Raw genomic sequence first — 56,064 nt, 5'->3', positions numbered from 1 at the left:
TCATTGCTGGGTGTCTACATCATTCTAAAAATCGCCGACACCCTCGGGTGGATCTACGGAATCAGTCCTGCCGCAGGGCTGACGTTCATGGATTACTTCAAGGAAGGCCCCTACGGTGTCTGGCTGCTCGTCCTCGAGATCGGCGTCTTCGGCATCATTCCCGCGATCATACTTCTGACCCCAAGCGCACGAAAAAGCGAAGGCTGGCTCATCACCGGATGTCTGATGAACTGCACCGGGATCGTCCTGAATCGGTTCACCTTCACCATCGTAACCCTCGCAATCCCCGTCATGCCATTCGATGAATTCATGAGCTACCTGCCCACCTGGCAGGAATGGGGCATTTCCCTGGCCGTGATTGGTTACGGTTTTTTGCTTTTCTCTCTTTCTTATCGCTACCTGCCTATTTTCCCGAAGGAAAGAGAACTGAACCCGGTCGTCGAATAGGCGCCCCCCCGGTGCCTTGAAGGGAGAAAAATATGTTTCCGTTTGTTTTTGAGTGGCTGTGGAATGCAGATCATTATATATTTCTGGGGCTGTTCTATCTCGTGCTGATCATTATCGGTACGGGTCTCACGATTGCCGCTGCAAAGACCGTCCTGCAGATGATGGGGTTTATGCGTGAAAGGCACTTCCACCACTGAGATCCGCTTGACAGCATCGATGCCGTATACCCTTTGCAGCGAACCGGCGACCTTGTGATGTTCTCGATCGGCCGGTTTGCTGCTGTTTGTTGGCTTTATCAATCGACCTTTCCGGATCACCTCCAGCAAAATCCCTGAAAACATGCGGTATCTTTCTTCGCCGGATGGCGGCAGGCGGTCTTTGTGTTTCCATAAGGCAAATTTTCATTCCGTCGGCCGTCGTTTCCGCAGATGAACATACATTCAGGTAAACCGGCAAATCGCTATGACACGAAAAGCTGCCATCATCTTCGACTGTGACGGTGTGTTATTCGACTCGCGCGAAGCGAACATGGCCTATTATAACCATCTCCTGTCACATTTCGATCTGCCCGCACTCTCGCCAGAAGACATTCCCTACGTACATATGCACACCACCGAACGATCCGTTCGGAGGATCTTCCGTCATACGCCCCATGTCGATGCAGCCCTGGCTTATCGGCATGAGGTCGACTACAGACCTTTTATCGGAAAAATGGTGATGGAACCCGGACTCTTGGAGATCCTCGAAACACTCGGACTGAACTACAGGCTGGCCGTCGCCACTAACCGCACCAGCAGCATTCATGACGTGCTGGATGCCTTCGCGCTACGTGAATTCTTTTCCGTCGTGGTTTCCTCTCTCGATGTGCAAAACCCCAAACCTCATCCTGAACCCTTGTTGAAGATCCTGGAAGCCTTCGAGCTGGAGCCGGCCATGACGGCCTATGTGGGTGATTCCGAGGTCGATTCCGAAACGGCCGCGGCGGCAGGGGTCCCCTTTATAGCCTATCGGAATCCGTCGCTCAAAACCCCCTGGCGTGCCGAGCGTTTGCTGGATCTCCCGTCGATCCTGCGGAACCTTCCGTTAGCGGCCTGATCCCTGTTTGAGGTCAGCAAATCGGAATCGCTGACCATCCGGGATAATCCGGTGCGATCCAGTTTCCAATCCAGGAATGAGGATTTCCTGCCAACACCTAGCAAATCAAGCGTTTGCTCTGAGTTCACCCCCCAAATAAAAATGGATTAATCCCAACCACTCTGGACAATCCTAGGCCGAAGCAGAATCACCAGTTCCCGGGTTGTGTCCTGCTTTTTCTCCCACGTGAAAAGCCTTCCGAGGTAAGGAATATCTCCGAGCAGCGGGGTCTTCTTTTCCTCTGTCGCTTTCAGCTTGTCGATCAAGCCCCCGATGATCAAACCCTGTCCATCCCTCAACTTGGCAAATGTCGCCATTTCTTTCAAACGAACGCGTGGCAGGCCCACCTCCGCCCCTTCACCAGACACGCCGAACTGCCTGTATTCGATCGGTTCCTGAAGCTCCGAAGTAATAGGTACGATATAAAGAATGACCTCGTCGTCATCGATGATATTCGCCATCACGGCAAGCCCGACCCCCGAGAGCACGGAAGCCGTCGTGACGGTGTACGTGACGGTCATGGTCTCTGAGTCGACCGTTGTCTCCACCTTGTCGATGTAGGTGATATTCTCACCCACGGTTATGGTGGCGCCTCGCCCGTTCAGAAGACTGATCTTCGGATTGGAGAGGATTTGAGTCTCGCCGTACTGCTTCAGTGCTGACAGCACCAGATCGAATTTGTAGGGATCCAGGCTTACCTTACTGATGAACTTGACGCCGTCCGACGGATAGATCGCCCCCCCCTGTCCAAATTCGATGGTGCCGGAAAGGACATTGTTGAAAAGTCCGTCCCAATCGATACCCATCTCCGAGCGTTGGTCCAGAATGACCTCAAGTATCTTGGCCTCGATGACAACCTGCCGGTATACCTGCCGTCTCAGGCTTTCCAGATACTCACTGACCCTTTTGTGCGTCGTCTGAGTCGCCGTAACCGTAATCGTCCCCAATGGCCGATCCGCTACGAAATAACCGCCGCCCCCGCCCACCTGGATCATCCTGGTCAGATTCTCTTCCAGCATCTTCCAGAAATCCATCGGTTCGCGAACGGAGTTGCTGATCAGCACCTCACCTCTCATTTTTCCCTTGACCTCTCCGCCCCCGAGTAAATTCCCTCCAATAGAGGTGTTGAATTCTTCATTCAAAAACGGAATCGGCAGCCGATATTCTTTGGTTTCTTTGTATTTTACGACAATGGTCTGTTCGCGCAGGGTATAGAAGCAATCCAACTGACGCAGGATGTTGTTCAAAGCATCCCAGTAATTGTCCTCCGGCCTGATATCCACATCGACCAGCTGCTCCTGATTGACATCATCCGCCCAACTAACGGAGTATCCTTTAAGGCTCGCCAATTCCTTCATCACTTTGCTAAGCGACACCTTGCCTTCGTTTGTAAAGATCTGCGCACCGGTCGGCAGATAGGGAAGCCCCTCCTTGATTTGGAAATCAAGCGCACGCAGCCGGTATGTACGGTCCCCTGCCGGTTGAGCGGCTTCTGGTTCCCTGGGACGCCTCTCTTCACTGGTTGCCGGGCCCATCGGCGTGGTTTCCAGCTCCGCCTGCGCCGACTCCTTCACCGAAGGCTGCGGGCATGTGGTCTTGCAAGCAGGAAAGAGCAGGATCACACAAACTATGCCAATGAGACACCAAAGCAAACCCTTCATCGCTTTATCTCCCATGATAACAAAGTGCCTCGATCTTCCGGCGCACCAGGTCGGCCTCACTTTCATCCAACGTAACACCACCCCGGCTGATTTCCTTGTATTTTTCACATGCCTTAGTTGTATTTCCCTGCGCTTCACTCAGCCGTGCGATGGCGAGGCTGCTCCCCGCCGAAGGTCCGAAAAGCTCTTCATATCTCTGAAACAAAAAAAGCGCATCGCCTGTATCTCCGGATTCCTCCAGAAATAGACCATAATTGTAGAAAGCTTCCGGCAGAAGAGGCCGGCCGCTCCGGATCGCAATATCGAAAAACAGCCTGGCATCATCCTCGTTCCCAAGCTTTGCGGCAGCAAGCGCCGCATAATGCGCCGAATCGGCGTCCGTCGGGTTCAGATCAAGGGCCTCGGCGGCGAAATAGCGCGTCTTCGCCGCGTTCCCAATAGTGTAAAAGAGATACGCCATCCGTTTCAGGACATCTATGTTTTCCTTCAGAAGGTTGGGATTGTCCTTCCAAAGGAGAAAAGCCCTTTCGTAAAGCGCCAGCGCTTCATCGATCGTGCGTTTCTTTTCCGCCTCCCGGGCCTCGACGAGCAAACTGAGCGTGTCCTGACGATGATCCCTTTCTTCCTTCGAGCGTTGAGCCGCCTCCAGAGATCCCTCCTCGAATCTTCGCACAACCAGGATACCCTCGCCGCCTTCCTTCTTTTCGGGTTTCGGGCGGATGATGAAGATATTTTCCTTCTCCTCCTTCATGAGATCTTTGGCCTCAAGAATGATCTCCATAGCCAGATCCCACGGGACCTCTTTCAAAGCCAGCGTCAACTCTCCGCCCACCCGTTCGTCGACGATGATATTCTTTCCGCTGATCTCGGCAAAAAGCCTGAAGACGTTGTGGATATCCGTCTTATAGAAATCGAGGGTCACCTTTTCTCCGCTGTAAGTCACAACCTGGTCGGGCGCTTCTCTCCCCTCTGTCTCAGATTGAGAAAACCGAGGAGAGGTCGGGTAATCTTCTTTGGAGAGCCACGCTGTCCCTGCGCCAACAGCTTTTTCCCTTGGTTCCACATGTGCAACGTTTGCACTTTTTGCAGGCCTGCAGGTAACCCTCAAGCGGGCGCTTTCTTCCTCGATCTCGAAGTCGAAAAGCCGGGCCGGCTCGGCGGAATAGACAACCACGCGTGTGCCCTTTTCCGTATCCCCTGCCTCGATGCGCGATACCACGCGGCCATCGACTGCGATGGTTTTCGAGACCTCTTTTCCCATTCGAGCCGCTTCCAAATCAATTCCAAGGCGGGCTGGATCAGATCTTCCATGCGCCTGATAGGCGCGATAATTCCCTTCGATTAGGATCACAACTTTTTCGACCGTCTTTTCGATCACCTGAATGCGCGATATCTCTCCGGCATGCGCCATGCCGATCCAGGATATCAAGAAGGCCGCTATGGGCATCCATACTCTGGCCATCAATCTTTCCTCCTCAAACCTCCGCGTATACAGCCCGACAAAGCACAGGTCACTTGACTATGACCTTCTCGAAGATCGCCTCGGCCTTCTCAGCCGATCGGGCGGCATTCCGGGCAGCTTCCTTAGCCTCTTGCGAGGCGCGCCGTGCCTCCTCTGCAGCCTCGAGCGCCCCCATCGCATCCTCGCTCCGGTCGCCCGACTCGAACTCCTCCCTTACAACCTGCAGCCGATTTCGGTAAGCCACCGCCGTCTGGAAAAAATCCTCCAGGAGGCTCGCTGCAGCGCGCCGCATGGATGCATCGAAAAGGTCATCACGCTCCGGAACATGATAAATCGAATGAGCCTTTGAGCGTACCTCCACACGGTTCATCCAGAATGTCTCTCCCGTCTCCGAATCCTGCGCTCGCAACCAGAGATTGACCGTGGCGTTCGGGACCCGACCCGCAGCCGCGGCAGGAAAAGGGCTTTCCTCCTGTGCCCCGTAGCTCGCCAGATCGATCGCACCAAACAAGGTGCGGCCTCCTGACTTGAAAAGCAACGGAAACAAACCGATTTGAAGGGGATCGAAACTTTCCTCCCACCGGATGCCAAAAGAAGACACCCCGCCTGACAAAACGTAGGGGGCAGCGAAATGACCACCCAACTTCGACAAGAGAACGTGATCCATGGCGACAGAACCCGGCCTCGACCTGACCCCCTCGCCCCGCATACGGTCTGCCTGCCGGTTATCTTCAATAGCCCGAATCAGTTCACGCTGCATGGTTTCGGACCAGTCGCCGCTGCGAAGTTCCCTTTGAAGAGTCAGCGTTTCACTGGACACACCTCCATACAGCTGCACAATCCCCTGCTCGGAAAGGAACGAAAGCACGTCATCCCGTGGAACAGGATAGAACCCGATCCTGTAAAGCTCCTCATACAGTATTCTGTCGACTGTCTCACCCCGCGACGCATAAGTGTAGGCGGAGGCCGAAGACATCCTGTCAGTCAGGGGCAAAACCACAACCTTTTCCATCTGATCCACGGCCGCCCCAGTAACGACAGGCGGCAGCGTCTCACGTACATCCGGAGCGGTTGAACAGCTGCTCAAAATAGACATCGCCGCCAGAAATAAAAAGACCTTATGCCAAACCGACATTTCAACCCCCGAAGGTGTAAACATTTCTCCCAATCCTACCACCTGACAGCCAAATGAAACCCTTCCCCCTGCGGATCCTACCCAGTGTCCATCCGGGAATGCTTTACCCAGCACGACCTCGTTTCCAATCCGCAAATGAGGATTTTTCTTCACCGGCTTCGCCGCTCAGTCCGACTGCTCCACGGCAGGTCCCGGTTTGGCCAATATCAAGGAAATCCAGCGGTTGCGCGGAGGCGACCTGGTGGTCGCCGCACAAGCAAACGTGCAGATTGACGCCGAGATTGGCCAAAAAGACCATTTCCGGATGGAAACTAGCCCTTCAATCCGCCGGATGGCAGGCTCATTTCGATCAATATCTCCGTCACCTCGCCCTCGCGGGTGACGCGGGGCTCCCCCACAACAATCTTTCGAACCGATACGAGCCCGAAAGGGGTCTCGCGATCCTCGCTGACGACATCTTTGACGACACCCCCCTGCATGCCGATCCCCATTCCCTTCTCAACGAAATATCCGCGCCCATCTGAAGATTGGACAAGCGCAACCAGCCGCTCTCCCTTCTTGATGATCGCACACAGGATCAATTCTTGAAGTGCTATCCGCTGCAACTCCGTTCGTGGCCCCTCCCCCTCCGATGCACCCGCCACGTGCAGGAGATCGCCGCCGACCGCATTACGATCGGCCTCTTCCTCTGTAACCAGAAAGGGCTTGAAAGGATCCAGTTTCGCCACGGGGCGGAAGTCTCCACCGCCCGCATCCTGGACATGAATCAGTTCCTTTTTTGGACGCTCTTTCTTAAAGATAAGACGATCCCCATCGCCGGCGGCAAAGGCGGACGCTGCAGCACAGATTGCCGCCATCAGGAAAAGGCGACAGTCCATCCACCTACGGACGATCTTTCGGTCTCTCTCCTTCACTGACCTCCCCTTTGAAGCGATAAGTCACCGCTGTACACCTGGTGATCAAGACCGACGACAGCGGCTTTTCAGGCCTCATGGACACATTCAACACGTTCACGATCCGCTCCATCGAACTGAGCCTGCTCAAAAAATGGACGACATCGTGATAGGGTCCCTTGACTTCTATCGCTACAGGGATCTCCACAAAGAAGTCCCCTTCGATTTCTTTCTGCGGATTGAAAAGCAGAAACTCCAGCCGCGATTCTTCCCCCTTCCGCGTGATACTGCGCAGAAGGGTGGGAATCTCCCGCGAATCGGGAAGAATCCTCAACGCCTCCTGAAACCGTGCGTCGACATTGCGCCACTCCTCTTCGAGCAGCGCAAGGTTGCGGGCCTTGATCCGGGACTGGGCAATCTGCCCCGTCAGTCTTTCGATCTCCTCTTCCAGATTTGAAATGTTCCCCGCCAACGGCATATAGACCAGATAAAAAAAGACGGCCCCCATGACAACGATCGTACCGATGAAGATACCGAATCTCTGCCACCGACCGACCCTTGCTATCTGCTCAATCAGTGCTGCACCTTTCATTACGCCGCCTGATCTCCACTTTCAAAAACCATTCCATCGATACAATAAGCCCACCCCTCGCACGGGAAAAATCCGCCGCCCGACCCCAGATCCAAGGATGAGCCCTTGGCCGCTAGCAACCCTGATCCGGAGATGAAATCCAGCACATCATGGACAGTGATTCCCGGATGGATTCAGCTGGATCATCCGGAAATGCTTTATCCAGCACGACCCCTTTCCCAATCCGGAAATGAGGATTTTTGGAAAAATGTCAACGCAATCCGCACAATTAAACGTGCGGATTGCCGCCAAGATTGGCCAAAGAGACTATCTCCGTATGCAAACAAGCTATCTCCTCTGAGGCGGTTTTTTCCCCGAAGCCGCGTCCGGGGGAGGTGGTTCCTTGAAAGCATACGTCTTGCATCCAACCGTAAAACCGACGAGATCCTTATCGTATTGGGCAAAAGACTTCAACTGCGCGCTTTCAAGATCCACAAAAACAATCGTGTTCGCCTTTTCCAGGTTGGTCATGAACGCTGCAATGGTTTCATGATCTTTGGCCGTACCGCTCAATGTACAAAGTCCGCTGTTTTCCTGCAGGGAATCGAGCCATAATCGCTGCGGGGGCACAGCCTGTGCAATGTCATCCAACAAACGAACAGGTCCCTGCTTCTGCAGTTCCAGTTCTTCTATGACTCCCAGACGGCTGCGGACCATTTCGAGCTTTTCCTTGATCTCATGAATTTGTTTGTTCACATGCGCAAATTGCTGCATCTCGCCGGTCTTGTGAGCCTTTTCATCATTCAAACGATTCAAACGGCCGGACAGATTGAAATAGGCATAGCCCATCAACGACAGAACAAAAACAATCGACAGGAGAAAGACGCTGATTTGCCGCCTGACATCTTCTTTTCGCTTGGCGGCCCTGAAAGGAAGGAGATTAATCCGGATCATTTGTCACCAATGCTTCGGAGAGCAAGGCCCACAGCAATGACCGCTTGTGAAGCCACGGATTGGAGGTAATTTGGATCGATCATCGTTTCATCGACGACGAGATTCTTGAAAGGATTGATCTCCGCCACCTTCAATCCCGTTTCTTTCTGAAGGTACGACTGGAAACCCGGGATGCGGCACGAACCTCCACAAACATAGATCTTTCCGATATCCGCTTCAGGGTAGGCACTTCTAACAAAATCAAGCGCACGGGAGACTTCCCTAATCCAGCTCTCCACCACCTTCTGGAAAATCCCGCGCAGTTTCTCCACATCCTGGACCGCCTGCCCCCCCAGTTTGATCCGTTCGGCCTCACCGAAGTTCACCCCGAATTGGGCCATGACCGATTCGGTGATCTGCGAACCTCCAAAGGAGGAATCGCGACTGAACATGGAGATCCCGTCCTTGACGATGTTGATGCCAAGTTCCTCGGCCCCTACGTTGACCAGGGCGTAGCAACCCTCCTCTCCTTTCGATGAAAGCTCGAAGGCATTCTGCATGGCAAACGCATCGACATCCAATACCACAGGATTGATCCCGGCTTCTTCGAGGACTTGAACGTAATCCTCCACAATCTTTCTCTTCGCAGCGACAAGCATCACATCCAGGACTTCCACTCCCTGCGCTCCCAACCCGGTTTCGCCAGGGCCTGTTTCGCTTCTTTCCAAAATATCGAAATCTAAATTGACCTCGTTTACATCAAACGGAATGTATTGTTCGGCCTCCTCATAAATCTGTTTTTCCAAGGGGATGCTTTCCGACCTCCTGACACTGATTTTCTTCAGAATGACGGAATACCCCGATAAAGACGTCGCAACATTGCCGTTTCGGATTTTCAGGTTTTCGAACAAAGCCCGCAAAAGCTCCGAGACGGCAATCGGTTCTCGAATGACCCCTTCTACAATCGCCTTGGGAGGCAAAACCGCCAACCCGATATTTTTGAGAATTCGCCCCTTTCGGGTCTGAGTCATCTCGACAAGCTTGATCGAGTGCGACCCGATGTCCAGTCCGACAAGTTGATTTCGTTTGGCTACCGGCATAGCAAACCAAGCCTTTGATTGGTTTCCATCCGAAAATGGTCTTTTGAGACAATTTCGGCGTCAATCCGGACGTTCGGTTGTACAGCGATCTACCGGTCGCCGCCGCGAAAACGTCTGATTTTCCTCCAATTGCCCATAAATTTTCACTTCCGGATCGGAAAGGTGTCCGTGATCGATTTTTTTTTGTGGATGGGAACTGCCTGGGAGGCACCGTAGCATAGAGGTGTCTGACTTCGGAATCGCTCCTCCTGAATGCCTATGCACCGGCCCTGAAGTGCCCTTCCATACTGCGGACTCCAAGCCGTTTCTGCAAACGCGACCGATCTCTGCAGCTTAAGGAGTACCGACTGGACTCTGGACGCCAATCTCCCGGGCATGGGTGCTCCTGTTTTGCCTTCAAACGTGCAAGTCATTATCTTCCCGGATAAGTTGCATGCCGGGTTCAAGGAGGCGGCGAGGCGGCAAACAAGACATTGCCTGCAAAAAGCGGGGAGGCAGAAGCATCTCTTTCAACCGAAGCATTGCAACCCGGCGGTCATAGCACTCAGGCCTTAGATCCGTAGCTTTGCGCCGCCGCCTTTTGGCGGTTTTGCCTTTTGAACACCTCAGTAGCCCAGAAAGATCAGCCAAAACCCTTTATTTGTCAAGCTAGTTTCCATCCGGAAATGGTCTTTTTGACCAATCTCGGCGTCAATCTGCACGTTTGCTTGTGCGGCGACCTGCAGGTCGCCTCCGCACAAACGCTTGATTTCCTTGATATTGGCCAAAAATCCTCATTTCCGGATTGGAAACTGGGTTCTATAGGGAAATCATTTCCGGATGGATACAAGCTAAAAGCCTGAGCAGCCCCCAACGTCCACAAAATGCTTGGCCGGTCCCCCCCTGCGATCCCAAAGGGATGATCCACTCCAGTGGTTTACAGGAAAAATACCTTTACATTCACCGTCATGAGGGATTAGATTTTTCGATCACCTTATGGAGGCAACATTTGGATACCGATCAGCGAAAAATCACGCCCAAAAAGAAGGGGTTGATCCGCGAATATGCCGAGGCAGCCGTCATCGCCATCCTTCTGGCGCTCTTCATTCGAACCTTTGTCGTGCAGGCCTTCAAAATCCCATCAGGATCCATGGAACCGACCCTTCTCGTCGGGGACCACATCCTGGTCAACAAATTCATCTATGGGATCAAGATCCCTTTCATCAACAAAACGATCGTACCGATAAGCACCCCGGAAAGAAACGATGTGGTCGTTTTCATCTATCCCCTCGACAAGAGCAAGGACTTCATCAAAAGGGTCATTGGACTGCCCGGAGATACCATCGAAATCATGGGTCATGAGATCTACATCAACGGGAGGCTTCTGGAAGACCCCCACGGCCATTATGGCCGCGAAGGCGACAACGGCGTTCCGGCTGTGGAAAAGGATCATTTTGGGCCCATCACGGTCCCGGCCAACCACCTCTTCGTGATGGGGGACAACCGTGACCACAGTTACGACAGCCGTTTCTGGGGCTTTGTCCCTGTCGAGTCCCTGAGGGGCGAAGCGTTTATCATTTACTGGTCATGGCCCAACTGGAAAAGGTTTCTTCACCTGATCGAGTAACGGTCGGGTGCAGATGATCGACGCCGAGATCGGCAGGAAGGACCCTTTCCGGATGGACAATCAAACACCCGCCCCGAATAGAGGGCCTTCCGGAAGGGGAAAATCCCGACCGGACGAGCGCAGGCGGACGGCAAAGGCGATTGCCGATCTGAGGGCGCCGTCCAGCCGCAGGGTATCGCTGCAATCAGATGCCGGTATGCGGCGAAGGCCATCGATATCGGAGCCCGGAATTGGCATGCCTTCTCGAAGCTCAGCCCAAAAATCCACCAACACATAGTGGTACGCAATTCGACCGGCGTCATCCGGGAAGACCTTGTCGAAGACACCGACCAACCCGCCGACATCGACTTCGATAGACAGCTCTTCCCTTATCTCGCGCTTCAGCGCCCCGACGAGCGTTTCGCCCAATTCCACAGCCCCGCCCGGAAGGCTCCACCGGCCTTTCGCGGGTGGCTTGCCGCGCCGGACCAAAAGGATCTCTTCCCGGTCGAATACAACGGCTGCAACCCCTACGATCGGGCGGGGTGGATAGGCCCTTTCATCGACTCTTTCAACCATAAGCGTCTTCCTCTGCCGAATCTTCCAGTCCTAAGCCCCGCGCCGTCCGGGAAAATAGGTCTTCAAATTCATGTCTGAAGCTGCTATAGGTCCTGAACGGACCCTCGAGGCCCTCGCAGGATCATGCTCCATCCATCAAGCGGAGTCAACCCATGCTGGTTCATCTCGGCATTTCGAATTTCGCCCTCATCGAACACGCGGAGATCACCCCAGGACAAGGCCTGAGCATCTTTTCAGGGGAGACCGGCGCCGGCAAATCGATCATTATAAACGCCATAAATCTTATCCTGGGAGCACGCGCCTCCGCGGATCTGATCCGCACGGGAGCCGATGAGGCAACCGTGGAAGCCCTTTTCACCCTGCCTGAAAACACGGGCGTTCAGGCATTGCTCGAAGACATGGGTTTTCCTTTTGACGGTGAACTGCTCGTCCGCCGATCCATCTTCAGGGAGGGACGCAACAAGATCTTCGTCAACGGCGTCATGGCCACTCTCGCTATGCTGGCAAAGCTCGGCCCTGTGCTGGTAAGCATTTCAGGCCAGCATGAACACCAGCAGCTTCTCAGGCCCGATAACCACCTCTACCTGCTGGACGATTTTGCCGGACTCACGGCCGATAGGCAGCGGTACAACGCGAAGCTGCAGACCTGTCGCAACCTGCGAAGGCAGGCGGCGGAAACCCGTTCAGCGGTTATCGAGATGGAAAAACGGGAGGAACTGAATCGGTATCAGTTCGAGGAGATCGAAGCGGCCTCGCTCGCGGAGGATGAAGAAGAGGAATTGGTCAGGGAACGCAGGCGCCTGCAAAACGCGGGGAACCTGCTCAAGATGTCAGCCGAGACCTACCATCGTCTGTACGAACGGTCGGATTCCATCCTCGCCCAACTGGCCTATTGCCGCAAACAACTGGAACGAGGCGCCGACCTGGATCCCGCTTTGGCCCCTCTCCTCGACACCCTGCTGGAGGTCGACGCGAGGCTGGAGGATGTCGCCTTCGCACTGCGGGATTTTCAGAACACCATTCCACTCGAGCCCGAAAGGCTCACCCAGGTGACAGACCGGCTGGAACAGATCCATCAGCTGAAGCGCAAGTATGGCCGTTCGATCAAGGATATCCTGCTTCTTCGGGATACGCTGGCAAAGGTTTCTGAAGATCTCGAGCAAAGGCGGAACGAGGCCGCGCGACTCAAGGAACGGGCCGACGAGTGTATGGGGGAGCTTTCTCTGCAGGCAGCCGAGCTGTCTGAACTCAGGCGGGAAAGCGCGCGGAAAATGGAGTCTCAGATGGAAAAGGAACTCCGTATGCTTCACATGGAAGGCACTCGGTTCACGGTGGCCTTTCAGGCGCCCACCCCTCTCGAGGGGAATCCGGTCGAGGGCACCGCCCGAAATGGCCATCTCCCTATGGATGGCCTGGACCAGGTTGAATTTCTCCTCGCCCCCAATACCGGGGAAGGCTTCAGACCTCTGGCCAAAATCGCCTCAGGCGGAGAACTCTCGCGCATCATGCTGGCGCTCAAAACGCTTCTCGCCCAGAGCGCCTCCGTCGAAACGGTCATTTTCGACGAGGTGGATGCCGGCATCAGCGGGGCAACCGCCCAGATCGTGGGCGAAAAGATCACGGCCCTCTCCCGGTATCATCAGATCATATGCATCACCCACCTGCCCCAGATCGCGAGCCAGGGGTCGTCTCATTTCCTGGTCCGCAAGGACCTGGTCGGGTCACGGACGCAGACCAGCATCCTGCCGCTCGATCCCGAAAGCCGTGTGAAAGAGATCGCAAGGCTTTTGGCCGGCCGGGAAATCACGCCCCACGCCCTGGCACACGCCAAGGAGATGCTCAAATAGATCCATCGGAAAAAGGCTTTTTTTGCGCGTCTCGGCCAAAAAGACCATTTCCGGATGGAAACCAGTTACCGTGCTCCGACAAACTGCCCGGTTCCGATGCGACCCCGGTCCCGCCCTATCGATCAGGAACGATGCTGCAGGATCATCCCCCCCTCCAGATTCATGTCAGACAGCGTCCTGAAGGTGGCCTGCCGGTCTGTGACCCCCGTCACTTCGATCCTGCCGATCCTTCTCCCCATCAGATCATAATTCTTTCCACCGGCGGCGGTTACCATCTCGCCTTTGGTGAAAACATCGAATGTGTCCCCTACCTTGATTCCCGTATCATGTCCGGCGGGAATCACGAGGCCCTCCCCCTCGACAAACAGGAGGGTTGTACGCCAAGGGATCCGTTTCAACGCCTCGATGGTACTGTCGACCTGCTCTTCGATGAGATCAGGCAAATTCGCATCCCAGACCTCATGTCGCAGCTCAGGCGCAATCGCCTCTTCCACACCGGCCGGGGCAGCCTCTTCTTCCGGAATGGAAAACTCCCGCCTCTCCGTGTAGGTAGCGGTAATGGCCCCCTGGGAAACGTCTACCACATTCAGGATGATCGCCGTCGTATAGAACCGCCGTGTCTCCCGGAAAGGCCAGATGCCAGCCCGCCGGACATCGGTTTCGATCGGCGCCAAACTCCAGGTCACCACCGCATGCATCCGCTTCCTGTCAGCCGCCTCGATGATCTCGCGGGGTGCTCCAGGACCGAAAGGGGGTTTGTTCGCCAAGGCAGCCTCCAGCGGATCTTCATATGAAAAAATCAGGAAATCAGGTGATTTTGCCAATTTTGTCATGAAATCCTGTTTGATGGCCGTTATCCGTTGAGGGCCCAGGGATGCCAGATCGAGCGGTGTCGTCACCATGACCCGCTTCTTGAGTTCCGACCCTCCCGGCATCACCTTCCCTGCCAGCTTGCGGCTCATACCGCATCCCGCTGATAAGGCAAGTGCCATTACCAGGATCAAAGACAGGCACGCTCTCCGACGCATCATTACCATAAAGGATACCTTTCTCTTTCCTTACCGCCTCTTCTTGCAGTCCACCCCGCCCGGGCCGGCTCCACTCCGACCAAGGCGCCCTTACCGCCTCACCCCGTCCGAACAACCAAAAGATACCAAACCTCTATAGCAGCCCCGGCCTGTGCCGCGGTCGAAACACCTTTAGCCTGATCCCCTCCGCACACTTCAGGCCATTATCCGTAGCGTACAGCAAAGGCGCCCAGGTCCCCCCGCCACGGCTCATCGTCTCTGATGACCCTCGAAACACGGGCCGCCGGCGGCCCGTGACGGCACCAGTCGGCCAGTTTCCCGACCTTGTCGGCCGCACCTTCCGCCAGGACCTCGACCCGGCCGTCAGGAAGGTTGCGGACCCATCCGCTCACCCCCAGCTCTATAGCCTGCCTTCGCGTCGAGTCCCTGAACCACACCCCCTGAACCCGGCCTTCGATGATCAGATGTACACGCAGGTTCTGCATCTCCCTACGCCCCCCAACCCGTTCTCCAAGTCGCCCCCCGTGCCGCACGAACGCGTCAACCCGAGCAGACGCACCCCGGCTCCTCCTCGAATGCATAGATCAAACACCGGCAGGCACCCGAAAATCCCTCCGCCCCCGACCCATTCGGAGGAACAAGGTCCGGCTGAATCAGAACACCCCTCACCTCATAAGGCCACTCGGACCGTTTTTCGCGGATCTCGGCGCACATGCCCAGGACCTCTTCGATCGATCGGCACAACCGCATGCCGGGCCGATCGATGCGGAACCCCCAGCCCTGAATCTGCAGCAAGCGCTCGTACAGCGAAGATGACACGGAAACCCCACCCTCATGGGCCCGGATCCGGTTGAAAAAGACGTTGAAGGGAACCCTGGCGCTATGCCTTGCCTCTCCGGTAAGAAAAACATCTGCCGCAACGGCACATCCATCCGGGAAGAGAGGGTCGCCCCGCCGTTCTCTTTCCGCATTGAGCGCCTTCAAGGCCTTTCGCTCCAGATAAACCTCCCCTCCGACCTCCATAACCTCGGGTACCTTGCCGTAGAGGCTCTCCCTCTCGACCTTCAAGGGTACGGCGAGGATGGTCTTCAAAGACCCCAGGACATCGCGCCGATCCAGGTCGCCGAACGATGCAAAAGCCTCCCTCAGAATGCCTCCCCGGTAAACCGCCTCGAACGAAACGCCTGCAACCGCCGGTTGGACACAGTAGTCAACGGAACCCGACTTCACTTCGGCTCCAACCCGCCGATGAAATTCGAGCACCTCCGATTCCTCCCGCGCAACGCAAGTATCACGAAAGACTTTCATCATACACCTGTCATTTCCGTCATTCACCACCCACCGCCTCGCCCGAAAAGCGTTCCGGGCCGTCTTTGGACCTTGACTCTGAAGGGCTACGCCCTCGTTCTTCCCCCGTGCCGATCACAAGATCGAGAAGCGTCTCGGCGGCGACCCGTGATCGCTTCTTCAACAGAGGATCCCGGAAACCTGGCCGCCACCTGTATTCGAACAGTTCATCCGACACGACGAGCAGCGCGCACATCCGGACACCGCGAAAAAGCGAGACAGCCATGAGAGCCGAGATCTCCATCTCGACAGCGAGGGCGCCCCGCTCCTGGAAATGCCTGATCTTTTCGGGCGTTTCCCGGTATGGAGCATCCGTCGTCCAGACTGCGCCTTTCCGATACCCGAACCCCGCGCCCTCCAGCCCCTTTTCGAGGCGCTCCACCAGCTCCGTGTCCGGAATCAGCTCCTCGCCCACCCCAGGATAATGTCTGCTCGTCCCTTCTTCCGGATAAGCGCACGCCGGTATCAACAGGTCACCGATCCGCGCGTTCGGACTCAACGACCCGCACCAGCCGAAGGCCCAGATCCTTCGAGCACCCAACGCGATCAGCTTCTCGATCCCCATGACGGCATGAGGCGCACCCAGAAACGGCCCTGACAATGCACAGGTGCCCCGAAACCTTTCCTTTGGAAGGTAAAGCCGGTATAAATCACTATCGGCGAATGCGACCGGTTCGGCTGAGATCCGGCCAGCGAGATGCCGAAGTTCGAACGGCGGCATCACCATCAGTACATCCGCCGGAATGATGGGTTCCCCCTGTCCACGATGAGGGCGTATGATGCCTTCCTGAAGACTCTGATCCACCTGTGGCCGCTCCTGTCCGGGATAACTGGGTGTTCTCGAGAAAAATCCGAAAAGTCTTTTGATATTAGAATTTCGAACGGAACCTGGCAACCACAAAATCCTGCTCTTCTGCGCCTGGCCCCGCTGCACCATCGACCCTGAGCCCGCTTTTTACGAACAGGTTCGAGGGATGCCTCCCGGATGAAAATATGGGTGAAAGACAACTGCAAAAATGCTAAGGTTCCAAAAGGTGTCTTACAAAAAAGAGTCGTTTTTCTTCCGAAGGAACCTTTTTTCTGCCACCGGCGGTCGCCTATGCCAAAACCAGCCCTTTGTCGATCACCCATGCTTGGCTTACCGGAAAACACGCCTGCTTCGCAGTGTTTGCCACCTTTTAAGTTGACAGAAATAGACTCTTGCGGATAAACTATTTGTTTACCAAAAGACCCGTGGAAATGGACCATGTTCGAAAATCTGACCGAGAAACTGAACCACATCTTCAAAAAGGTGACCGGCCGCGGACGCCTGACCGAGAGCAACATACAGGATGCCCTGAAGGAGGTGCGCCTGGCCCTGCTCGAGGCGGATGTCCATTACAAGGTGGTCAAGAACCTGATCGAAGAGATCCGCAAGCGCGCGGTGGGGCAGGAGGTGCTCGAAAGCCTGACACCCGGTCAACAGCTGATCAAGATCGTCAACGAAGAGCTTGTCCGCCTTATGGACGGCGGCAGGCAAGACCTGGATCTGAGCGGCAGAACGCCGCATGTCCTGATGCTCGTGGGGCTTCAGGGGTCCGGCAAGACCACTACCGCCGCGAAGCTGGCTGTGTACCTGAAGAAGCAGGGGCGCCATCCCTATCTGGTCCCTGCCGATATCTACCGTCCCGCGGCGGTTGATCAGCTGAAGAAGCTGGGCGCGCAGATCGATGTTCCGGTGTATCCCACGGCGGAGGGAGAGAACCCGGTAAGCATCTGCCGTGATGCGTTCATCAAGTCGGGCGGCGTCGGCGCGGATCTTGTCATTTTGGATACAGCCGGCCGTCTGCATGTGGATGACGCATTGATGGATGAACTCGTTCGCATCAAGGCCGCCGTCACCCCCAACGAGATCCTCCTCGTTGCGGATGCGATGACCGGGCAGGATGCGGTCACGGTAGCCAAGCACTTCGACGAAACCATCGACCTGAGCGGTATCGTCCTTTCCAAGATGGAGGGCGACGCCCGAGGCGGAGCGGCTCTTTCGATCAAGGCCGTCACCGGGAAGCCCGTCAAGTTCATCGGTACGGGGGAAAAACTGGATGCCCTCAGCGCCTTTCATCCGGACCGCGTCGCCTCCCAGATCCTCGGAAAGGGAGACGTCCTCTCCCTGATCGAAAAGGCGCAGTCCCAGTTCGACGAAAAGGAGGCCATCAGGCTTCAGAACAAACTGAAGAAGAGCAAATTCGATCTCGAGGACTTCCAGTCACAGCTCAAACAGATGAAAAAGATCGGTTCGATCGAACAGATCCTCGGCATGCTGCCGGGCATGGGACAGCTCAAGAAACTGAAGCAGCTCAAACCCGACGAAAAGGAACTCGGCAGGGTAGAGGCCATCATCAATTCCATGACGCGTGAAGAGCGGCGTAATTACAAGATCATCAACGGCAGCCGCAAGCGGAGGATCGCGCACGGCAGCGGGGTTCAGGTGCAGGACGTGAACCGCCTCCTCAAGAACTTCTCCGACACCAAAAAGATGATGGAGCGGATCACCAAAAAAGGGTTTGCCGGCATGCCCTCCCTCTTCAGTTGAAGATCGCGCATCGAAAACCGGCATTGAACCGGGGCTCGTATTGGGGGCAGACCCGCCGGAAAGCGGAGTGGGCTTGACGCTGGGAGCCCGTTTAGAGGCGGCGGGAACCATGGCAGTACAACCGGCAGCGGAGCGGCGGATCCTTGGGATACCCCGCATCCAATGGAAGCCGCAGGTGTTTTTATGGATGGCAACAGATTATCAATCTTTTAGGGAGCACTAAAAAATGGCAGTCAAAATCAGGTTGGCTAGGCTGGGTGCGAAGAAAAAGCCTTTTTACCGCATAGTCGCGGCTGATTCAGGGGCACCTCGAGACGGCAGGTTCCTGGAGATCCTGGGCTACTACGATCCGATGAAAGAGCCGGCGGTCGTCAAACTCCATGAAGACAAAGTGAGAACCTGGTTGAGCCGGGGAGCGCTGATGTCGGAATCAGCCCGGGCCCTCTTGAAAAAAGAGGGTTTGGTGGGTGTGGACACGTCTTCGAACTGAGACTTGGTGGTGGAGGCGACTTCAAACGACGGAGGTGATTTGAGATGAAGGACTTGATCACATTCATAGCTAAAGCGCTCGTGGACAAGCCGGAAGATGTTGTTGTCACCGAAATCGAGGGCGAACAGACTTCAGTAATTGAGCTCAAAGTCGCGAAAGAGGATCTGGGAAAAGTTATCGGCAAGCAGGGCAGAACCGCACGGGCGATGAGGACGATTCTCAGTGCAGCCTCCACAAAGATCAACAAACGCTCTGTCTTGGAGATTATTGAATAAATCGAGACAAACAGAGGGGGGCGATCTGGTCTCCATCGGCAGAATCGTGCGACCGCACGGTGTCAGAGGGAGATTGAAGGCCGTTTCATACTCCGGCCGAGGGGATGCGTTCTCCACGGCAGGAACCGTTTACATCAAGGATGCCTCCGGTGCGGTGCAAGCCCATGAACTTCTGGAATTCATCCCGCACAAGAACGTTTTCCTCCTGCTTCTTGACGGTATAACCTCGTTGGAACGGAGCGAAGCATACAGAAACGCCGAGATACTGGTCAGAAAAGATGCGCTTTTGCGCGAGCCCGGTGAATTTTTCTGGTTCGAACTGATCGGGCTCGGTGTTTACCTCGAAAATGGGGATTGCTTGGGGTCCATCACCGAGATCATCCCCACCGGAAGCAACGATATCTACGTGGTCAGGCATGAGAGCGGCGGAAAAAGCTTTGTGCCCGCTATCCATGATGTTGTTGTGGAGGTGGATATCGAAGGCGGGCGGATGGTCATAGCGCCCCTGGAAGGGATGATCGAACCCGATGCGGTTTGACGTGCTCACCCTGTTTCCCGAGATGGTCCTCTCCGCCGTGCGCTACGGCATCATGGGCAAGGCACTCGACAGGGGCATCGTGGATGTGAGGGCGCTGAACATCCGCGATTTCGCGAGAGGACCCCATAGAACCACCGATGATCGGCCTTATGGCGGCGGCTACGGAATGGTCATGAAGCCGGGGCCTATCTTTCGGGCGTTGCAGACCGTCGAACGGACCGGCAAGGCCCATCCGGTGATCCTCCTAAGCCCACAGGGGGAGGTTTTCAACCAGCGCCTGGCTTGGGAGCTGGCCGAACTGGATCAGTTGATTTTCGTTTGTGGACGATACGAGGGGGTGGATGAGCGGATCAGAGACCTCTGCATCGACCGGGAGATCTCCATCGGAGACTACGTGCTGAGCGGAGGAGAACTGGGGGCCCTGGTGGTCATGGACGCCGTAACACGCCTCCTGCCGCATGCACTCGGTGGAGAAGGCTCCAACACCGAAGATTCCTTCGCTGACGGCCTCCTCGAATACCCGCATTACACCAGGCCAAGCCTCTTTCAGGGGATTGCCGTCCCTGAGGTGCTGCTCTCGGGAAATCATGAAAGGATCCGGACCTGGCGGAGAATGGAATCCATCAGGAGGACCCGCGAAAGGCGTCCGGAGCTCTTGCGCACAGCCGAACTCGATCCTGACGAGATTTCCGCTCTCGCGCAGATCGGCCGCAGCAAACGGGATGATGAGCCCGGCAACGGTCCCGGCCTGTGAGTTGCCGGCGGCGTTCTCTTTACATCGGCCTGACGCATTATCCGGTGTATGACAAGCACCGGCGGCGAATCTGCTCCGCCGTCACGACTGTGGATCTGCACGATCTGGCTCGCTTATGTGCGACTTACGGCCTCCAAGGCCTTTTTGTCCTAACCCCTCTCGAAGACCAGAAGGCCCTGGTCGAAAGGGTGAAGCACCATTGGACCGAGGGGTACGGTGCCGGGTACAATCCACACCGGAGGCAGGCGCTCGAGCATTTGCGACTTGCCTCGACGCTTGAAGAGGCCGCTGCGGATATCCGCGCCACAGAGGGAGCCTCGCCGCTTTGCATCGCGACGGATGCGTCTGAGCACGGGGGGAACTGCCTCGATTATCCGCAGGCAAGGAGCATACTGGCCAGTCCGGGGCGCCCCGTCTTGCTGGTCCTGGGTACAGCGTGGGGGCTGACAGAAGAGGTTTTTGCCGCCAGCGACCACCTTTTGGAGCCCATTTACGGACCGACAGCCTATAACCATCTTTCAGTGCGCACGGCTGCCGCGATCATTTTGGACCGACTGGCCGGCCCCTTGCGAGATGGTTCGTCATCGACACTGGATCACCCATAGCGGGCAAAAAAAGCCCGATTGTTAGTAGGAGGATACATGAACATCATTGAGACAATCGAAAGAGAACAGATGCGCTTCGATATACCGGCCTTCAGGCCCGGAGATACCGTGAAGGTCCATGCGCGCATCAAAGAAGGTGAAAAAGAGCGGATCCAGGTATTCCAGGGCGTTGTCATCCGCAAGCGGGGCAGCAGGATGGGGGCGACTTTCACGGTTCGGAAGGTCTCCTATGGAATCGGCGTGGAGCGCATCTTTCCGCTGCATGCACCGTTCATCGACAAGGTGGAAATCCTGACGAGGGGGCGTGTGAGAAGGAGCCGGCTCTATTATCTCCGAAACCTGAAAGGCAAGGCCGCCCGCATCAAGGAAAAGCGATTCTAGCGGCCGCAGGTCTCCCGGGTTGACAAAGAGACAGCGAAACCTGAACCTGTTCGGTGCGCCTGCCGCGGCCGAGCCGGTGGAACCCCTCGCCCACGAGAGCGAGGCGCGAAGCAACGGCTTTCACTGTGTGGCGGGCGTCGACGAGGCCGGCCGGGGCTGCCTTGCCGGACCTGTCGTGGCTGCTGCTGTGATCCTTCCGGAAGGAGTCGATCTGCCTGGTGTCCACGATTCCAAGTGTATGACCGCCCACGCGCGTGAAGAGGCATTCCGGATCATCCAGAGGACGGCCATTGCGACGGCGATAGGGGTTGTATCACCCGCTGTCATCGACCGCATCAACATCCTCAGGGCCGCTCTGGAAGCGATGCGAATGGCTGTTATGGCACTGGATCCGAGCGCCGACTTCCTGCTCGTGGACGGAATCCACCCCGTGCCTGCCGGGATCCCCCAAAGAACGCTGAAAAAGGGGGACCGGATCTGCCGCAGCATCTCGGCCGCTTCGGTCATCGCCAAGGTCTACCGGGACCGGATCATGGGCGCCTATCACCGGCAATACCCTGCCTATGCATTCGATAGCAACAAGGGCTACGGCACCCGGGACCATCTCTCAGCCCTCAGGACAGTCGGGTGGTGCTCTATTCATCGCATGACCTTCAAGGGGGTATGCCGGCCTTGACTCGGAAACGGATGGAACTCGGCCAAAGGGGCGAAAAACTGGCCTTGGAAGCCATCGAACGGAACGGCTATCGACCCGTTCACCTCAATTATCGTTGCCCGCTCGGAGAACTGGATCTGATCGCAAGGGATGGAGACACGCTGGTTTTTATCGAAATCAAAACGCGCTCCTCGAGCGATACCGGCCCTGCAAAAGAGGCCGTCGACCGCCGGAAACAGCGTCGCCTCTCCCGCTTGGCCCTGAATTACCTGAAGACGCACGGAGGTGTAGATACCAGGTCGCGTTTCGACGTCGTCGCGGTCGGCCTCTCCGAGGACCAGCCAAAGATAGAGATCGTCAAAAATGCCTTTGAACTGCTCTATTAGCGTTCCCCGGGAAAGCCCCTTGCGGCCGGTCTCGACGTCTTTTTCGGCCAAATACGCCGAAATCGTTCGAAAAATCCCTGTCCGGAAGGATGACCGCGCGCGACAGGCGGCCGACACGCTCGATTCAGACCCGGCCCGGCCTTCCGCCGGATCGACGAATGGCTGATCCGAAGAAAAACAATCCCGTTCCCGAGACCGCCGCCAACATCGGGCGCAAGGGCACTCTTTATGTAGTCGGCACCCCCATCGGCAATCTGGAAGATATGACCTTCCGGGCGTTGCGGGTGCTCAAAGCCGTCGATCTCGTTGCCGCCGAAAGCGTCGAAAGGACCAAAGGGCTCTGCCGCCATTACGGAATCGCGACCAAGGTCGCCCGGTACAACCAGCACAATTTCCGATCCAGAGGCCCTGAGCTCATCAAGCGTTTGCAGTCAGGTCACGACATCGCCCTCGTGACAGATGCCGGCACACCCGGCATATCCGATCCCGGAGGCATGCTGGTTGCCCTTGCCCGAGCGGAAGGATTGCCGGTCACAGCCATCCCCGGACCGTCGGCCGTAACCGCCGCACTGTCGATCTGTGGTCTGCCAGCTGACCGATTCCTTTTTCAAGGGTTCCTGCCAACCCGCGCCGGTAAGAGACACAAGGAACTGGAGCAACTGCGGACCGAAAAACGCACCATGATTTTTTTCGAGGCCCCGCACCGCATCCTGGACACCCTCGGGGAGATGCTGCAGGTCCTCGGCGACAAAGAAGTCGTCATCACCCGTGAGCTTACCAAGGTCTTCGAACAGGTCGAGGGAGGGCCGTTGAGCGGCGTTCTGAAGCGACTGAAGGAAAGTCCGCTTCTCGGGGAATTCACCATCGTCGTCGAGGGCGGTGGTGGCCGGAATGAGGCGCCGGCGACCTCCTGCCAAGAGCTTGGAATGGAAATCGATCGCCTCCTGAAAGAAAGGAAAGGCGCCAAGGCGGTCGCCGAATTTCTCTCCCTCAGAGATGGCTTGCCCTATCGAAAGATATACAGGGAATGCCTTGCTAGACTGCAGCATTTCCAAAAGGTCGGTCAAAATGGATGTGGTTCAGAATTTGAAGATCATGAATAAACTAGGGCTGCACGCAAGGGCCGCCGCCAAGATCGTCGAATTGGCCAACAGCCATCGTTCCAAACTGTACCTGAAAAAGGACGGACATGAGGTTGACGGAGACAGCATCCTGTCGATCCTCACGCTTGCCTGCCCAAAAGGAAGTGAAGTTCAGGCACACATCGTCGGCGAAGATTCCGAGCAGTTCATGGAAGCGCTACAGGACCTGTTCGAGAGGAGATTCGGGGAACATCAATGAGCGTCCGTCATCCCTCAGAAAGAAAACGCCTGCAGGGGATTGCGGTCTCTCCAGGCATCATCATCGGCAAGTCACACCTGGTTGACCGCTCCAGCGTCAAGATCCTTTATCAATACCTGATCAACGACAAGCAGCTGCACAGGGAAGTCGAGCGGTTCGAAGCGGCAGTCGCCACGACAGAGCAACAGCTCAACTCCCTGAAACACCAGCTGCCGAATCATGTACGCGAGCATGCTTACATCCTCGACAGCCACACCCTGATCCTCAAGGACAGCATGCTGAAGGATTCGACCATCAAGCGTATCCTGAGCGAAAAGATCAACGCCGAGTGGGCCATCAAAAAATCCCTCGAGGAAATACGCCGCATCTTCGAACAGATCCAGGATGTCTACATCCGCACCCGGATAGATGATGTCGAAAACGTCTGCGAACGTATCCTCCGAAATCTCGCCGGTGAAAACCAGCCCAGCCTGGCGCACATCAACGGACGGGTCATCATCGTCGCCCACGATCTATCGCCTGCCGACACGACCGAGCTCAACATCAGCCGGGTGATGGGCTTCATCACGAACGTGGGCGGCCGTACGTCGCATACAGCCATCATGGCCCAGGCACTCGAGATCCCCGCGGTCGTCGGCCTCGAGTCCGCCACGGCCGAGGTCGAGGAAGGCGATCTCCTCGTGGTCGACGGCAATACGGGCGAGGTCATCATCAACCCGGATGACAACGACATCATTCTCTACCAGGAGCGCCAGCTCCAGTACGAAAAATACAAGTCCAGCATCGCCAAGGCCGGCCTTCTCCCCGCTGAAACCCTCGACGGGCACCGGATCACCGTCAAAGCCAACATCGAATTTCTGGAGGAGGTCGCGGCTGTCAGGGATCACGGCGGCGAAGGCATCGGACTCTATCGAACGGAATTCCTCTACCTCCGAAGCAAGGGCCTGCCCTCGGAAGAAGAACTCTTCGAGGATTACCGGGAAGTGGCCGAGATCATGTCCCCTGCGCCGGTCACCATCCGCACGCTCGACCTTGGCGGTGACAAGTTCGCGTCCGCCCTCGACATATCGAAAGAGATGAATCCGGCGCTGGGCCTGCGCGCCATCCGCTTCTGCCTCAAGGAAAAGGAGATCTTCAAGACGCAGCTCAGAGCCATCTATCGAGCGAGCGCTTACGGGCACGTGCACCTGATGTTTCCCATGATCTCGGGCCTGCAGGAGGTCCTCGACGCCAAACGCATCCTGGAGGAGGTGAAGGAAGACCTCGACCGGGAAAACATCCCTTATGATCCACAGATCCAGGTTGGAATCATGATCGAGGTCCCCTCCGCCGTTGCGCTGGCGGACCTTCTGGCCCGGCATGTCGACTTCTTCAGTATCGGAACCAATGACCTCATCCAATATGCCCTGGCCATCGACCGCGTCAACGAACATGTAGCAGGGATGTATCAACCTTTTCACCCGGCGATCCTGCGGATGATCCAACAGGTTGTCGATGCCGCCGGAAAAGCCGGCATCGGGGTTTCTCTGTGCGGTGAAATGGCCGGCGACCCCCTATGCATTCCCATTCTGCTCGGCCTCGGCATCACCGAACTCAGCATGAATTCCCGGTCCATCCCCGCCATCAAGCGGGTCATCCGCGCGATCTCTATGGAGGAGGCGCTGAAGGACTTTCATACGGTCGGCATGCTTGCCACTACCCGGGAAATCAAAGACTTCATCTCCGGGCGCATGAAGGACATTTTGCCCGATCTGGATATGCAGAAGCACCTCGACGCCTGAGAGCATTTCCGGCCTGGATTGAACGGATCGATATGAAGATCGTCTGTCAAAATCGAAAAGCCGCCCACGAGTATTTCTTCGATGAACTGATCGAAGCCGGAATGGTGCTTCTGGGCCCGGAGGTCAAATCCCTTCGGGAAGGCCGCGCCAGCCTCGTGGACAGTTACGGCAAAATCAAGGACGGTGAAATCTACATCTACAACATGCACATCACCCCCTACCCCTATGCGCATCATCTGGATCTCGACCCTCTGCGGCCCCGGAAACTTCTTCTGAAGAGGCGCGAAATCGGGCGGCTGATCGGAAAAACGGAAGAAAAGGGATATACCCTGGTCCCGACCAAGGTCTATTTCTCGAAGGGCCGCGCGAAGGTGGAACTGGCCCTCGCCCGCGGAAAACGCAAATACGACAAGCGCCAGGTGCTCAAGGAAAAGGAACTTCAGCGCGAAATCGACCAGGCCAAAAAACGCGAGGGTTATTGACATTTGGGTTGTACATCCTTAAAATAATAAAAGATGAAGAAAGGGGGCGAACCGGTTTCGACGGGGATGATTGAAGCTTGGGTTGCATGTCGAGGTTCTGGCTGCTCGTTAAACGGCTGGACAAACACAAACGCAGACGATTATTCGTATGCTCTAGCCGCTTAAGGCTAGCGTCCTACCGGTCTTTGCCTGCGTGATCGGATAGGGCGTCGACTAGCGGGCTAGCTGATCCGGTGTACCTGTGGGCCGGTGAAGCGAAATTTACACGGGTTAGTCTCGAGGTTAGCCTGCATGGTAGCGACCCCCGAGGCGAAATTTCTATACCATGCTATGCATGTAGAAACCTAAGTGGAATATTTCCGGACGGGGGTTCGACTCCCCCCGCCTCCACCATTTGAAAAAAGACAACCCGTCTCTCTGGGGTCATTCTCCGGGGTGACGGGTTTTCTTTTTCCCCTTGTTTCTAAAGGGTTTGCGCCCGTTTCACATCTTTCCAAAGAACCCCTCCGCACCATCGATTCTCCCCATCCTCCAGCCATTCTTTCTCTGTTTGGCCCCTGATTCTCTGTTTTCTCCGGACGAAGTCCGAAGCGCGTCCGGAAAGCTACATCCTTGATTGATATGGGTTTGCGGCTGGTTGCCGTTTTTGGCGGTTGTCTTAGGTCTTCGTTCGATGCCGCAACCGGACGTTTTTTTCGAAATCGCCCGCCTCGGCCATGAAAAGAAGCGTGGTCAACTCCGCTTTCCTACCCCCTAAAGTAGAAAAGCCGACGCTGATGGTCGGCTCTCTGTGGTGGTCTCCGGTCCGGTCGTCAGTCGGTGGCGAAGCCGAACTGGCGGCGCTGCTCGGTCCAGTCCTCGGGAAAGGTCTGGGTCAGCTTCGCCAGCGAGAGCCCGTTGGGTTCCTCGCCGTTGATCAGGGCTTCGACGATGTCAGGGGCCAGGGTCGTCAGCTTGAGAATGCGGGCCACATACGAGCCATCGACGTCGAGGGTACGGGCAAGCTCGCTGATGGACTTGATCTGGCCGGATTCGAGGATGTCGGCCCAGGAAAAGGCCCTTCCCAGCGCCTGGAGGATGGCGGACTGCACCGGTTCCTGCGCTCCGGTGATTTCTCCATCCAGGGCCTGGGGAGCGATGACCGTCTTGCGGCCGCGCATGCGCCTGATCAGCATCGGGATGTGGATCTGCAGGTTGCCGTTGTCGGCAACGGTAATGGTCGGCTTCATTTTCATCGGCTTGCCCTCCGTTCGGTGACTTCGCATGCCAGACCAGCCAGCTCGGCGATGAGCGTTGTCAGCCCGTTGGTGCGCAGCTCCATGTCGATTCCGGTCTCGCGGATCTCGACCTTATCCACCAGGAGGCGGATCAGCCGGTTTCGCTCCACCGGGAAAAGGTCCTCCCAGAAACCCTCGACATTCTGGAAGGCCTCCGAAACGTCCTGTTCCGTGATGCTGTTCCCCTGGTAGGCTTTGCAGCGCTCGCTCACATGGGTCAGTTGTTTCGAGAGCTCGACCGCCTGGCGATTGACCGTCGTCAGCATCTCGGTCTTGCCCGGCTGATCGCTGCCGGGTTTCATCAATTCGAGTGCCTGCTCCCGCGCCTGCGACAGCTCCATCTCGAGTTGGGCTTTCTGCTTGAACAACCGCTCCCGCTCTGCCTGCTCGATGTCCCGGGCCGCGAAGTAAGTCTTGGCCACCAGCGTCGGTGTGCGGAACACGGCGCTCAACTGCTCGATCACCGCCTGCTCGATGTCCCCGGCGGGAATCCGCTTGAGCGGGCATCGGCTCACGGTCCGCTTGCTGTCCTTCTGGCAGATGTAATAGGTGTAGTGGCGGCTGTTCTTGCGGGCGTAGGTCGGTCCCATCGCGCATCCGCAGTGGCCGCAGCGGATGACGCCCTTCAGCGGGGCGACCATTTTGGTCCTGGCCATGGAAACCTTGACCGGTTTGTTGTCCTCCAGGATGGCCTGCACCTTGTCCCAGGTCGCCCGGTCGATGATCCCTTCGTGCTCGCCGGGGTAACTGCGATCCTTGTGGGCGATCTCGCCGATATAAATCCGGTTGTTGAGCAGCCGGTAGATGTGGGCGGTGTTCCATTCGGAGCCCTCGCGCACCTTTCCTTTCTTGGTGGTCCAGGCCTTGGTGCGGTATCCCTGTTCGTTCAATTCCTGGCCCAGCTTCTTGGCCGAGCCGATCTGGATGAACCGGCGGAAGATGTACTGCACCGTCCTGGCTTCATCCGGGTTGACCAGCAGCTTCTTGTTGTCCCTGTCGACGTCGTATCCGAGGATGGGTACGCCGCCGCAGTATTTCCCCCGGCGCTTGGCTGCCGCCACCTTGTCCCGGATACGCTCGGCGATGACCTCCCGCTCGTACTGGGCGAAGGTGATCAGGATGCCGAGAAACATCCGGCCGGTGGGATCGGTGGTGCTGAAGTGCTGGGTGACCGAGACGAAGCTGACACCCTTCTCGTTGAAGAGGTCGATCATCTTCATGAAATCCAGCAGCGAGCGGGACAGCCGGTCGACCTTGTAGACGACGATCACATCGATCTTCCCGGCGTCGATGTCCGCCAGCAGGCGGCGCAGCCCCGGACGCTCCATGTTCCCGCCCGAGAAACCACCATCGTCATAGCGATCCGGCAGAGCCGTCCAGCCCCGCATCCTCTGGGCTTCGATATAGTGTTCCGCCGATTCCCGTTGCGCATCCAGCGAGTTGAACTCCTGTTCGAGCCCTTCCTCATGACTCTTGCGTGTGTAAATGGCGCAGCGCAGGGTCTTATTTTTGCCCAGCGCTACATTGCTGTTATCAAGCATCCGAACCTCCTTCGGCTTTTCTGCCGTAAACCTTCTTCAGTCCGAAAAAGACTTTCCCGTTCCAGCGCGTCCCGGTGATCTCCCTGGCCACCGCGCTGAGCGACCGGAAGGTGCGGCCTTCGAACTCGTAGCCATCGGCAAGAACGATCACCTCATAGCGCCGGTCGTTCCATACCCGCACCAGTCTGGTCCCGGGCAGGATCGCCTCGTTTGATTTCCGCTCCTCTGGGATGCGTCGATTGACAGTGGCGACCGGGTCCTCCTTGGCGGCCTGCTGGAGATGGACCTTGGCCTGCTCGGACAGCCCACCGTAGAAAAGCTCCTGGATGCGATAGGCCAGCCGCTTGATGAGGAATTGCTTCTTGTACTGGGGCGGCTCTTCGCCGTAGAGGTCGAGCCATTTTTCCCGGAGCTGCTCCAGGGACATGGATTGCAGCAGGGCCATCTGCCGAAGGACCGAGTTTCGGGTTCGGTCCTGATTCTTGCCGCCGGTGGCGACGTTCTGTAACTCATTCATTTTCAACTCCTTATTTTGGTTTCCGGACGAGTTGTCATGAATGAATGCTCTGTTCCGGCAATGAATCAAGTCCTTCTCCGAGCACAGGGGAAGAATCTTCGAAAATCTCTAACTCACTGCCTCCACATGCTTTTTTGGCCTTTCGGCGCAGGATCGCAGTGGCCAGAATGGAGGCGGCTGACTGGAGCCTCGCCTCACCCGACAGGCGGCCGGGTTTGCCGTTTTCGCCAAGGTCATCCGTCCCCGGTACATCATTCATTTCCTGTACATCCAACATCGAACACCTCCGGTGGGACCGGGGGGCTGGATGGTGTGGATGCCAGAAAACGGTGGCGGTCGGGATGCGCGTTCGATGGCACCCACAACCGCCTCAGCTCCGCCTCTGGTCGGTTATCTGGTTTCTAACTGCTCGTCCGGTTTCAAACCGGCTTTCTTCAGGCCTTACCTACCGAGGGGCTCATGGAAGTGTCGGAAATCAGGTGTGAGATTATTTCTTGACCTGATATGCATAAGGTTTATATTATTAGGGTTTGCTGGCGCATTGCGCCTTTTTGTCTTTCAACAGAAATGGAGACGCCATGGGCAAAGCGAAGACGGATGAGATAACGCCGTTGCAGCGGAAAACGCTCGAAGCGATATGTCGTTTTGTCGATGCCAAGGGCTTTCCTCCAACGATGAAGGAACTGAGCGAGATCTTTGAAATCAGCCCGGCGAGTGCCCACGACCGGATCAACCAACTGGTGCGCAAGGGATACCTGAAGCGAGAGGACGGTAAGTCTCGCGGCATTGCCGTCGCCCGCCGTCCCAGCGAGATGGCTGCCTCCCTGGTTTCAATCCCTGTTGTGGGTATGGTGGCGGCTGGCTGCCCCATCCTGGCGGAAGAGAACATCATCGGCCAAGTACTGGTCGAATCGGACGTCGTTCGTTCCGGTCAGCACTTTGCACTCCGTGCGGTGGGTGACAGCATGGTCGGTGCCGGTATCAACGATGGTGATTTGATCATCGTGCGGCAGCAGCCCATCGCCGAGGACGGAGACATCGTTGTCGCGCTGCTCAACAACGAGGCGACCGTCAAGCGGCTGAAAATCAAAGACGAGCTCATCGAATTGGTGCCCGAGAACCCGGAGGTAAGAAAGATCCGGATCAGGCCGGAGGATGACCTTCGAGTTTTAGGCAAGGTCGTTGGATGGAAACGGAATTAACCGAGACAGACATGGACGAATAACGACAAAACGACAGGAGTATTTGATGGCAACTTTTAACCTACGCCGCTTTTCGAAGCCGGAGATGCTCCGGCGAATCGACAGGAAGCATCTCATTGCCTTTCTGGAGCCTCATGCCGCCTATTTTTCAGCTCGCGGCGTAGAGTTGCCACCAGTCCAGCAGGAAGATGGCCTGGACTACAACGCCCTCAGCCACCTTTTGCTGACGCCGGACAGTACGACCCCAGATGATCTCGCCGAGGCGCTGTTTTATGTCAATGAAGTCTCGACCCCCGAGGGTTTTGATTCCATTCAGGATGAGATCGCCGGAACGGACATCGACGTGGAAATCGGGGAGAACGCCGCTCCGGCAGACTTGGCGATCCAGGTCTGGATGGCTGACCGGGAAATCATCGAGAAGGTACACGCCGAACAGTTCTTCATGAACGTCAGGTCTTTCGAGTATTTTAAGACCAAGAAAAACCCGCTGCCGGATTTCGTGCTGCCATCCGAGGAAACCCTCGCGGCCCTCGAAGCCGATCTCGACGAATGGTTTTCCAAGAAACGTCGGGGTAAGTATTCCAAGGTGTTCGTCTATCCCAAAGAGGGCCACACATGGTTCCTCGTGCGCCATGGCAAGCCCTATGCCCGTGAGGCGGTCATTGAGGCCGGTGAGTCCACCAGCCAGTACTTCCGTCCTGAAAAATTCGACGTGCTTGCCTACAACCCCGTGATCGGGGAAATCCGCATGAACGCTGAAACCAAGGGTGAGAAGGAGCTCTACCGCAAGAAATTCGGATTCCACCTGTTCGGAGACGAAGAGTTTTTCAACGAGCGCAGCCGATTTGATCTGGAACCTTTGCGGCAAATTGGTGAGGACGCGCTTCTATGTGACGATGTCGATGGCATCGAGTATGTCAGGCTCAAGGAAGTTCAGGTCTTTTGGGGCGGCGCTCACAAGGACGTCGAAATCCGCAGGTCTGAAGACATTTTTGCATCCCTTCGTGATCGAGGAGTTTCACTTCCGGGCGGAGGGAAAATCATCAAAGCAAGTTTTCAGATTAAGTTCGAGGGGTCCAAGACTCCAAGATCTGTGATTTTGAGTTCAGGCAACCGGGCGCAATTCAAACGTGATGGTGATGCCGAGATTATCGAGAGGTGGCTTGGACTCAGGGGTTTCATCGTCGGAGCCGGGGGCGTTTCGGATGAGTGATCCCGCCTGGGCATATCTGGAGACATTGCCTGGAAAGTCGGCGGCGCTGTTCGATTGGGATAAGGCGCTATCCGGCTGGGATCGGTATCCGTTGTTTCGGGATCACTTCCTTCAACTGACCAAGAATCACGCGACCGCCGTGGATTGTCCAACGGAATGTGGCCTCGGATGCCCACGGAGTGTGGTTACGCATGCGAAGACCAACATCCGAGCCGTCTGCAATGAAAAAGAAAGCGCGGCCATTCAGCTCTCTCCAAGGCAGACGCTGATCTACCGGCTCAAGCAGTCAGCCATCAATGGCGCTATCTGCGCGGCCTTGGGAATAGAACACCGAGAGTCGAAACTCGATGGCTTGTCCCACACATGGAGATTGGGCGATTTCATACCCACTGCGGGGATGGACTTCCCAGTTGTTCTGACGATGCAGGACAGCAAGGATGCACTGGCCGAGGTCGTTCGATCTTTATGCCTTTCAACCATTAAACCCTTTGTCTTAATCGCGCCCACGCGCCTTCATCTGAGTCCTGCTGTCGAAACACTGCTGGCGCAGAAAGACAGCCTTTTCATTGCGCTGAACGAAGATCTGTACCTGGGTGATGCTCCACGATTCCTGACCCGTCGGGACAAGACTGAGATATTCGCGCCCCTTATCGGTCAGGTGCCTGAGCCGGATTCAGGCGGCACGGTGTTTTTTCCGACACCGCCGGGCACCACATGGCCACAAATCAAGATTCAGTTCCGCGATGGTCATACCGTGACGATATGGGCGGGAGAAAAAACTGGACGTTATTCCTACGGCGAAATGGGCATGTTGAATCGAAAGAACAACAAGCCAACGGTCCAGTGGCGTTGGTTGGAGGGGTTCGCAAACTCGCACGGGGAGATCGATTGGAAGAACAAGTATTCGGCGGTCACGTTGAAGAAACAAAAGCAAGAACTGTCAAAACGACTGCGGGCATTCTTCCGGATCGAGGATGACCCCATCGAGTGGATAAAAGAAACAAAGACCTACCGCTGCAAGTTTCGCATCCTTCCGGAAGGTGACGAGGTCTACTGACCAGTCTCGTTATAGCCCGAGAAATCTAAAGCCCCGATTCAGGATTCTGGATCGGGGCTTTTTGCGTCTTGGAGGCCCGCCCGGTGAAATTTCACTGGGGCCGGGCAAAAAAAGTTAAAAAAGTTTTCCTCTGTAAACCCACCACCAATCAGAGCCTTACGGGCTTTCCTCCTCCTTGAGCCAGGGCGTTTTTCGGGGTCGCAACGAAAATTCGCCAAAGCAGGGTGACAGGTCTGGTGAACACAAAGAGTTCACGACCGCCACCCGGGAAATTCATGCCGGACCTGTCCCCCGGTCGGTCCAGAAATGAAGGAGGTTCGGCATGAACCAGACAAGCAAAGCACATCTCACCCCACCGAAGCGGCGACTCATCGAGCTGATGCAGGACATCAACTTCGGCCGCATCACAAACATTCCGGTCCGCGACGGCGAGCCGGAACTCACCCCTGACACGGTCATCGAGCGCGAGATCAAGCTGGGCGGACAAAGCGGTCCCCGGCCCGAGCGCGACCAGGATGACTTCATTCTCAAGCAAGAGGTCGTGGCGCTCCTGGAGCACCTCGCGCAGATGGGCAGCGGAAAAGTCTGTCTACTCGAGATCAAGCACGGTCTCCCGTTCCTGATGCGCATCGAGGAACGGGCAGCCTGAACACGTAACGACCTGAACCCTTAGACACTGGACAACAAGCTGGACGCATGGCGGAGGCTGTTGTGGGTGTCGCCGAGCCGAATACGGCAATTGGCGGCGTACCTGCGACCCCTTCGCCCACGCGACAGCTTTGTCCTGTGATCTGGCCCGTGCCGACACCCACGCGGACCTCCTCCTCGCTCCGAGGAGGCCCCGATGGTTTCACAGAATTCTTACGACGGCATCGACAAGTATGCCGCCGACCTCATTCGGCACAAAGCACGTCAACTCGTAGGCAAGGCCGGATTCACCGAGGACGACAGACCCGACCTCGAACAGGAACTGATGATCGATCTGCTGCAGCGGATGCGGCATTTCAATCCCGCCAAGGCCAAGAAGACCACCTTCATGGCCCGGATTGTCGAACGGCACATCTCCACCATTCTGGAGGCCCGGTTCGCCCAATGCCGGGACTGGCGGCTCTGCCAAACCTCGCTCAACGAACCCCTCGACAACGGTGAAGGCGACACCACCGAGCGGATCGACTTCCTGGACAGCGAGGGCTCTCTGGGAAGCGGCACCCGCGAGACAAGGGAACGCCTCGCCCATGAGATCCGCATGGACCTCGACCGGGCCATCGCCTTGCTGCCGGAAGAGCTCCGGGATCTGTGCGTGCGCCTGCACGACAGCACCATGGCAGAAATCGCCCGGGAGATGGGCATTCCCAGAACCACCCTCTACGACCGGCTGAGCAAGCTGCGGGAGGCTTTCAGCGAGGCTGGCCTGACCGACTACCTGTGATCTCCGACGCATCAGCCCCGGCTCCGGTAAGTAAGCACCGTGCCGCATGGTGCGGCTATCCGGGGCCTCGGAAATCAGAACCTGAACAAAAGAGGAGTTCAACCATGACTCACGACACCTACAAGTACCGTTTTGACGAGTCGGTCCCGGCCCAGGAACTGGAAGACACTTTCATGCTGGCGATGCTGGCCGTCGAAAGCCTGCATGGCCGTTCCCGTGTGCGGATGGAGAGCCGGTTCAATCTGGACAAGGCCCGACGCACCTGCGTGATCGACGCCTCCACCGATGTCGGCAGCGACCTCGCCCGCATTTTCACCGGCTTCGCCACCAAGGAATACGGCGAACGCTCGGTCCTGATCGAACGTACCCAGCCGTCGGGTTGCGCCTGTGCCTCCAAGCATCGCGCAGCGCCCGCCGCCGAAGCGGGGGTGGCGGTATGAGCGAGCTGATGACCACCACCTATTCCATGTGGCGGCTGTTCCGCAACTGCCGCATGGCCTGCAAGTGGCGCTACATCGACGAGCTGGTGCCGCTCGAGCGCGACCCCAATCTGGCCTTCGGCTCGGTCATCCACGACTGCCTGGAGTGCTGGCACGGCGAGCGGAATCTGGCCAAGGTCCTCGACCACATCGACCGGACCTATCCGAACCGGGCGCAGGACGACCATCAACAGGCCGACTGGCATCTCGCCCGGGCCATGATGAGCGCCTATGCGGAACACTACCCGGCCGAAGAGTTCGAGGTCGTCGCGCTCGAGAAAACCTTCGAAGGTCCCATCGTCAACCCGGCGACCGGGGCGACCTCGCGCAGTTTCATTCTCGCCGGGAAGGTGGACGGCATCGTCCGTCAGGATGGCCAGTATTTCCTACTGGAACACAAAACCGCCTCGCAGATCGACGCCAGCTACCTGGAGCGGCTGTGGACCGATTTCCAGATCATCCTCTACGCCTGGTACCTGGAGCAGACCCTCGGCATCACGGTCAGCGGCATCATCTACAACGTCCTGGTCAAGGCCAAGTTGCGTCAGGGCAAGGGTGAGACCGAAGCCGAATTCGAGGCCCGCCGGGCGGAGCTGATCGCCAAGTCGAAAACCGGCAAGAGCAGCGCCAAGCGCAAGCTGCCGGAGGACGACGAAACCTTCCAGCAACGGCTCCAGGAGAAGTACCTCGAGCCGGGCATGTTTCATCGCGAGGTGCTCTACATCTCCCGCGACCAGTTCGAGGAACTGCGGGCGGAGCTGTGGGAACTCTCCAAGGCCATGCTCGACGCCCGTCGGCGCGACATCTTCTACCGCAACACCAGCTACTGCTTCCAGTACGGAAGGCCCTGCGCCTACTTCCAGCTCTGCCGCTCGGGCGGCAACCCCAACGTCATCGAAAACCATTTCCAACGGATCGCCCCGCACGAAGAGCTGCGGGACGGAGCCGGTGAAGACGCCGCTCCGGTGTTTTGAAATCCCAACCATAAGGAGACGAAGCCATGCTTCCCAAGACCAAAAGCAAACCCAAACATACGCTCTCGGACCTCACCGCCCTGGTGTACGGCCCGAGCAAGATCGGCAAGAGCACCTGGTGCTCCAAAGCCGATGACGCACTGTTCCTGGCGACCGAGCCGGGCCTGAACGCCCTGGAGGTGTTCCAGACCCCGATCACCTGCTGGGACGACCTCTTGCAGGCCTGCGCCGAGATCGCCGAGGGCAAGCACGAGTTCAAGACCATCGTCGTCGACACGGTGGATAACGCCTACAAGATGTGCTCGGACTACGTCTGCAAGAAATTCAAGATCGAGCACGAATCCGACCTGGGCTACGGCAAGGGCTACGCGCTGATCAACAACGAGTTCCAGCGCGTCATCAACAAGCTCGCCTTCCTGCCCTATGGGCTGATCCTGATCTCCCACTCCCAGGAACGGGACATCGAGACCCGGACCGGCAAACACACCCGCATCGTGCCGACGCTGCCGGAAAAGGCGCGGAAGCTGGTTACCGGGCTGGTGGACCTGATTCTGTTCTGCGACCTGGACATGAAAACCGGCGAGGACGGCAAGCCGGTCTGGCAGCGCGTGATGCGCACCAAGCCCAGTCCCAACTACGACGCCGGTGACCGCACCGGCCGACTCCCCGAAGTCATCCCCCTCGATTTTTCGAGCTTCATGAAAGCGTTCAACAACACGGCAGCCGGAGCTGCGGCGAGTGCCGCCCGGCCGAAGCCGGAGCCGACCGCGAGTGCGGCGGCGAAACCCCAACAGTAAGGAGATCCGACCATGGAACACTACGAAAACCAATCCAGCAGCAACCTCGATCTGGCGCAGTTCGACGACGCCTTTGAAACCGCCGAAGTCGAGGAACGCGAGTTCGAGGCCGTCCCCGACGGCAAGTACCAGGTCAACGTCGACCGGGTCGAACTGACCCGCGCCCAGACCTCGGGCAACCCCATGCTCAAGTGGACCCTGCGCATTCTCGCGCCGACCCACAAGGGTCGTCTGCTCTGGCGCAACAACGTCATGGCCAGCAACGAGAACATCAAGTGGCTCAAGCAGGACCTCTACACCTGCGGGCTGCAGCTCCAGAAGCTCTCCGACCTGCCGGGCCACCTCGAGCAGCTTCTCAACATCAAGCTGGAGGTGACCAAGCGCACTCGCGGTGAAAACGAGAACATCTACTTCAACCGTCGCATTGTCATGGCCGACGATGCCGGGGCTCCCGGCGCGGCGATGGACGACATGATCCCGTTCTGATGATGGACCGGATCACCGTTGTCGTCGACACCCGCGAACAGGAGCCCTACAGCTTCGATAGTGACAAGGTTTCGGCGGTTCGCAAGGCGCTGCCCGCCGGTGATTACTCACTGGTCGGCCTCGAGGAACGGGTGGCGGTGGAGCGCAAATCCCTGACGGATTTCGTCTCCACCGTCATCCGGGGGCGAAAGCGGTTTCACCGCGAGCTAGAAAAGCTCTCCGCCTACGAATCCGCCTGCGTGGTTGTCGAGTGCAACTTTCGCGATCTGGTCGATGGCCGCTACCGCAGCGATGCCCACCCGCATGCGCTGATTGGAACGGTCGCCTCCATCGTCGTCGACTTCGGTGTCCCCGTCTACTTCTGCTCGGACCGGCAGGCCGCCTGCCGTTTTGTCGAGGAGTACCTGACACGTTTTCACCGGAGGATCGCGAGATGCCAAAAAGAAATGAGAGTAACCCGGCGCGACTCCGGGGAAGAATAGAGCGCGTTTACTATGCCGGACCCAAGTTCTCCGCAGGCCGACTGCTCACCCCGACCGGTGAGGAAGTCCAGTTCGCGGGCAATTTGTTCGCCCGGGAAAATCAGCCTGTGGTCCTGCTCGGGTCGTGGGCCACCCATCCCAAATACGGCCGTCAGTTCAAGGTTGATGGTATGGAGCACGACCTTGAGCTCGATCCGGAGGGTTTGGTCCACTATCTGGCCAACCATCCGGAGATCAAGGGCATTGGTCCGGCCAAGGCCAGATTGATCGTCGAGAGTTTCGGCGACGCTTTTGAAGAAACCCTTCTGAATGACCCCGAGCGCATTGCGCTCAAAGCCCGGCTACCCATGGACGCGGCCCGGCGGCTGCGTGACGAATGGTTGAAGAACCGTAGCGTCAACACCGTCATGGCCTGGCTGTCGGCATTCGGCCTGACCCATCATCAGGTCACCACCCTGGTCGAAAGACTCGGCGGCAACTGCCTCGATATCCTGAAGGAAGACCCGTACATCCTCATTCGGGAGATCCGGGGATTCGGCTTCAAGAAGGTCGACAAGATTGCCCGCAAGCTGGGCACCCCCAAGGACCACGTTCCCCGTATCCGGGCCGGTCTGCTGTTTTGCGTCCGTGATGCCCTGGACAATGGTCACTGCTGGATCGAATACGAGGATCTGGTGGACCAGGCCAATCTGCTGCTGGTCATGGATGCCCTGGACAGCCGGGTCCGTATCGAGAGCGCCCTCGACGCGCTCATCGAAGAACAGGCGCTTTCCTGCGATTCCCACGGCGGACGTTTCGTGGTCGCTCTGCCGGAGATCGTCCGCATGGAGCGGGAGCTGGCCTCGTTGTTCGGCCAGGCCGAAACACCCAACCCGCATTTCCAGTCCGTCAAGAAACTCGATGCCCTGATTCGGCGCTGCGCATCAACGCTGAACGAGAAGCAGCTCGAAGCGGTGCGCTCGGCCCTCCAGCACAGCATCAGCCTGATTTCGGGTGGAGCCGGTTCGGGCAAGAGCTACACCATTTCGGTCATCAACACCATCTGTGAGGAGAGCGATCTGGAGGTCGTTCTCGCCGCGCCGACCGGCAAGGCAGCCAAGCGCCTGGAGGAAGTCAGCGGCCGTAGCGGCACCACCATCCACCGTCTGCTCGGCTATGACGGCAAGGGTTTCTCGCGTAGCAAGGAGAACCCCATCGATGCCGATGTCCTGGTGGTCGACGAGTTTTCGATGGTCGATGTGCCCTTGGCCTGGCACCTGTTCGAGGCGGTCGACCTGTCGCGGACCACGGTGCTGCTGGTCGGGGACCACAACCAGCTTCCGCCGGTGGGACCAGGGAACATCCTGCGCGATCTGATCCAGACACGCGCCATCCCCACGGTCATCCTCGATAAGGTCGTGCGTCAGGCTGGCGTCCTCAAGGAGAACTGCACCGCCGTTCTCAAGGGCGAGGTGCGCAAGACCAGCGAGGCGTCGGTGGGCGGATGCCGGGATTGGTATCTGGTGGATCAGTTCACCGACCCGATGGCGGCACGCTCGTTCCTGCTGGAGTTGTTTCAGGAGCGGCTCGATGCCCTGGGTTTCGACATCATCAAGGACGTGCAGGTGCTGACGCCGACCCACAAGGGGCCGCTCGGCACCAAGGAATTGAACGAGGAACTGCAGCGGCTCATCCAGCGCAAGCTCTGGAACACCGAGGTGCCGCCGGTCGCCATGGGACGCCGCGCCCCGTTTCTCAAGCACGACAAGGTCATCCAGACCCGGAACAATTACGACCTGAACGTGATGAACGGGGCCATCGGCTATGTGGTCGATGTCCTCGCGAACGGCACCCTGGTCATCGACTTCGACGGCATGCCGGTGGAGCTGGAGAAGGGTTCGCCCGACCTGCAGGACCTGCAGCTCGCCTATGCGCTCACCATCCACAAAACCCAGGGCTCCGAATTCCCCTGCGCCGTGGTGGTGGTCCACAAGGCGCATTCCTTCATGCACCACCGCAATCTGCTCTACACCGGGGTGACTCGTGCCCGGCGCACCGCCATTGTTCTGGGTGATCACTGGGGCATCCAGAACTGCGCCAAACGGTGCCAGGTGGATGACCGCCGGACCTTTCTGCCCCTGTTTCTGGACGCCGCCCAGCACGCGGAGGCCGATTTCGCCCGTGTCGCGGAGGCCGAATGAGTATGGGCGGAACGGATAACGTCAGGGAGTATTACCGGCTCGTCACCGAGATGGACATCGGTGACGTGGCCCGGGCACTCCTGCCGGGACGGATCACCCAAGAGACCGGCCAGCGCTTGATGTGCGACTGCCCCAACCATCAGAGCCAGTCGCGTCTGTCGCTGCACGTGATGCTCGACAAGCAGGGCTGGTACTGCTTCGGCTGCGGAGTCGGCGGTGATGTGCTGCAACTCGTTGAGTTCATTCAGACGGGCTCGGTCACCGCCGGGCAATCCGGTCCGATGCCGGACAGCCACCGTCAGGCCCGGGACTATCTCGCCAAGAAGGCGGGCTTGCCGCCGCTGTCGCGCTATGGCCTCAGCCAGGAGCGTCTGGCCCAGACGGAGGCCGACCGCGCCTTCGAACTGCGGGTCAAGGACGCGCTGACCTCGCTGGCCAAGCTTTACCACGCCAGACTCAAAGAGTCGCCGGAGGTCCTCGACTGGCTGAAATCCAAATACGCCCTGAGCGAGGAGACCATCGACGATCTCCTGATCGGCTACGCGGACAACGCGTCCGGCGCGGTCGCCCAACTGACCGGGGGTGAGGACGGTTTTTCCAAGCGGGAGCTCGCCGCGACCGGCGCTTTCCGTCCCACCAGCCAGGACGGCCTGACGCCATTTTTCGAGCGCCGCATCGTCTTTCCCTACTGGAGCCGTGGCCGGGTAGTGTTCATGATCGGCCGCAAGACGCCGTGGACCCCGGACGTGGGCTGGGAGCAAGGGAAATACAAGAAGCTGCCTGTTCATGACGAGCACCAGCGGCCCTACGTCGCAGACTTCATCAACAACGCGCTGCTGTTCAACGAGGACTGCCTGCTGGCAAGGCCCGGCAAGGTGATCATCACCGAGGGGGTGACCGATTGCCTGGCTCTGATGCAACTGGGCCTGCCCACCGTGTCGCCGGTCACCGTCCGCATCCGTGCCGCCGATTGGGAGCGCCTGATCCCCAAGCTGCGCGGCGTCGAAACCGTCTACATCTGCCAGGACAACGAACTCTCCCAAGCCGGTCTCAAAGGGGCGCTGCAAACCGCCCGCACCCTGGCCGAACACAAGATCGACACCCGTCTGGTAACGCTGCCCTTGTCGGAGACACAAATCTCGGCCCGACAGGAGCTGACCGAACGCTTCGGCCTGACGGCGAGCGTGGGGCCGAAGGATCTGGCTAAGCTGCTGGCAGGACGGCCCGACGAGGAAATCCATGCGGCCGAGGCGCTTCTCGCCACCGCCAAGATCGACGTCAACGACTACATTGCCGCTGGGCATACCCGGGAGGATTTCGAACGTCTGCTCGCCGAAGCCAGCACGCCCATCGAGTTCGGCGTGCGCTCGCTGCCCGAGGGCGCTGAAGAGGAGGAACGCAACCGCCTTCTCGAACCGATCCTGGGGGAGATCTCCGAGCAGTCTCCCCTGGAACAGGCCCGCCTGCTGAAGCTGGTGCAGGAGCGCATCGGCGGTGGTGTTTCGATGGCCACCCTCAAAGAGCAGATCCGCGCCATCCAGAAGGACCGCAAGGTCGAGTTCCGTAACGAAAAGAAGAAGGCCAAGCGGATGTCCGGCGCGATGCCCGGATCATGTCGCGCCCGGGTCGACGAGGTGCTGATCGACACGGAACTGGAGAACGGCGCTCCCGACTACACCCTGGCCGCCGAGGCTGCATACGACTGGTTCAACGCCAACGGTGCCCAATTCTTTCACACCCTGCAGGGCGAGCCGTTCATGTATTTCGACAACGCCATCTACTGGATGGATTCACCGGACCGGGGCCGCAAGCGCCATTACGCGGCCATGCTCTACAAGCACACGGGCATGGTGCCGACCACGGGCGGCGGACGGACATTTTTCGAAGTGCTCCCCAGCCTGGCCATGATCCGTGGCCAGGTGCGCGACCATTTCTCCTGGCTGCACACCGATGTGGCTTCCTACACCGTCTATTTCAACCTGAACAATCCGGAGCACGAGATCGCCAAGATCACCCCGGACGAGATTCAGATCATGAAGAATGGCGGCAACGAGGACGGCATCATCCTGGACGGCTCGCGCAAGATGAAGCCGCTGAAATTCCTGCCCGACGCCGATCTCGAAGAGGCGGACCGGCTCCTGGTCGATCTGCTGGTGGGCAACATGACCTGCCCGCAGGGGGATCGCTTTCTCATCCTTTCCTGGCTCTCCTGTTTCCTGCTGATCGACTTTGCCGGAACGCGGCCCATGACCCGTTTCGAAGGCTCGGCCGGATCGGGCAAGACCACCGCCAGCAAGATCACGTCGACGCTGCTTTACGGCGAGCCCCAGCACAAGAAGGCCACCGACGCGGCGAACTACACCGACGGCTCGCAGAACCCGCTCATCGTCCTCGACAACATCGAGGTCAAGCAGATGACCGAGGATCTGACCACCTTCATGCTGACCAGCATCACCGGGATCGCCAAGGAGAAACGCAAGAGCGGCACCGACAGCGAGACTATCACCGAGCGGACCAAGTGCCTGCTGAACACCACCGGCATCGAGCCGCTGTGCGGAGAGCTTTCGGAGATCCTGTCGAGGTCCTTCGTCATCAACTTCGACCTCGCCAACCAGGCCAGCGACTGCTTTCTAGAGTCGGAGGTCATCTCCGCCATCCAGCAGAACCGGGACCTGATCATCTCGGCCATCATGAAGCGGACCAGCCATGTGTTGGCGATGATCCGGGACGGAGCCCAGAAACAGGTCATGCGCCTGCTGCACCGGACCATGCCGACCCATGGCAAACGCCGGTGCAACGACTATCTGAGCCTGATGTACCTGATGATGCTGGCCGGGTCCGAGGAACACGAGGTGACCACCGGACTCGAGGATCTGAGCCCGCTGTTCATCGAGCAGATCCATTCCATCAACGACACCAGCCAGGAGATGGCCCGGGAATCGAACCCAATCGCAACGGCGTTGGCGTCGCTCTTCCATGCCTACCGGAACGCGGTGGAGCTGGACGAGAAAGCCCGCTACGGCGAGGACGACCGGGCAAACCACGTGGTGGGGTTCATCGAACGCTACCAGGTGAGGTTCGAGAACGAGAACACCATGGAGCCGGTGTCGGCGGGACGGCTGCTCGCGGCGCTGCGCAGGGTCGGCCGGGAATTCAACCTCGAATTCGAATACAAGAAGCCCGCCCAGCTCGGTCGGCGCATCAGCAACGACCTGGACGTCATCCGGGACGCCGGGTTCGACATCGACCGGCAGCGCAACGCCCACACCAAGAACTTCGAGTACCGGATTGGTTGCAGAGGTGTTTAACGAGATATTTTCTCTTTTAGATTGACTTTCAGGCCGCCAATGCCTATATTAAAGGCATGATAAAGCGAATATTTCACTTTAGGAGTCGGTAAGATGATAGTCAGTTTCTCACTCGAAAACTGGATGTCCTTCCGCAACCAGGTCACATTTTCGATGGTCGCCAGCAGGGAGCGCCAGCATGGAGACAGGGTTCCCAAGCTCGGCAAGTACCAGACGAGAGTTCTTCCGGTTGCGGCAATTTATGGCGGCAACGCGTCGGGCAAGACCAACTTTTTCAAGGCCCTGAGTTTCGCCAAGGCGCTGGTCGTCAAGGGCACCCAGCCCGACAGCCTGATTCCTGTCGAGCCGTTCCGGCTGGACGCCAAGGTGGCCGATCAGCCGTCACGGTTTGGCTTCGAGCTGCTGATCGACGAGATCATTTACGAGTTCAGCTTCGCGGTGACCCGCAAGGCGGTTCTGGAAGAGAAGCTGGTGGCCATCACCAGTACCAGTGAAAAGGTGCTCTACCACCGTCGGGACGGAAAGCCCAACTTCGATGATTCCCTGGCCAAGGACCAGTTCCTCCAGTTCGCCTTCAAAGGGACCCGGGACAACCAACTCTTTCTGACCAACTCGGTCTCCCAGAAGGTCGACAATTTCCGGCCGGTCTACGACTGGTTCAAGGACACGCTCGAGCTGGTCGCGCCCGATTCTCGCTTCGAACCTTTCGAGCAGTTCCTCGACGAGGGGCATCCGCTCTACTCGACCATGAACGAGATGCTGCCGCAACTCGATACCGGCATCGCGCATCTGGGCGGCGAGGAGATCCCTTTCGAGAACATTCCGCTGCCCGAACCACTGAAGACCAAGCTGCAGGAAGACGTCAAGGAAGGCATGACCGTTCGTCTGCTGACCGAGCCGATCAACGAACGATTCGTGGTGACCCGCAAAGGTGGTGAACTGATCGCCAAGAAGCTGGTGACCTATCATCCGAAGGCGGACGGCACGGAAGCCAAGTTCGAGATCCGTCAGGAGTCGGACGGCTCACAGCGGGTGATCGATCTGCTGCCCGCGTTTCTTGAGCTGTCGGCCCAGGTCTCGAAGAAGGTCTACGTGATCGACGAGGTCGACCGCAGCCTGCACACGCTGCTGACACGCAGATTGCTCGAAGCGTACCTCGCCAATTGCTCCACGGAAACCAGAACGCAGTTACTGTTGACCACCCATGACGTGCTGCTCATGGATCAGCAACTCCTTCGCCGAGACGAGATGTGGGTAGCCGAAAGAGACGCCACCGGAGCTTCGAATCTGCTCTCCTTCAGCGAGTACAAGGATGTCCGATACGACAAGGACATCCGCAAGAGCTACCTGCAGGGGCGACTGGGTGGAATTCCCCGGATTCTCTTGGGAGGCGCTTTGACCAATCCCTGCCTCACCGAGGAAAGTGAGGGGGATGACTGATGCCACCGAAGAGACGCAGATTCCAGAGACCCCTCGGCGAGCGTCGCTACCGCAAACTGTTCGTGATCGCGGTGGAAGGCGTGAAGACCGAGCCGCAGTATTTCAACATCTTCAATGACCAACAGTCGGTGATCCGGGTGAACTGCCTCAAAGGCAGTCATGATAGCTCTCCTCCGCAGGTGCTGAAGCGGATGGAGGACCATCTCCGGCAGGAGGAACTGAGATCCTCCGACGAAGCCTGGCTCGTGGTGGACAAGGATCAGTGGACCGACGAACAGTTGGACCAGCTTCATGCCTGGGCTCGGGCACGCGACAATTACGGCTTCGCCCTCAGCAATCCCAAGTTCGAATACTGGTTGCTGCTCCACTTCGAGGACGGCACCGGCATCGCGTCGTCACGGGATTGCAGCGACCGGCTTAAGCGGCACCTTCCCGGTTACGACAAGGGGATCGACGCACGCAAGATCACCCGCGACCGGATTGATGAAGCCATCCGCCGCGCCAGGCTGCGCGACAATCCCCCCTGCGCCGACTGGCCACGCGCCCTTGGCGGCACCACGGTTTACAAGCTGGTCGAAAACATTCTCCAGGTCTGAACCTCAACCAATTCGATCCCCAATCATCCAGGACGCTCTCGGGCGTCCTTTTCTTTTGCGGTGGTGCGGTGAACACCGCTGTCCCTTGCGGTGGATGACCACCGCACGACAAACCCTTGCCAGACAAGGCGTTCATGGCCTTTGCGGTGGATGCGGTGGTAAATCCAGAGGTCTCACCCCCTATGGGCTGAAATATTTTTTCGACCCACCGATCCGGCATTCCTCGCCAGAGAAATTCCGGCCAAGCGTGAGAGACATTCCCCAAATACCACCGCAACCACCGCACTCTATCTTCTCTTTCTTCATAACTATCTAAAAACAAATAACAAACAAAGAACTACCCCCTGCGGTGGGACAAGAAAATCTTCCACCGCACGACCACCGCAGCCACCGCACATATCCACCGCAGAACCTGCCAGTTTCTCGAAAAACGTTTAGAGACCTCAAAAAACAGTTACAAAACGGCCTCTCGCTCAAAAAACGATTACAAGCGAAGGCATCGGTCCGCCGTCATCTGGCTTTGGGCTCCGGTAAGTAACGGGAAAAGCGATTAACCCATATTTCTGGAGCGTGAAGCCATGAGCCTTCTGAAAACCATGATCAAGCACACCGCCGGAGGGCAGGAAGCCTCGGCCGGAGGTGAAACCCCATCACTACCACCGCAACCACCGCAGCCCGCCATCTATGTCTCCACCGGGCTCGACATCCACGACATCGAGGACGCCCGCGATTGGCCTGAAGACAGGGAGATCGACGGCACGCTGTGTCGCCGTCTGTCGCCTGAATACTTTGCCTGGCTACGTTCCCGCATGGTCACCGCCCAAGCCGCGCACAAGGCCGGAAAACTCCCCGAGGATGCCTGGAATACGCTGCGGCAGCGATTCAACGCCCTGCAGGAACTGGCCATCCGGGAGTTCGGCAAGGAAAGCCTGCAGGAGGTCCTGCAGTCCTTTTCCCCGAAGAACTACCAGCCACCCGCGCTTCGTCCCGAGTCCCAGGAGAAGCCCGTCGAAGTTCCCAGAAAGGACTGGATTTATCCCGGGAACCAAGCTTGGAAATGTAAACAGCCGGTGACTTCCCAGGCAGTCGCCAAGGTCGACGCCATCCGTGAGGAGGCCATGGCCAAGGGCTGGTCCGAGGCACGCCTCTACCAGAACCAGGGCCGGTTTCGGTTTCCTTGCGGCGAGGACTACGGCCTGGTCTGTTTCGTCGATGGCGATCAGGAGATTGGCGAGGTCACCGAGCGTTCTATCGAAATTATCCACGGGCCGAAGTCCGGGCGTCCCAGCACGCTGCGGTTCTACAACCCGGACGTGCTGCAGCCGTGGATGAAGAAAGTGGAGGATTGAGCCGTGAAGAAAAAGAAACGCTACGCCAACGCCAAGGATGTCCTGCCCGAGGAACTCTTCGAGCAGATCCAGAAGCACTACACCGGAATTCTCTGGGTCCCGGCACCGAGCCGCTTCTACCAGGAACGCCGCGACTTGGTGCTTGCCCTTCATCTGCAGGGGATCAGCAGCCAGGAAATATCCAACCTCGCCGGAGTGACCACCCGCCGGGTCAACCAGATCATCGCCGCCGAACGAAAACAGGATCGGGACCGACAGTTGGCCGTCGCTTCCGGTAAGTAACCCCTGAACCGGCGGGAGCGCGTTTGGAGGCTAAATCGACCTCCCGCCCCGCATCCCGGCTTGGGAAAACAATATTCGGCAGGATTTCCACGTGGCACTGAACAAACCGGACAAAGAGACGCTGGACCGCTGGCACCGCAACGAGGGCAAGACCGAACCGCCCCGGCGCGGGCCTGGTGCGCCCGAGGGCAACCAGAACCGGCTACGCCACGGCATCTTCGCCGACCGTTGTCTGACCCCGGAAGAGAAGGTCATGTTCGACGCGATCATCGACCGCCTCAACCAGGACTTTGAGTTCAACAAGTCCAGCGACTTCCTGCAGGTGGAGCTGGTCGGCGTCTACTCGGTGAAGCTGGTCCGTGCCCAGATCGAGGGGAACACCGACGCCGCCGAGAAGCTCGACCGGATGATCCGCTGCCACATGAAGGATCTCAAGACCACCAAGATTGCCCGTGAGGGTGAGGAGCCGAAAGGCCCGCAGACCTCTCCGGCGGAATGGGCGGCGGCGCTGCTCGAGAAGGTGGCCGAGGCCGCCAACGCCCCGGGCACGAAACCCTCCGGCCGCAAGAAACGCGGAAAGAATTGCGGATAACACCATGGAGGGCTTTTCCGATGACCCCGACACACGGCGACTTGCGGCAGACAGCTTCACCAGGAATTGCGGATAAGACGTGTTCCTTGCACTTTCGGAATCGGCATTCACCGGCCGTCGATCATCATTTCCACTCCTCGACTTCCTCCAGCAGCTCCCGATATCCGCTTGGCATGTGTGCGCATAAGCCGAACCGCATAAGCCAAGCAGATATAGGCATGTTCACGCCGGGGCTCTCTCACACAACCCAAGTAGATATTGGCATGTCGAGACCCAGGCCGAACCGGACAAGCCCCGCAAACAGCCATTCCTTCGGCAACGGCCCTCGCATATGCCAAGCAGATATTGCCATGTGTGTTCCGCGACTGGAGCGCACAAGCCAAGCAGTTATAGCGATGTGCGGCCGACAGACAGCGAAGGAGAAATTCCGGTCAATCGATATTTCCCGCCCCACCCGGGATGTAGAGACCCTCCGTCATGATCATTCATCATCGGCGGATGTGTTCTTCTGCGGGCACTGTCATTCACTGTCTTCGACACTGTCTCGCCCAACGAAAACAGGAGCAGCCGAGGCCGCTCCCATCGTCGGGTCCGGAAGGATCAAAGGCGTTCGAGGGCTTCCTCGAGCTGACCGTCCACGAGGTGGGTGTAGATCTGGGTGGTGGACACGTCCCGGTGCCCCAAGGCCCGCTGCACCACGAGCAGGTCATTGGTCGCGCCGTAGAGGTGGGTGGCGAAGGTATGCCGCAGCCCGTGCGGCGTCAGTTCCTTTTCGATCCCGGCCTTCCGCAGCCAGTGGGCGAGCCGGTTGGCTATCTGCCGCTGGCAGAGTCTGCCGTCCCGGTTCGACAGGAACAGGGCTTCCATTTCTGGGCGGCCGTGTCGACGACGCTCGGCCAGGTAACGGCGCAGCAATGTGCGGAGGTCGGTCTTGATGAACTTGACCTGCGGCACATTCCCCTTGGCCTGCACCCGCAGATGCTTGGCGTCGAGGTCGATGTCATCCATGTCGAGCGCGGCCAGCTCGCCAAGCCTGATCCCCGTGCCCAGCAACACCTCGATCATGGCGCGGTCGCGCAGCGTGGAGAAATCGGTCCGCCCCTTGAGCTCCTTGAGCAGACGTTTCTTTTCGGCGGTAGTCAGGAAGACTGGCAGCTTTCTTGGCAACCGATGCATGCGGATGGACCGGGCCGGGTTGTCACCGACCACGCCCGTCTCGGCGGCCCAGGCGAAAAAGGCCCGCACCGCCGCCTTCATCCGATGGAGCGAGGCCGCCGAACGTGGGCCTCGCTCACTCTCAGTGACCGCCCCGGCGGAGAACACCTGGTCGAGGGACCCGACCGTGACCTCCCGGCAGACGATCCCAGGGGCCAGCTCCCCGGCCACGCGGACTACCAGGGCGAGGTCCCGGCGGTATGCGGCTATGGTCGCCGGGGAGCGTCCTTCGGCCGACAGGCGGGCACAGAACGCCTCTGTCGCGCCCGTCAGATCGAGGTCAGCCGTTCGGTTGCTCATCGCTGGACTCCTTTACCCGGCTGTGGCCCATGGGCGTGCTCTTGGGCAGCGGCAGCTCCTCGATGCGCCCCGACTCCCTGGCCCAGACCATCATCATGCGGAACACCCGGACGGTCTTGGCAATGGTGCGCTCGGCCCGCTCCTTGCCGTCAGGGAGTTTGAGCAGCAGGTCGGACTTGTAGAACTTGCCGACCTGGGGAAGCCGGATCTCGGCGAGCTGGCGATCCGCGCCGAAGAAGGCCTCCACCGCGTCGAGGTCCTTCCGGTAGGTGTAAAGGGTCCGCTCTTTCTTTCCGGATTCCCGCAGGTAGCCGATGAAAGCCTCGGCGGCTTGATGCACGGTGCATTCGGTCATGTCGATGTCTCCTTTGTCGGTGGCCCGGTGTGTTCAGGACAGGAACTCGTCCAGCTCCCGCAGCAGTTCCTCGACGTGGCCGAGGGAGCCGACGCTCGCCCAGGTGATGTCCGGCTGCTTCGCGTCCGCTTCGAGCTTGCCGCGAATGCCCTCGATCAGCCGGGCGATGTTCTCCTGCTTTTCTCGGTACGCCTTGAGTGCCTGCTGGCGGTTTCTGTCGTAGGTCATGGCCTGCCTCCGGTTCCGGTTTTCGTGGATGCGGGACCATCCCGCGTCACATCCAATGACGCTTCTATTTCGTTGGAAATCAAGTGTTTGCAGAGATCTTTCTGCATGTGCCCCAAACCCATAAACCAAAGGAGATCAACATGTTGAAGAAGACACTCGAATGGACCATCCCGCTGGTCCTGGCCGGGATCATGACCGGCTGCGCCACCTACCGGCCTCCGGCCCAGATCCAGTCGGCAGTGGCCACCGTCAACCGCCACACACCCGAGTATGTGACCGAGGCCAACAAGGCGCTACGCGAGGTCGGCCACCCGGACGCCGAGCGCCTGACCGGTGTCGGCCTGCGCCTGCAGACCGCCGTGGACGCCCTTGACCAGTGGGCCAACGGCTCGAACCAGGAGGCAGGCCAATGAAAGAGATCCTTCAGGAAAACAGCGATGCCGTCCGCCAGGCCGGTGAGGCCCTGGTCGAAATCGGCACCGAGCTGGCGGCGGGACGGATAGAGAACGCCCTCGGCCGTCTGGAAGCGGCCCAGCAGCAGTACCTGGCTTGGGCGGAGTTGGACCAGGCCATCATCGACATTCAGGAAGCTGTCCACGACCGGAAGAACACCCTGGCCGTGCAGCAGATCCTGACGGAACTGGTGGGCACCATCCTCGGCAACGCCTTGAGGACAGGAATGCACTGATGGCGGTAACCGACAAGGAGCGCAAACTCGCGGCAACCCTGAGCGACCCCGTGTTGTGGGGGCAAGCCTATCTCTACAACCGGGATGGCTCAGGCCGCGACTACTGGCCGCACCAGGTGGAGGACCTGCGTTGCCCGGCCAAGAACATCATCCACCTCGACGGCCGGGACGTGGGCAAGTCCATCGTGCTCTCGACCGACGCGCTCCATTACGCCTTCACCACCCGAGGCGGCCAGGGCCTCATCGCGGCTCCGCACCAGGGGCACCTCGATACCATCATCGAGGAGATCGAGTTCCAGCTCGACACCAACCCGGATCTGATGAACAGCATCGCCCTGACCAAATACGGCAAACCCAAAATCCACCGCAAACCCTATTTCCGGCTGGAGTTCACCAACGGTTCGGTGCTCTATTTCCGCCCGGCCGGGGCCTATGGCGACGCCTTCCGGTCCCTGCACGTGGGCCGCGTCTGGGTCGATGAAGGAGCCTGGCTGACCGAACGGGCCTGGAAGGCGCTGCGCCAGTGCCTCAAGGCCGGGGGGGCGCTACGCATCTACTCCACGCCCAACGGCCTGCGCGACACCACCTATTACCGGCTCACCTCGTCGGAGCAGTTCCATGTGTTCCGCTGGCCGTCCTGGCTCAACCCTCTTTGGACTGAGGATCGCGAGGCCGAACTGCTGGAGTTCTACGGCGGCCGCGACAGTTCCGGCTGGCAGCACGAGGTGGCCGGTGAACACGGCAAGCCCTCCTATGGGGCCTTCAATGTCGAACAGTTCAACCTCTGTCGGCAGGATCTGCTGGAGTATCAGAAGATCGTCATCACCGATTCCGAGCTGCGCGATTGCGATACTGAGGAAGCGGCCCACGACCGGCTGGAGATGCTGCTCAACCTCACGCCCCGCAGCGGGCAGTTCTGGGTTGGCGGCGACCTGGGCTACACCAACGACCCCACCGAGATCGTCGTATTCCAGGAGACGGAGATCGGCGAGCGGACGCTGCTGAAGATGATCCTGCGCGTGCATCTTGAACACGTTTCCTATCCGCACATCGCCCAGATCATCGCGCTGCTGGAGCGTTACTACACCCCGGCGGGCATCGGCGTGGACAACGGCGGAAACGGTCTGGCGGTGGTTCAGGAGCTGCTCACCCTGGACAAGTACAAAGGGCTGGAGCTGGAAGACAGGCTCAAGGGATACGACTTCGGCGGCATGACCCGGCTGGCGGTGCGGGACGGCAAGGAAATCAAGAAGCGAACCAAGGAGCTGATGACCAGCCTCATCAACGGAGCCCTACAGCGTAAGCAGGTCATTTTCCCCTCGGACGACCTGGAGGTGGAAGACCAATTCACCACCCACACCTACACCCTGCGGGACGGCAAGATCATCTATTCCAAGGGCAACGACCACATCATCGACGCGGTGCGCTGCGCCATGCTGATCCGGGAAGAAGGTAACCTCGACCCGGTCGGCGAAGAGGTGGTTTCGCTCAAACCCGTGCTCACCAATCCGGTCTTCATCTGATCGCATCCTCCGACGCTTTCCACCCCGCTCCGGTAAGTAACCGGCATCGAGCCGGGTTCGGCCCACACGGGCCGGATGTGCGGCTGTCATGGCCGAAACTACCGAGAGGATCACGTGGAAAGCACCGCCCATCAGGACGAACAACCCGAAAGCCTGGACACCACCGGCTTTGTCATCGCGCCGCTGGCCGCAGCGGCCGCGCTCGACTCGGCGGCCTTCAGCAAGGTCAACGCCGCCGAGGCTATTCCGGCCACCTGGGAAGAACGCGCCCGTAAGGCTTGGGAATACTACGTCGAGGAGCCGCTGGTGAAGAACTGCGTCAACTCCTGGCGCACCTTCGCCGTGGGCGACGAGATCAAAATCACCAGCGATGACGAGACCCTCAAGGAGCAGGCACTGGAGGCCGCCTGGCGGTTGAACATCACGCAATTCATCAAGGACATGGTTCTTCAGCTCCTGGTGAAAGGCGACGCCATCGGCTTCAAGCGCTTCACCAAGTCTGGCCAGGACATCGAGGAACTGGTCTGCGTCAACCCGGTTTCGGTCAAAGTCAAATACGCCCAGGGCGAGCTGATCGAGGCCCGGCAATTTCCCGAAGACACCCCCGGCGGCGGGGAATCCATCCCGCTACCCGTCGAACAGATGGTCCACCTCAAATGGGATGCTCCGGCCTTCTCGCCTCGGGGTAACTCCCTCGTGCTTCCCGCCTTTCAAGCCATCGAACTGCTGCGCGACTACCGCCGGGCCGAACAGGCCATCGCCAAGCGCTGGGCCACGCCCTTTCGCCTGCTCAAGGTGGGCGGCGCGTTCGGCCAGAAGATGGTGATGCCGGACCAGCGGATGCTCGAACAGGTTCGCGACATGGTCAACAAGATGGACATGAAAAGCGGCCTGGTGGTCCCGTTCTACGTCAACGTCGAAACCCACGGCACCGACGGCCAGGTCCTCAACGTCGAGGACAAGGTCAAGGAGGTGAAGGAAGACATCGTGGTGGCCCTGGGGCTGTCACGCTCGCTGGTGACCGGAGACGGCCCGAATTTCGCCACCGCCTCGGTGAGCATGCAGAAGATGATGGTCATGATCCGCGAGATCAAACAGGCCGCACGCAAGCTCCTCGACTGGGTGTTCGACGACTGGATGGAGCTGAACGGCCACGGCGACAAAAGCATCCAGTTCATCTTCAACGACCTCGACCCCAGCGACGCGGTCGATTTCAAGAAGCTCCTGATCGAACTCTACGACCGCAAGCTCATCAGCCGCTCCAGCCTTCAGCTCAAGATGGACCTGGACCCGGACATCGAGGCCGCCAACCGCGAGACCGAACGTAAGCAGATCGACCTGATGGACGAGAAGCAGGTGAAGCCGGTGGTGGATATGGTCGTCTCCGGCATTCTCAGCGTGCCTCGCGCTCGGAAGATGCTCGGGATTCCGGCCGAGGACGATGAACCCACGGCGGAGGCGGCTTTGGTCTGGTCGGGCGACCTGGAGTCCACCGGCATTGCTGCCGTGTGCGACGAATGCAGCCATTTCATTGCTGACACCAACCACTGCCGGGTCCACAACAGCGAGCGCACCTTCGACGCCCCGGCCTGTCGCTTCATCGACCGCCGGGAGCCCCGCTGATGCCATCGGAGCTGAAGCAGCGCATCCAGGCGGCCACCCTGAAGAGCCTGACGGCCCGCAACCGCTACAACGACCAGGTTACGGCCCAGCTTACCCAGGCGCTGAAACAGGCCGAAGACGAGGTCGGCCGCGCCATCCTCCAGTACCGCTCCCTCGGCTCCCTGCCGGACAACAAGCTCGCCGCGCTCAAGGGGCTGGAAAAGCTCCAGCTCGAACTCGACGACACCATGAAGCGGCTCAAGCGGGAGCAGACCCTGGTCTTTCGCAAGACGACCAAGGACTCCTTCAAGCTCGGTATCCAGCAGGGAATCGGAGAGCTCGCCGACGCGTCGCTGCCGTTCTACGCCGACCTCAAACCCGAAGGCATCGACAAGCTGGCCACCAAGGTGTTCACCATCGTCGACACCAATGCCCTCGACTTCATGGCGCAGTACAACCTCACGCTCGCCGGTGACGTCCACCGCGAACTCGCAGACGGAATCAAGCGCACCATCCTGAACGGCATCGCCACGGGCAAGGGAGCCGACGACATCGTCCGGGACATGGGCAAGGTGATCGTCGACAAGGATTCCTTTCGCCAGGCCGGAAGCCGGGTGTTCAGCAAGGCCCAGTACCGCATGGAGATGATCGCCCGCACCGAGGTACTCCGCGCCCACAACATGGGCAGGCTCAAGTTCCACGAGCGGGTCGGCATCCAGAAACTGGAATGGCTGGCCATGGAGGACGAGCGCATGTGCCCGGTCTGCGGCGGCCTGGACGGCAAGACCTTTCCTATCGACAAGTTCCCCCAGCAACCCGCGCATCCGCACTGCCGCTGCACCAATATCGTGGCCTGGCCGATGACCGTCTGCGGCAGCGAGATGGCCGCCAAGGCCGCCACCCAGGCATCGCAGGGGGACGCCTGCATTCTCCCGCCCCACGTGCTGGAAGGCATGGCCGACGCCCAGGCCAAGGAGAACGCCAAGCTCAAGAGCGCCTTTGAAAACGGCGACATCGCCGACCTCGGCTCGCTGACGGTCAAACAGCTCCAGACCCTGGCGAAACAGAACGGCGTGGCCATCGCCCGGACCAAGGCCGATTTCATCAAGCTGCTCGATCTGGCCGAACCCGGCATCGATCACGGCGACCTGGCCGGAGCGGCACTCAGCGCCAAGCTCAAGGAACACAAGATCGGCCTGCTGCGGACCAAGGAAGAACTGGTCGATCTGCTCGGGCTGAAGCAGACGGAACTCAAACAGGCCAAGCTGCTCGCCGCCCAGATGGCAAAGATCCCTCCAGCCGAGGGGCTGGAGGGCATGACCGCCCAGCAGCTCAAGGAGATGGCGAAGGAAAACGGCATCTCCCTCAATATGACCAAACAGGAGACCATCGAGCTGCTCGACAAGCTGGAACCCGGAGTGGATCACAGCGGCCTGATGGGCAAGGAACTCGCGGCGGCCAAACAGAAGCACGGCATCGGCATCCTCAAGAACAAACAGCAGCTCGTCGAGGCGCTACAGAAGAAGGCCGGTGCCGACATGGCCGAGTCGGTCAAGAAAAAGGCGGTCGACGAGGCCAAGCAGAAGTTGATCCTGGAACAGAAAACGGCACTCGAAGACGCCGCCAAGGCCGTGGTCGTTCCCGACACGCCGACCGGCTACAAGGATTTCCTCGACGCGATTGCCAAGGCGGAACAGGCGGTTTCCGGCGGCACCGATCTGCCCCAGGAACTGCTTGCGGCCCACAGCAAGGAAATCGCCCTCAAAAAACAGCTCTTCCAGGATCAGGTCGGCAAGCTGAAATCGGCAGAGCTCAAGACGCTCGCCAAGGAGACCAAGGTCCAGTATTGGCAGTGGGCCAACAAAGACGAGCTGACCACGCTCTTCACCGAGACCGACCCGGCGAAAATCAAGGCGGTTCAGGCCAGCATCGACACCAAGCACGCCGCATGGGCCGAAAAGCATGGCGGCAAGAAGAAAACCGCTCCTGCCAAGCCCGCCACGCCGAAGAAAGATCCACCGAAACCGGCTCCACAGCCGAGCCCGGTCAAGCCGCCCGAGGCCAAGATCGGCAAGAAAGGCGCGGAGTTCGCCACAGTCGATTCAGCGTGGCAGCAGAAAGGTCTGCCGTCAAAATTCAAGAAAACCGGCAAGGCCGCTGTCGGCGGCGCACATGATAAGGAGTTCTGGACCGACGAAAACGGCGACAAATGGCTGTTCAAGCCCATTGGCCGCAAGGACGATGAGTTCATCGCCTTCGGAGAGGAAGCCGCCTACAAGATTGGCCGCCTGATCGACCCCCATTCCATCGAGGTGCGCACCATCCAATTGAACGGCCGCACCGGCTCCATCCAGAAATGGCGCACCGATCTGCGGGACGACTTAGATTTTCGCAACATACTGTCCCAGGATCTGACCACCATCGAACTGGAGCAGATCCAGCGCGAGCATGTGGTCGACTGGCTGATCGCCAATCACGACGGACATTCCAAGCAGTTCATCCGCGCCCGGGACGGTCGCGTCTACGGCATCGACAAAGGCCAGGCATTCAAGTTTCTGGGCCAGGACAAGCTCTCGCTCGACTATCACCCCAACGGCGTCTGCGGCGAGGAAGAGCCGTTTTACAACAAGGTCTTCCGGGCGGCCAAGGAAGGGAAGGTACGGGTCGATCCGAACGCGACCCTTCGCTACATCCAGGAAGTCGAAAAGATCGCCGACGAGGATTACCTCGATCTGCTGCGGCCATACGCCGAGGGACGGTTTTCCAAGGACCCGGCTGGGCGGCGGCATTTCTATGATCTGGCCCTGGAGCGGAAACACAATCTCAGGCAGGACTTCGAAGGCTATTACTCCGATGTGCTGGGGGATCGGGGCTTCCGTTTCGACAAGCTGAGCGCCGCCACCGGGAAGAAAAAGTTGCTCTCCTCCGCCGAAGAGACCCTGGTCGAAGAGGCCCGCAAACTCGGCTGGC

General features: G+C 58.5%; 61 protein-coding genes, 1 other RNA gene and 1 riboswitch (2 of these 63 running past the window's edge). Of the genes, 42 read left to right on the top strand and 20 right to left on the bottom strand.

Annotation, left to right across the window (positions count from 1 at the left end):
* From qrcD to ACZ500_RS21530, 3 genes are all read left to right on the top strand, one after another.
* On the top strand, positions 1–447 hold the 3' end of the coding sequence (gene qrcD / locus ACZ500_RS21540) for a menaquinone reductase integral membrane subunit QrcD (RefSeq protein ID WP_464229481.1). It extends 792 nt beyond the left edge of the window; the window shows 447 of its 1,239 coding nt (coding positions 793–1,239); its start codon lies off the left edge, out of view; its stop codon occupies positions 445–447.
* A 32-nt stretch (positions 448–479) separates the two neighbouring features.
* A complete protein-coding gene (locus ACZ500_RS21535; RefSeq protein WP_464229480.1) occupies positions 480–644 on the top strand; it encodes a hypothetical protein in 165 nt (54 codons plus the stop codon).
* Between the two features lie 265 nt (positions 645–909).
* Positions 910–1,542, top strand: coding sequence for an HAD family hydrolase (locus tag ACZ500_RS21530; RefSeq protein ID WP_464229479.1), 633 nt, complete (start codon positions 910–912; stop codon positions 1,540–1,542).
* A gap of 146 nt (positions 1,543–1,688) precedes the next feature.
* Here ACZ500_RS21530 and ACZ500_RS21525 read toward each other — a convergent pair whose 3' ends face one another.
* The 8 genes from ACZ500_RS21525 to pilM form a co-directional block, all read right to left on the bottom strand.
* Positions 1,689–3,242 carry a hypothetical protein gene (locus tag ACZ500_RS21525; RefSeq protein ID WP_464229478.1) on the bottom strand — a complete coding sequence of 518 codons (1,554 nt, stop codon included), beginning with the start codon at positions 3,240–3,242 and terminating at the stop codon, positions 1,689–1,691.
* 4 nt (positions 3,243–3,246) lie between these two features.
* Complete coding sequence (locus ACZ500_RS21520; protein ID WP_464229477.1) at positions 3,247–4,704, bottom strand: AMIN domain-containing protein; 1,458 nt, start codon at positions 4,702–4,704, stop codon at positions 3,247–3,249.
* 49 nt (positions 4,705–4,753) lie between these two features.
* Positions 4,754–5,800 carry a hypothetical protein gene (locus tag ACZ500_RS21515; protein ID WP_464229476.1) on the bottom strand — a complete coding sequence of 349 codons (1,047 nt, stop codon included), beginning with the start codon at positions 5,798–5,800 and terminating at the stop codon, positions 4,754–4,756.
* Between the two features lie 142 nt (positions 5,801–5,942).
* On the bottom strand, positions 5,943–6,137 hold the full coding sequence (locus ACZ500_RS21510) for a hypothetical protein (protein WP_464229475.1): 195 nt from the start codon (positions 6,135–6,137) through the stop codon (positions 5,943–5,945).
* A 13-nt stretch (positions 6,138–6,150) separates the two neighbouring features.
* Entirely contained in the window at positions 6,151–6,717 is a 567-nt protein-coding gene (locus tag ACZ500_RS21505) for a pilus assembly protein PilP (RefSeq protein WP_464229474.1), read from the bottom strand.
* A 4-nt stretch (positions 6,718–6,721) separates the two neighbouring features.
* Positions 6,722–7,324 carry a type IV pilus inner membrane component PilO gene (locus tag ACZ500_RS21500; protein ID WP_464229473.1) on the bottom strand — a complete coding sequence of 201 codons (603 nt, stop codon included), beginning with the start codon at positions 7,322–7,324 and terminating at the stop codon, positions 6,722–6,724.
* Positions 7,325–7,651: 327 nt separating this feature from the next.
* Positions 7,652–8,257: a PilN domain-containing protein gene (locus tag ACZ500_RS21495; protein ID WP_464229472.1), complete on the bottom strand. Its 606-nt coding sequence runs from the start codon at positions 8,255–8,257 to the stop codon at positions 7,652–7,654.
* Complete coding sequence (pilM, locus tag ACZ500_RS21490) at positions 8,254–9,336, bottom strand: type IV pilus assembly protein PilM (RefSeq protein WP_464229471.1); 1,083 nt, start codon at positions 9,334–9,336, stop codon at positions 8,254–8,256. The genes ACZ500_RS21495 and pilM overlap by 4 nt, the downstream gene beginning before the upstream one ends.
* A gap of 519 nt (positions 9,337–9,855) precedes the next feature.
* Positions 9,856–9,940: riboswitch (cyclic di-GMP riboswitch) on the bottom strand.
* A 61-nt stretch (positions 9,941–10,001) separates the two neighbouring features.
* On the opposite strand from pilM, the gene ACZ500_RS21485 reads away from it, so the two are divergent.
* Both ACZ500_RS21485 and lepB read left to right on the top strand, forming a co-directional pair.
* Positions 10,002–10,178, top strand: a complete 177-nt coding sequence (locus ACZ500_RS21485) for a hypothetical protein (protein ID WP_464229470.1) — start codon at positions 10,002–10,004, stop codon at positions 10,176–10,178.
* 146 nt (positions 10,179–10,324) lie between these two features.
* Positions 10,325–10,942 carry a signal peptidase I gene (lepB, locus tag ACZ500_RS21480; protein WP_464229469.1) on the top strand — a complete coding sequence of 206 codons (618 nt, stop codon included), beginning with the start codon at positions 10,325–10,327 and terminating at the stop codon, positions 10,940–10,942.
* Positions 10,943–11,002: 60 nt separating this feature from the next.
* Here lepB and ACZ500_RS21475 read toward each other — a convergent pair whose 3' ends face one another.
* Complete coding sequence (locus ACZ500_RS21475; RefSeq protein ID WP_464229468.1) at positions 11,003–11,500, bottom strand: NUDIX hydrolase; 498 nt, start codon at positions 11,498–11,500, stop codon at positions 11,003–11,005.
* 152 nt (positions 11,501–11,652) lie between these two features.
* Between ACZ500_RS21475 and recN the strand changes: the two genes are divergently transcribed.
* The gene (gene recN, locus ACZ500_RS21470) at positions 11,653–13,347 is read left to right on the top strand and encodes a DNA repair protein RecN (protein WP_464229467.1); all 1,695 of its coding nucleotides are present in this window, start codon (positions 11,653–11,655) and stop codon (positions 13,345–13,347) included.
* A gap of 122 nt (positions 13,348–13,469) precedes the next feature.
* Here the strand turns inward: recN and ACZ500_RS21465 are convergent, their stop codons facing one another.
* From ACZ500_RS21465 to ACZ500_RS21450, 4 genes are all read right to left on the bottom strand, one after another.
* Positions 13,470–14,309: a hypothetical protein gene (locus tag ACZ500_RS21465; RefSeq protein ID WP_464229466.1), complete on the bottom strand. Its 840-nt coding sequence runs from the start codon at positions 14,307–14,309 to the stop codon at positions 13,470–13,472.
* A 269-nt stretch (positions 14,310–14,578) separates the two neighbouring features.
* The gene (locus ACZ500_RS21460) at positions 14,579–14,860 is read right to left on the bottom strand and encodes an acylphosphatase (protein ID WP_464229465.1); all 282 of its coding nucleotides are present in this window, start codon (positions 14,858–14,860) and stop codon (positions 14,579–14,581) included.
* A 55-nt stretch (positions 14,861–14,915) separates the two neighbouring features.
* Positions 14,916–15,638, bottom strand: coding sequence for a hypothetical protein (locus tag ACZ500_RS21455; RefSeq protein WP_464229464.1), 723 nt, complete (start codon positions 15,636–15,638; stop codon positions 14,916–14,918).
* A gap of 64 nt (positions 15,639–15,702) precedes the next feature.
* Positions 15,703–16,527 (bottom strand): nucleoside phosphorylase, encoded by an 825-nt coding sequence (locus ACZ500_RS21450; protein WP_464229463.1) that lies wholly within the window; start codon positions 16,525–16,527, stop codon positions 15,703–15,705.
* 441 nt (positions 16,528–16,968) lie between these two features.
* Between ACZ500_RS21450 and ffh the strand changes: the two genes are divergently transcribed.
* The 14 genes from ffh to ssrA all read left to right on the top strand — a co-directional run bounded on the left by ffh (position 16,969) and on the right by ssrA (position 26,375).
* Positions 16,969–18,294, top strand: a complete 1,326-nt coding sequence (ffh, locus tag ACZ500_RS21445; protein WP_464229462.1) for a signal recognition particle protein — start codon at positions 16,969–16,971, stop codon at positions 18,292–18,294.
* Positions 18,295–18,520: 226 nt separating this feature from the next.
* Positions 18,521–18,784, top strand: a complete 264-nt coding sequence (gene rpsP / locus ACZ500_RS21440; protein WP_464229461.1) for a 30S ribosomal protein S16 — start codon at positions 18,521–18,523, stop codon at positions 18,782–18,784.
* 44 nt (positions 18,785–18,828) lie between these two features.
* On the top strand, positions 18,829–19,059 hold the full coding sequence (locus ACZ500_RS21435) for a KH domain-containing protein (protein WP_296994283.1): 231 nt from the start codon (positions 18,829–18,831) through the stop codon (positions 19,057–19,059).
* Positions 19,060–19,132: 73 nt separating this feature from the next.
* Positions 19,133–19,597: a ribosome maturation factor RimM gene (gene rimM / locus ACZ500_RS21430; protein WP_464229460.1), complete on the top strand. Its 465-nt coding sequence runs from the start codon at positions 19,133–19,135 to the stop codon at positions 19,595–19,597.
* On the top strand, positions 19,587–20,351 hold the full coding sequence (trmD, locus tag ACZ500_RS21425) for a tRNA (guanosine(37)-N1)-methyltransferase TrmD (RefSeq protein ID WP_464229459.1): 765 nt from the start codon (positions 19,587–19,589) through the stop codon (positions 20,349–20,351). Before rimM ends, trmD begins: the two co-directional genes overlap by 11 nt.
* Positions 20,348–20,956 carry an RNA methyltransferase gene (locus tag ACZ500_RS21420; protein WP_464229458.1) on the top strand — a complete coding sequence of 203 codons (609 nt, stop codon included), beginning with the start codon at positions 20,348–20,350 and terminating at the stop codon, positions 20,954–20,956. Before trmD ends, ACZ500_RS21420 begins: the two co-directional genes overlap by 4 nt.
* Positions 20,957–20,992: 36 nt before the next feature.
* A complete protein-coding gene (gene rplS / locus ACZ500_RS21415) occupies positions 20,993–21,337 on the top strand; it encodes a 50S ribosomal protein L19 (RefSeq protein ID WP_464229457.1) in 345 nt (114 codons plus the stop codon).
* A 46-nt stretch (positions 21,338–21,383) separates the two neighbouring features.
* Positions 21,384–22,013 carry a ribonuclease HII gene (locus tag ACZ500_RS21410; RefSeq protein ID WP_464233104.1) on the top strand — a complete coding sequence of 210 codons (630 nt, stop codon included), beginning with the start codon at positions 21,384–21,386 and terminating at the stop codon, positions 22,011–22,013.
* Positions 22,014–22,024: 11 nt separating this feature from the next.
* Positions 22,025–22,378, top strand: a complete 354-nt coding sequence (locus ACZ500_RS21405) for a YraN family protein (RefSeq protein ID WP_464233103.1) — start codon at positions 22,025–22,027, stop codon at positions 22,376–22,378.
* A gap of 158 nt (positions 22,379–22,536) precedes the next feature.
* On the top strand, positions 22,537–23,481 hold the full coding sequence (rsmI, locus tag ACZ500_RS21400; RefSeq protein WP_464229456.1) for a 16S rRNA (cytidine(1402)-2'-O)-methyltransferase: 945 nt from the start codon (positions 22,537–22,539) through the stop codon (positions 23,479–23,481).
* The gene (locus ACZ500_RS21395; protein WP_464229455.1) at positions 23,474–23,719 is read left to right on the top strand and encodes an HPr family phosphocarrier protein; all 246 of its coding nucleotides are present in this window, start codon (positions 23,474–23,476) and stop codon (positions 23,717–23,719) included. The genes rsmI and ACZ500_RS21395 overlap by 8 nt, the downstream gene beginning before the upstream one ends.
* On the top strand, positions 23,716–25,500 hold the full coding sequence (ptsP, locus tag ACZ500_RS21390; RefSeq protein ID WP_464229454.1) for a phosphoenolpyruvate--protein phosphotransferase: 1,785 nt from the start codon (positions 23,716–23,718) through the stop codon (positions 25,498–25,500). The genes ACZ500_RS21395 and ptsP overlap by 4 nt, the downstream gene beginning before the upstream one ends.
* A gap of 17 nt (positions 25,501–25,517) precedes the next feature.
* Positions 25,518–25,982: an SsrA-binding protein SmpB gene (gene smpB / locus ACZ500_RS21385; RefSeq protein WP_464233102.1), complete on the top strand. Its 465-nt coding sequence runs from the start codon at positions 25,518–25,520 to the stop codon at positions 25,980–25,982.
* 42 nt (positions 25,983–26,024) lie between these two features.
* Positions 26,025–26,375, top strand: a transfer-messenger RNA (tmRNA) gene (ssrA, locus tag ACZ500_RS21380).
* A gap of 419 nt (positions 26,376–26,794) precedes the next feature.
* On the opposite strand, the gene ACZ500_RS21375 is transcribed toward ssrA, so the two are convergent.
* Genes ACZ500_RS21375 through ACZ500_RS21360 form a run of 4 tightly spaced genes read right to left on the bottom strand, consistent with a single transcriptional unit; the run spans position 26,795 to position 29,594 of the window.
* Positions 26,795–27,217: a hypothetical protein gene (locus ACZ500_RS21375; RefSeq protein ID WP_114607973.1), complete on the bottom strand. Its 423-nt coding sequence runs from the start codon at positions 27,215–27,217 to the stop codon at positions 26,795–26,797.
* Positions 27,214–28,800, bottom strand: coding sequence for a recombinase family protein (locus ACZ500_RS21370; RefSeq protein ID WP_464229453.1), 1,587 nt, complete (start codon positions 28,798–28,800; stop codon positions 27,214–27,216). The genes ACZ500_RS21375 and ACZ500_RS21370 overlap by 4 nt, the downstream gene beginning before the upstream one ends.
* Entirely contained in the window at positions 28,793–29,317 is a 525-nt protein-coding gene (locus ACZ500_RS21365) for a DUF2924 domain-containing protein (protein ID WP_464229452.1), read from the bottom strand. The genes ACZ500_RS21370 and ACZ500_RS21365 overlap by 8 nt, the downstream gene beginning before the upstream one ends.
* A gap of 34 nt (positions 29,318–29,351) precedes the next feature.
* Positions 29,352–29,594, bottom strand: coding sequence for a hypothetical protein (locus tag ACZ500_RS21360; protein WP_460032808.1), 243 nt, complete (start codon positions 29,592–29,594; stop codon positions 29,352–29,354).
* Between the two features lie 301 nt (positions 29,595–29,895).
* Between ACZ500_RS21360 and lexA the strand changes: the two genes are divergently transcribed.
* From lexA to ACZ500_RS21275, 17 genes are all read left to right on the top strand, one after another.
* Entirely contained in the window at positions 29,896–30,519 is a 624-nt protein-coding gene (gene lexA / locus ACZ500_RS21355) for a transcriptional repressor LexA (protein ID WP_353612805.1), read from the top strand.
* 46 nt (positions 30,520–30,565) lie between these two features.
* Positions 30,566–31,732, top strand: coding sequence for a hypothetical protein (locus ACZ500_RS21350; protein WP_011700573.1), 1,167 nt, complete (start codon positions 30,566–30,568; stop codon positions 31,730–31,732).
* Positions 31,725–32,789: a hypothetical protein gene (locus ACZ500_RS21345; protein ID WP_464229451.1), complete on the top strand. Its 1,065-nt coding sequence runs from the start codon at positions 31,725–31,727 to the stop codon at positions 32,787–32,789. Before ACZ500_RS21350 ends, ACZ500_RS21345 begins: the two co-directional genes overlap by 8 nt.
* Before the next feature lie 322 nt (positions 32,790–33,111).
* Positions 33,112–33,438 (top strand): hypothetical protein, encoded by a 327-nt coding sequence (locus ACZ500_RS21340; RefSeq protein WP_011367849.1) that lies wholly within the window; start codon positions 33,112–33,114, stop codon positions 33,436–33,438.
* A gap of 195 nt (positions 33,439–33,633) precedes the next feature.
* The gene (locus ACZ500_RS21335) at positions 33,634–34,218 is read left to right on the top strand and encodes a sigma-70 family RNA polymerase sigma factor (RefSeq protein ID WP_464229450.1); all 585 of its coding nucleotides are present in this window, start codon (positions 33,634–33,636) and stop codon (positions 34,216–34,218) included.
* Positions 34,219–34,322: 104 nt separating this feature from the next.
* The gene (locus ACZ500_RS21330) at positions 34,323–34,658 is read left to right on the top strand and encodes a hypothetical protein (RefSeq protein ID WP_011367847.1); all 336 of its coding nucleotides are present in this window, start codon (positions 34,323–34,325) and stop codon (positions 34,656–34,658) included.
* Positions 34,655–35,671: a PD-(D/E)XK nuclease family protein gene (locus tag ACZ500_RS21325; RefSeq protein ID WP_464229449.1), complete on the top strand. Its 1,017-nt coding sequence runs from the start codon at positions 34,655–34,657 to the stop codon at positions 35,669–35,671. Before ACZ500_RS21330 ends, ACZ500_RS21325 begins: the two co-directional genes overlap by 4 nt.
* A 26-nt stretch (positions 35,672–35,697) precedes the next feature.
* Positions 35,698–36,468 (top strand): ATP-binding protein, encoded by a 771-nt coding sequence (locus ACZ500_RS21320; RefSeq protein ID WP_022661692.1) that lies wholly within the window; start codon positions 35,698–35,700, stop codon positions 36,466–36,468.
* Between the two features lie 12 nt (positions 36,469–36,480).
* On the top strand, positions 36,481–36,954 hold the full coding sequence (locus tag ACZ500_RS21315) for a DUF669 domain-containing protein (RefSeq protein ID WP_013219083.1): 474 nt from the start codon (positions 36,481–36,483) through the stop codon (positions 36,952–36,954).
* A gap of 2 nt (positions 36,955–36,956) precedes the next feature.
* Positions 36,957–37,436, top strand: coding sequence for an ERCC4 domain-containing protein (locus ACZ500_RS21310; protein WP_464229448.1), 480 nt, complete (start codon positions 36,957–36,959; stop codon positions 37,434–37,436).
* Positions 37,388–39,616: an SF1B family DNA helicase RecD2 gene (gene recD2, locus ACZ500_RS21305; RefSeq protein WP_464229447.1), complete on the top strand. Its 2,229-nt coding sequence runs from the start codon at positions 37,388–37,390 to the stop codon at positions 39,614–39,616. Before ACZ500_RS21310 ends, recD2 begins: the two co-directional genes overlap by 49 nt.
* Positions 39,613–42,924 carry a CHC2 zinc finger domain-containing protein gene (locus ACZ500_RS21300; RefSeq protein ID WP_464229446.1) on the top strand — a complete coding sequence of 1,104 codons (3,312 nt, stop codon included), beginning with the start codon at positions 39,613–39,615 and terminating at the stop codon, positions 42,922–42,924. The genes recD2 and ACZ500_RS21300 overlap by 4 nt, the downstream gene beginning before the upstream one ends.
* Positions 42,925–43,017: 93 nt before the next feature.
* The gene (locus tag ACZ500_RS21295; protein WP_199263713.1) at positions 43,018–44,364 is read left to right on the top strand and encodes an AAA family ATPase; all 1,347 of its coding nucleotides are present in this window, start codon (positions 43,018–43,020) and stop codon (positions 44,362–44,364) included.
* Positions 44,364–44,960, top strand: a complete 597-nt coding sequence (locus ACZ500_RS21290; RefSeq protein ID WP_199263714.1) for an RloB family protein — start codon at positions 44,364–44,366, stop codon at positions 44,958–44,960. Before ACZ500_RS21295 ends, ACZ500_RS21290 begins: the two co-directional genes overlap by 1 nt.
* Before the next feature lie 578 nt (positions 44,961–45,538).
* Positions 45,539–46,309 carry a hypothetical protein gene (locus ACZ500_RS21285; RefSeq protein ID WP_464229445.1) on the top strand — a complete coding sequence of 257 codons (771 nt, stop codon included), beginning with the start codon at positions 45,539–45,541 and terminating at the stop codon, positions 46,307–46,309.
* A gap of 3 nt (positions 46,310–46,312) precedes the next feature.
* Positions 46,313–46,591 carry a hypothetical protein gene (locus ACZ500_RS21280; protein ID WP_045668321.1) on the top strand — a complete coding sequence of 93 codons (279 nt, stop codon included), beginning with the start codon at positions 46,313–46,315 and terminating at the stop codon, positions 46,589–46,591.
* 91 nt (positions 46,592–46,682) lie between these two features.
* Positions 46,683–47,183, top strand: a complete 501-nt coding sequence (locus ACZ500_RS21275; RefSeq protein WP_136873451.1) for a hypothetical protein — start codon at positions 46,683–46,685, stop codon at positions 47,181–47,183.
* A gap of 600 nt (positions 47,184–47,783) precedes the next feature.
* Here the strand turns inward: ACZ500_RS21275 and ACZ500_RS21270 are convergent.
* The 3 genes from ACZ500_RS21270 to ACZ500_RS21260 are packed head-to-tail and all read right to left on the bottom strand — an operon-like array spanning position 47,784 to position 49,281.
* Positions 47,784–48,698, bottom strand: coding sequence for a tyrosine-type recombinase/integrase (locus ACZ500_RS21270; RefSeq protein ID WP_464229444.1), 915 nt, complete (start codon positions 48,696–48,698; stop codon positions 47,784–47,786).
* On the bottom strand, positions 48,679–49,053 hold the full coding sequence (locus tag ACZ500_RS21265) for a hypothetical protein (RefSeq protein WP_013258632.1): 375 nt from the start codon (positions 49,051–49,053) through the stop codon (positions 48,679–48,681). The genes ACZ500_RS21270 and ACZ500_RS21265 overlap by 20 nt, the downstream gene beginning before the upstream one ends.
* Positions 49,054–49,086: 33 nt before the next feature.
* Entirely contained in the window at positions 49,087–49,281 is a 195-nt protein-coding gene (locus tag ACZ500_RS21260; protein ID WP_011366959.1) for a hypothetical protein, read from the bottom strand.
* A gap of 83 nt (positions 49,282–49,364) precedes the next feature.
* Here ACZ500_RS21260 and ACZ500_RS21255 point away from each other — a divergent pair, with 83 nt between their 5' ends.
* The 5 genes from ACZ500_RS21255 to ACZ500_RS21235 form a co-directional block, all read left to right on the top strand.
* The gene (locus tag ACZ500_RS21255; RefSeq protein WP_464229443.1) at positions 49,365–49,694 is read left to right on the top strand and encodes a hypothetical protein; all 330 of its coding nucleotides are present in this window, start codon (positions 49,365–49,367) and stop codon (positions 49,692–49,694) included.
* Positions 49,691–49,969: a hypothetical protein gene (locus ACZ500_RS21250; protein WP_022992990.1), complete on the top strand. Its 279-nt coding sequence runs from the start codon at positions 49,691–49,693 to the stop codon at positions 49,967–49,969. Before ACZ500_RS21255 ends, ACZ500_RS21250 begins: the two co-directional genes overlap by 4 nt.
* Positions 49,970–50,019: 50 nt before the next feature.
* Entirely contained in the window at positions 50,020–51,492 is a 1,473-nt protein-coding gene (locus ACZ500_RS21245) for a terminase large subunit domain-containing protein (protein WP_464229441.1), read from the top strand.
* 114 nt (positions 51,493–51,606) lie between these two features.
* Complete coding sequence (locus tag ACZ500_RS21240; protein ID WP_464229440.1) at positions 51,607–53,115, top strand: phage portal protein family protein; 1,509 nt, start codon at positions 51,607–51,609, stop codon at positions 53,113–53,115.
* Positions 53,115–56,064 carry the 5' portion of a phage head morphogenesis protein gene (locus tag ACZ500_RS21235; protein ID WP_464229439.1) on the top strand. Its footprint extends 1,640 nt past the window's final position, so only the first 2,950 of its 4,590 coding nucleotides appear in the window; its start codon is at positions 53,115–53,117; the stop codon falls past the right edge of the window. Before ACZ500_RS21240 ends, ACZ500_RS21235 begins: the two co-directional genes overlap by 1 nt.

It is taken from the genome of Desulfatiglans parachlorophenolica (assembly GCF_055394735.1).
Note: the sequence above shows the minus strand (reverse complement) of the source record. Positions and strands in the feature narration are given on the sequence as shown.

What these genes read in the sequence shown, in the direction of transcription:
- ACZ500_RS21500 (WP_464229473.1), bottom strand. Translation starts at nt 7,324, where the DNA reads ATGAAAGGTGCAGCACTGATTGAGCAGATAGCAAGGGTCGGTCGGTGG.
- ACZ500_RS21325 (WP_464229449.1), top strand. Translation starts at nt 34,655, where the DNA reads ATGAGCGAGCTGATGACCACCACCTATTCCATGTGGCGGCTGTTCCGC.
- ACZ500_RS21310 (WP_464229448.1), top strand. Translation starts at nt 36,957, where the DNA reads ATGGACCGGATCACCGTTGTCGTCGACACCCGCGAACAGGAGCCCTAC.
- rplS (WP_464229457.1), top strand. Translation starts at nt 20,993, where the DNA reads ATGAACATCATTGAGACAATCGAAAGAGAACAGATGCGCTTCGATATA.
- ACZ500_RS21485 (WP_464229470.1), top strand. Translation starts at nt 10,002, where the DNA reads ATGGTCTTTTTGACCAATCTCGGCGTCAATCTGCACGTTTGCTTGTGC.
- ACZ500_RS21360 (WP_460032808.1), bottom strand. Translation starts at nt 29,594, where the DNA reads ATGTTGGATGTACAGGAAATGAATGATGTACCGGGGACGGATGACCTT.
- ptsP (WP_464229454.1), top strand. Translation starts at nt 23,716, where the DNA reads ATGAGCGTCCGTCATCCCTCAGAAAGAAAACGCCTGCAGGGGATTGCG.
- lexA (WP_353612805.1), top strand. Translation starts at nt 29,896, where the DNA reads ATGGGCAAAGCGAAGACGGATGAGATAACGCCGTTGCAGCGGAAAACG.
- rpsP (WP_464229461.1), top strand. Translation starts at nt 18,521, where the DNA reads ATGGCAGTCAAAATCAGGTTGGCTAGGCTGGGTGCGAAGAAAAAGCCT.
- ACZ500_RS21510 (WP_464229475.1), bottom strand. Translation starts at nt 6,137, where the DNA reads ATGGTCTTTTTGGCCAATCTCGGCGTCAATCTGCACGTTTGCTTGTGC.
- ACZ500_RS21525 (WP_464229478.1), bottom strand. Translation starts at nt 3,242, where the DNA reads ATGAAGGGTTTGCTTTGGTGTCTCATTGGCATAGTTTGTGTGATCCTG.
- ACZ500_RS21340 (WP_011367849.1), top strand. Translation starts at nt 33,112, where the DNA reads ATGAACCAGACAAGCAAAGCACATCTCACCCCACCGAAGCGGCGACTC.
- ACZ500_RS21370 (WP_464229453.1), bottom strand. Translation starts at nt 28,800, where the DNA reads ATGCTTGATAACAGCAATGTAGCGCTGGGCAAAAATAAGACCCTGCGC.
- recD2 (WP_464229447.1), top strand. Translation starts at nt 37,388, where the DNA reads ATGCCAAAAAGAAATGAGAGTAACCCGGCGCGACTCCGGGGAAGAATA.
- ACZ500_RS21495 (WP_464229472.1), bottom strand. Translation starts at nt 8,257, where the DNA reads ATGATCCGGATTAATCTCCTTCCTTTCAGGGCCGCCAAGCGAAAAGAA.
- ACZ500_RS21535 (WP_464229480.1), top strand. Translation starts at nt 480, where the DNA reads ATGTTTCCGTTTGTTTTTGAGTGGCTGTGGAATGCAGATCATTATATA.
- pilM (WP_464229471.1), bottom strand. Translation starts at nt 9,336, where the DNA reads ATGCCGGTAGCCAAACGAAATCAACTTGTCGGACTGGACATCGGGTCG.
- ACZ500_RS21460 (WP_464229465.1), bottom strand. Translation starts at nt 14,860, where the DNA reads ATGCAGAACCTGCGTGTACATCTGATCATCGAAGGCCGGGTTCAGGGG.
- ACZ500_RS21285 (WP_464229445.1), top strand. Translation starts at nt 45,539, where the DNA reads ATGAGCCTTCTGAAAACCATGATCAAGCACACCGCCGGAGGGCAGGAA.
- rsmI (WP_464229456.1), top strand. Translation starts at nt 22,537, where the DNA reads ATGGCTGATCCGAAGAAAAACAATCCCGTTCCCGAGACCGCCGCCAAC.
- ACZ500_RS21405 (WP_464233103.1), top strand. Translation starts at nt 22,025, where the DNA reads ATGGAACTCGGCCAAAGGGGCGAAAAACTGGCCTTGGAAGCCATCGAA.
- ACZ500_RS21520 (WP_464229477.1), bottom strand. Translation starts at nt 4,704, where the DNA reads ATGGCCAGAGTATGGATGCCCATAGCGGCCTTCTTGATATCCTGGATC.
- ACZ500_RS21375 (WP_114607973.1), bottom strand. Translation starts at nt 27,217, where the DNA reads ATGAAAATGAAGCCGACCATTACCGTTGCCGACAACGGCAACCTGCAG.
- ACZ500_RS21295 (WP_199263713.1), top strand. Translation starts at nt 43,018, where the DNA reads ATGATAGTCAGTTTCTCACTCGAAAACTGGATGTCCTTCCGCAACCAG.
- ACZ500_RS21465 (WP_464229466.1), bottom strand. Translation starts at nt 14,309, where the DNA reads ATGAGCCGCAAGCTGGCAGGGAAGGTGATGCCGGGAGGGTCGGAACTC.
- ACZ500_RS21365 (WP_464229452.1), bottom strand. Translation starts at nt 29,317, where the DNA reads ATGAATGAGTTACAGAACGTCGCCACCGGCGGCAAGAATCAGGACCGA.
- ACZ500_RS21300 (WP_464229446.1), top strand. Translation starts at nt 39,613, where the DNA reads ATGAGTATGGGCGGAACGGATAACGTCAGGGAGTATTACCGGCTCGTC.
- ACZ500_RS21350 (WP_011700573.1), top strand. Translation starts at nt 30,566, where the DNA reads ATGGCAACTTTTAACCTACGCCGCTTTTCGAAGCCGGAGATGCTCCGG.
- ACZ500_RS21250 (WP_022992990.1), top strand. Translation starts at nt 49,691, where the DNA reads ATGAAAGAGATCCTTCAGGAAAACAGCGATGCCGTCCGCCAGGCCGGT.
- ACZ500_RS21320 (WP_022661692.1), top strand. Translation starts at nt 35,698, where the DNA reads ATGCTTCCCAAGACCAAAAGCAAACCCAAACATACGCTCTCGGACCTC.
- ACZ500_RS21315 (WP_013219083.1), top strand. Translation starts at nt 36,481, where the DNA reads ATGGAACACTACGAAAACCAATCCAGCAGCAACCTCGATCTGGCGCAG.
- ACZ500_RS21505 (WP_464229474.1), bottom strand. Translation starts at nt 6,717, where the DNA reads ATGGACTGTCGCCTTTTCCTGATGGCGGCAATCTGTGCTGCAGCGTCC.
- ffh (WP_464229462.1), top strand. Translation starts at nt 16,969, where the DNA reads ATGTTCGAAAATCTGACCGAGAAACTGAACCACATCTTCAAAAAGGTG.
- ACZ500_RS21345 (WP_464229451.1), top strand. Translation starts at nt 31,725, where the DNA reads ATGAGTGATCCCGCCTGGGCATATCTGGAGACATTGCCTGGAAAGTCG.
- ACZ500_RS21260 (WP_011366959.1), bottom strand. Translation starts at nt 49,281, where the DNA reads ATGACCTACGACAGAAACCGCCAGCAGGCACTCAAGGCGTACCGAGAA.
- ACZ500_RS21330 (WP_011367847.1), top strand. Translation starts at nt 34,323, where the DNA reads ATGACTCACGACACCTACAAGTACCGTTTTGACGAGTCGGTCCCGGCC.
- recN (WP_464229467.1), top strand. Translation starts at nt 11,653, where the DNA reads ATGCTGGTTCATCTCGGCATTTCGAATTTCGCCCTCATCGAACACGCG.
- ACZ500_RS21530 (WP_464229479.1), top strand. Translation starts at nt 910, where the DNA reads ATGACACGAAAAGCTGCCATCATCTTCGACTGTGACGGTGTGTTATTC.
- trmD (WP_464229459.1), top strand. Translation starts at nt 19,587, where the DNA reads ATGCGGTTTGACGTGCTCACCCTGTTTCCCGAGATGGTCCTCTCCGCC.
- ACZ500_RS21435 (WP_296994283.1), top strand. Translation starts at nt 18,829, where the DNA reads ATGAAGGACTTGATCACATTCATAGCTAAAGCGCTCGTGGACAAGCCG.
- ACZ500_RS21290 (WP_199263714.1), top strand. Translation starts at nt 44,364, where the DNA reads ATGCCACCGAAGAGACGCAGATTCCAGAGACCCCTCGGCGAGCGTCGC.
- ACZ500_RS21515 (WP_464229476.1), bottom strand. Translation starts at nt 5,800, where the DNA reads ATGTCTATTTTGAGCAGCTGTTCAACCGCTCCGGATGTACGTGAGACG.
- ACZ500_RS21475 (WP_464229468.1), bottom strand. Translation starts at nt 11,500, where the DNA reads ATGGTTGAAAGAGTCGATGAAAGGGCCTATCCACCCCGCCCGATCGTA.
- ACZ500_RS21270 (WP_464229444.1), bottom strand. Translation starts at nt 48,698, where the DNA reads ATGAGCAACCGAACGGCTGACCTCGATCTGACGGGCGCGACAGAGGCG.
- ACZ500_RS21265 (WP_013258632.1), bottom strand. Translation starts at nt 49,053, where the DNA reads ATGACCGAATGCACCGTGCATCAAGCCGCCGAGGCTTTCATCGGCTAC.
- ACZ500_RS21395 (WP_464229455.1), top strand. Translation starts at nt 23,474, where the DNA reads ATGAATAAACTAGGGCTGCACGCAAGGGCCGCCGCCAAGATCGTCGAA.
- ACZ500_RS21335 (WP_464229450.1), top strand. Translation starts at nt 33,634, where the DNA reads ATGGTTTCACAGAATTCTTACGACGGCATCGACAAGTATGCCGCCGAC.